The sequence below is a fragment of the Nocardia miyunensis NBRC 108239 genome, assembly GCF_001613065.1.
Lineage (GTDB): Bacteria > Actinomycetota > Actinomycetes > Mycobacteriales > Mycobacteriaceae > Nocardia > Nocardia miyunensis.
This window is the reverse complement of sequence record NZ_BDBQ01000053.1, coordinates 1-57671: the sequence shown is the minus strand read 5'-3', so window position 1 is coordinate 57671 and position 57671 is coordinate 1. Positions and strand designations below refer to the sequence as shown.

The following is a 57671-nucleotide window of genomic DNA, read 5'->3' as shown; positions in this document are numbered from 1 at the left end:
AGAAGGCGTCGGCGGGCAAGGGGTATGCCCAGAAGCGGCTCGACCGCGACGTCGAGAAGAAACGCTCGAGCACCGATAAGCGCGACGCCGTGCTGTCCCGGATCGAGGCGACCGCCGATTTCGCCGCCTTCGCCGACGCGGACTTCGTCGTCGAGGCGGTGTTCGAATCCGAGAACGTCAAGCGCGAGGTGTACGCCGAGATCGAGAAGTATCTGCCCGAGGGCGTGGTGCTCGCCTCGAACACCTCGGCGCTGCCGATCACCGGTCTCGCGGACCTGACGAGCAGGGCCGAGAACTTCATCGGCACGCACTTCTTCTCCCCGGCCGAGCGGATGCCGCTGCTGGAGATCATCCGCGGCCGCGCGACCTCCGACGAGGCGCTGGCGCACGCACTGGATCTCGCGCGGATCCTGCGCAAGACTCCGATCGTGGTCAACGACAGCTGGGGATTCTTCACCAGCCGCTTCATCGGATCGTTCCTCACCGAGAGCATGGCCATGGTGCAGCAGGGTGTGCTGCCGGGTTTGGTGGAGAACGCCGCGCGCATGCTCGGGATGCCGCAGGGCGCGCTGACCGTCGCCGACGCGATCGGGCTCGACGTGGGGCGCGCCAAGCTGATCGACAAGGTGCGCGCCGATCCGAATGCGGGGGTCGCCGACTACGAACTGGGTGCCTACCTGGTCGGCAAGTACGACCGCCTCGGCCGCAAGAACGGTAAGGGCTTCTACGACTACCGGGCCGATGGCTCGCGGCAGCTGTGGGCCGGTCTGTCCGAGGCGATCCCGCCGCTCGCCGATCAGCCCTCGATCGACGAGGTCAAGTCCCGCATTCTGTACGCGCAGCTCGCGGAGGGCGCGCGCGCATTCGCCGAGGGTGTGCTGTTGGGGGCCGCCGACGGTGATCTCGGCGCCACTCTCGGCGTCGGATTCCCCGCGCATCTCGGCGGGCCGTTCGTTGCCATGGACCAGATCGGAATCGCCGAAGTGGTCGCCGAACTGGATCGTCTGCGCGAGGAACACGGCGTCAAGTTCGCCGCACCGGATCTGTTGCGCGACATGGCGAAAAACGGTGAGACCTTCTACGGCCCGAACGCCGTCGTCTCGCCCGGTGCGCCGAAATCCGCTGGCGAGGAACCGGATTCCGGCGACGTGGCGGTGCGGGGGGAGCGGTCGGCATGACGGAACGTGAACCGATCTACGACGATCCGAGCCACCACGACAGGGGAGCGTACGCCTGGGGCAGGCATCATCCCGACCGGACAGCGCTGATCAGCGACGTCACCGGCGAGACGGTTACCTTCGGGCAGCTTCGCCGGCGTGCCAACAGCATTGCCAACCGGATGCGCTCGCTCGGGATCACCGCGGGCGACGTCGTCGCGAGTTGGCAGAACAACAGCGTCGAGCAGTGGGAGTTCTTCACGGGCGCTTTGCAACTCGGTGTGCTCGTGGTTCCGATCAGCACTCATCTGACCGGTGCGGAGGCGGAGTATATCCTGCGGGATTCCGGCGCGAAGCTGTTGGTCGCCTCCGGGGACCTGTCCGGAAATATCGAATCGACCGGTGCGATACCGGCGGATATGCGTTTCGTCGAGGGCGCGGCCGTCGACGGCTGGCGCTCGTTCTCGGAACTGCGTGATTCCGGGGACGTCGAGGATCCAGAGGATCGGTTGTCCGGCTCGTTCATGTACTACACGTCGGGAACGACCGGGCGGCCCAAGGGAGTTCGGCGCTCCCTGCCGCGCATAAGCCCGGAGGTGGCGGCCGCGGGTGCGGGGTTCTTCCTCGCCAAGTTCGGGGTCCGGGATCCGGGCGTCGCGATGCTGTTCTCGCCGGGGTACCACGCCGCGCCGGGCGCTTATACCTGGAACGCGCTCAATCAGGGGTTCACGCTCGTCATCCTCGAGCGGTTCGACGCCGAGCACGTGCTGCGCTCGATCCCGAAATACGGTGTGACGCTGATCAACGCGGTGCCGACGCATATTCACCGCATGCTGGCGGTGCCGCAGGAGATTCGCGCCGGGCTCGACCTGTCGAGTCTGAGCCACGTTCTGGTCGCGGGTTCGAAGTTCGCGCCGCAGCTCAAGGCGCACGCCATCGAGTACTTCGGTCCCGTGGTGTGGGAATCCTTCGCTGCCACAGAGGGATTCGTGTGCTGTGCGAGTCCGCAGGAGGCGCTCGAACGTCCGGGGACGGTCGGGCGGCCGGATCCGGAATCGATTCGCATCGTCGACGAGGACGGTGCCATCGCCCCGGTCGGCGTGAGCGGGACCATCCATTTCAAATCCCTGGGCGGCGCTTTCGACTACCACAACGACTCGGAGAAGACCGCGAAAAGTGTTGGCGCGGACGGCTTCATCACCTGTGGCGACCTCGGATACCTCGATGACGGCGGTTACCTGTACATCCAGGACCGGCGCGTCGACCTGATCATCACCGGTGGCGTCAACGTGTATCCGGCCGAGGTCGAACAGGCGCTCGCGGAACATCCGGCGGTCGATGACGTCGCGGTGGTCGGGGTGCCCGACGCGGAGTGGGGTCAGAACGTGGTGGCGGCGATTCAGTTGAATTCCGGTTATACCGCCGCTGATTCGCTGGCCGAGGAGCTGCGCGACTTCTGCAAGGAAAGGCTCGCCGGTCCCAAGGTGCCGCGCAGGATAGTTTTCGAATCGGTTCTGCCGCGCATGGCGACCGGGAAGATGCGCCGCAACGAGGTACGCGACGAACTCGTCAAACGCTCGGCCGTGTCAGCGGATTCGGCGTCCTGAGACGTTCAGCGCGAACAACGGCGATGTCCCCGGTCCTGCGTGCAGAACCGGGGACATCGCCGTTGAGGGGCGTGAAACAGGTTGTGCGGAAGGATGGTTCGCCGCACTCCCGCGCGGCGACCGGCATTGTTCGGTCAGGGCATGACGATGACCGGTTTCACCGCCTTGCCCGCGGTCGCGTCCGCCTCGGCCTGTGCGATGTCGGCCAGGTCGTAGGTGGTGATCATGCGGTCGAAGGGGAAGACGCCCTGCTGCCACAGATCGATCAGGCGAGGGATGAAGTTCTGTGGAACCGCGCCGCCCTCGTAGCTGAAAGTCAGTGTCTTGCTGGTCAATTCGGATGGGTGCAGGGTCAGCATCTCCATACTCGAGCCGACCAGGACGCAGGTGCCGGGGCGGCGCAGTACCCGCACCGCGTCGGCCATGACCGCGGCGACTCCGGTGGTGTCGAAACTGAAGTCGAGTCCGCCCGAGTCCGCGCGAACCGCCGTCACGACGTCGCCCGCCGCGCCGTCCACCGCGCGCGTCGCACCGAGTTCGAGGGCGAGCGCGCGGCGGTCCGGGTTGAGATCGACCGCGACGATCTCGCCCGCGCCGGAGAGCTTGGCCGCCATGATCGCAGAGAGCCCCACCGCGCCCGCCCCGAAGACGGCGAGGGACTGGCCCGGACTCACCCGCAATACATTGAGTACCGAACCGGCGCCGGTCTGCACGCCGCAGCCGAGTGGCCCGAGTTTCTCGAGCGGGACGTCGCGGCGGACCTTCACCAGATTGCGTTCGGTCGCCAGCGCGTACTGGCCGAACGAGGACTGTCCGAACCAGCGGTTCGTCAGCGGCTCGCCCGCCGCGTCACGTGCGGTGCGCCCGCCGTCCGGCGTGAGCCCGACGAGATTGCGCGCTTCGAATGTCTCGCAATCGGTCGGACGTCCGGCGCGGCACGACGTGCAGGTCCCGCACGAATCGAAGCTGAGCACCACATGATCGCCCGGTTCGACCGAGGTGACGCCGGATCCGACCTTTTCCACGACGCCCGCCCCTTCGTGGCCGAGAACCGCGGGCAGGAAATGCTCGCCGAGCAATCCGCTGCGTCCGATGAGGTCGGTATGGCAGAAGCCCGTGGCCACGACACGGACCAGCGCCTCGAGCGGACCGGGGTCGTCGAGGTGGATCGTTTCGACCGAGAACGGCGCCGCGGGATCGCGGATGACGGCGGAGAGCGACGTGGTCACTGGTGTTCCTCTGGGGTGTGCGATGTAACCGTGGACGAGACGCGGATCAACTGATTCGCGCGGGCAGGGATTCGATGCCGTTGATGAAGTTGCTGATCAACTGGACGGGTTCGCCGAACTCGATCTTCGGCACCCGCCGGATCAGCTCGCCGATGATCGAGCGCAGTTGAACCTTGGCGACGTTGTGGCCCAGGCAGTAATGCACACCGCCGCCGCCGAATCCGACGTGCCGGGTGCGCGGCCGGGTCACGTCGAACGCGCCGGGATCGGTGAAGACGCTCTCGTCGCGATTGCCCGAGCAGTAGAACATGACGACCTTGTCGCCCGCCGCGATCCGCTGCCCACCGAGTTCGACATCGACTGCGGCCGTGCGGGAGAACTGTAGGACCGGGGTCGCGTGCCGGACGAACTCGTCGACCGCAGGCATCATCGCCACGTCCATATTCGCGATCAGCCAGTCGCGCTGATCGGGATGTTCTTGCAGCGACAGCATGGTCCGGGTGGTGGTCTGCTTGGTGGTGTCGTTCCCCGCGACGCTCATGAGCAGCATGAAAGCGCCGATATGGTCGTCGCTGAGCCCTTGCCCGTCGATGCGCGCCTCGACCAGATTCGTCATCAGATCATCGCCGGGGTTCTTGCGACGGAAGATCGCCAGTTCCTTGGCGATGGTGAACAGGAATCCCGCCTCCTCCATGAGTTTGAGGAGTTTCGCCTCACCTTCCAGCCCGGCGACGTCGAGTCCGCCGACGAGGTTCTCCGCCGCTCGTGCCACGCGCTTGCGATCGGCCTGCGGCACACCCACCATGTCGGAGACGGTTTCCATCGGCAGCCGCGCGGAGCAGTGCTCCACGAAGTCGATGTCACCCGCACCGACGAGGTCGTCGACGATGGCCTCGGCGTTCGCGACGATGCTCGCCTCGATCCGCTTGATCTGCTTCGGGGTGAACGCCGCGTTCACCAGGCCGCGGTAGTGGGTGTGCTCGGGCGGGTCCATGCCGAGGAAGAAGCTGGCGGCCGCGCCGCCGGGGTCGGCCGGATCGAGCGTGGTGCCGTACTTCGATTGGAAGACTTCACTATTGGTGCTCACGGTGGTGATGTCGGCCGCTCGCGTCACGGCCCAGAAACCCTGCTGGTTGTGCGGGGTGTGGTAATCGGTCGGCGGGTGCCAGCTGACCGGCGCTTCGGCGCGGAGCCGGGCGAAGGACTTCTCGCGTTCCTCGAACGGCTGCGCCCAGAACGCCGACGACGAGATGTCGATATCGGTCGTGAACGGATGGCTGGTGTTGAACAGCTCCATGAGCGTCTCCCTGTCGGGCTGTGGTGGATCGTGGACAGCGCTGGTCACGCGGCCATGACGTCTGCGCTAAGCGGGTCAACGGCGAAAGTGGTTGTGTCGATTGCGTTTTCGCCGTGACTGAAGATTTCGCGAGAGGGCAATGGAGAGTTCTCCTTGATTACACGACCGCGCGTCGGGGCGGAAGTGTCGCCCGGGCTGCTGGTCCGCATCGCAGTGATGCCGCTCACAAACACTAACAAGACTTGGGTTCTCATTTCAATACGTTGCTAATAGTTAGCCGAACATTCGGGGCTACCATGTGTGAAGATCGAATTCCCGGTAGTCACCCGTGGCGATTGTCGAGTGTGGGTCCAGAGTTGTGAGATGGAGGGCGCGATCGATGGCGGCGGTGGGTGCGGAGCGGCCGGGACCGACCCGGGTTCCCGTTTCCGGCGCCGAGTTCGCGCATCGGCGCGGACGTCATCGGCAGATCGTCGATGCCGCGTTCGAGTGCTTGGCCGAGGGCGAGTTCGACCGGATCAAGATCGACGACGTGGCCCGCGTGGCGGGTCTGGCCAAGGCGACGCTGTATCGCTATTTCCCGTCCAAGGAATCGCTGTACGCGGTCGTCCTCCACGAATGGACGGACGCGCAGCACCTGCGGACGGTCTCCGCCGCCGGTCCCGAACGGGCCAGGATCCGTGCGCACGCGATGATCGCGGCCTTCGCCGACAGCCCGCAGTTCTTCAGGCTCGCCGTGGCCCTGTTCTCGAGTGCCGATCCCGTGGTCAAGGCCGAACTGTCGGGTGTCGGTGCACACGCCTACCAGTACTTCCACGACGATCTCGCCGACCTGACCCTGATAACGCCACACGAAGCCGCGATCATCATCCAGGCGATCGTGCACTCCGCGGTCAGCGCGTCGGTCTACCACGGCACCGACTTCGCCGACGCCTATCACCTCGTCGATCAGGTGGTACGGCTCTTCGTCGGTGCTCCGGTCTCGCCGACTCCGGGCGACCACGTCGTCAATACCGGTGAGCGCGTGTCGATCAGCGCCGAATTGCCGACGTTCAAACAGCGTCGCCGTCGGCGAATCGTGGCAAGCGCGCGGGAGGCGTTGCGGGAGAACTCCTACGAGAAGATCCACATGTCCAGCGTCGCGCGCGGCGCCGATGTCGCGCTGGGCACCCTGTACCGGTACTTCCCGTCGAAGGAAGCGCTGTACGCCGAAGTCATCCGGGACTGGTTCGCCGACAGCGGTTTCACCTCCTCGATGGATCATCTGCCACTCGAGTCGCGCGTCACCGCGCGCGTCCGGGCGGCCTTCGACGCCTTCGAGGCCGATCCGGAGTTCTTCCGGGTGAACGTGCTGCTGTACTCGATCGGTGACGAACGCGTCCAAGCCGTGCTGGCGGACGTGATCGCCTCCGCGCGAACGATTCTCGCCCGCGACCTGTCCGCGGCGGGTGTGCCGAGCCCGGGTGATGCCGCGACGATGCTGTGGGCGCTGCTCGGCGCGGTGACCACGGGCGCGGTCTCCTACGGCCGAACCTTCGGTGAGGCGAGAAGGACCGCCGAGGTATTCACCGGATTGATCGTGTCGGGTGCCGATGCGCGGGAGGAAAAACTAGAACCGGATTCTTGACAGCGCTCGGTGCGGTGCCTAGTTTCGGTTGGGACGATGACGCGATCCGCGCCGCCTGCTCGAGTATCTCGCGAGATGTCTTGGCGCAGAACAATCTACATCCCAGGAGGGTCGGCGATGGGTGATGCGTACTACGAGCCGCTGGGCGAGGACGAGCGCGGTGAGCGCCTGTCCTCGACCGATCTCACCCGCGGTACCTGGGGGGATATGCAGCACGGCGGGCCGCCGAGCGCTCTGCTCGCGCGTGCGCTCGAGACATGCGAGCCGCGCGCGGGGGCACGGTTGAGCCGGATCGTCGTCGATCTGCTCGGCCCCGTCCCGGTGACTCCGGTGTGGGTTTCGGCGCGGGTCGAACGTCCCGGCGGCAAGATCGAACTGCTGTCCGCCGTGATGAGCGCCGCGAGCAGCAGCGGGGAGCCGTATCCCGTGGCGCGGGCATCGGCATGGCGCATGCGGCAGTCCGACACCACCGAGATCCAGCGCTCGTTCGCCGAGCCGTTGCGTCCCGTGGCCGAGGGAAAGACGTTGCCGGGCACCAAGAGCTACACCACCGGCTATGTGAGCACCATCGACTGGCGGTGGCTGACCGAGCCGGTCGCGCCGCAGGGCGCGGGCGAATCGTGGCTTCGGTCGACAGCTGATCTCGTGCAGGGGGAGAAGATGTCGCCGACGCAGCATCTGATCGCGGTGGCCGACAATGCCAACGGCGTCGGCTCGAAGGCGAATATCCGCAAATGGACCTTCCTGAACACCGATCTCACCATCCATCTCCATCGAGTACCGGACGGGGAGTGGGTCGGGATTCGCGCCGAGGCCGCCTACGGGCCGGACGGTGTGGGCGCGACGATCGGCATGCTGTTCGACACGCAGGGGCCCGTGGCGAGCATCGCCCAGTCGGTGCTGTTGCAGCGGCGTTCGTGATCGAGGCGTGAACCTCGGCATTCTCCGGCTGCTCGATGCCGGTGGTTGTCCGACGCCGGCCGACGCGGCAGTCGGCTGTGTGATGTGCCGCCGGCGCGGTCGTTTCGAGGAGGAATTGTTTTGGGTAAATCGGTTGCAGGCGAACATGATACGGCTGAGGGGCCGTCGGTGGGCGAGGCGCAGGCCCGGCGGGTGGCCCTGGTCTCCGGTGCGGCGGGCGGGCAGGGCTGGGCGATCGTGCGGCGGCTGCGGGCCGACGGAATCGCGGTGGCGGCCTGCGATATCCGAGCCGACGAACTCGCGGCGTCCGTCGCGGAATCCGGCGATCCGGATATCGTGCCGCTCGCGCTGGATGTGACCTCGCAGGAGCAGTGGGCGGCGGCGATCGATGCCGCGGTCGGTCGTTTCGGCGGTCTCGGCGTACTGGTGAACAACGCCGGAGTCCTGCACCGCCGCCCGTTGGAGTCCGAGACCGCCGAGGAGTTCGAACGACTGTGGCGGATCAACTGTCTCGGCGCTTTCCACGGCATGCGCGCGGCGTTGCCGCACCTGCGTGTCGCCACCGACCCGGTCATCGTCAACACCTGTAGTACCGGCGCGATCCGGCCCTTTCCGAATCACGCCGCGTACGGCTCCTCCAAATGGGCGTTGCGCGGGCTGACCCAGGTCGCCGCCGCGGAACTCGCACCGCACCGGATCCGGGTCAACGCGGTATTCCCCGGTCCGGTGGCGACGCCGATGCTCACCGAGGAGATTCAGCAGCGGCTCGCGTCGTCCTCCCCCTGGGGGCGGTTGGCCGATCCCGCCGAAATCGCCGACGCCGTCGCATTTCTGATCTCCGAGCGGGCGTCGTTCGTGACCGGCGTCGAGTTCACCGTCGACGGCGGTCAGTCTCTGCAGATCGGCTGACGCGGAATCACACATCCGGCTGAATGATCGACAGCGAAGCTTCACCGCAGCAGGCGGCCGCCCCCGAGGTGGCGGGGGCTCACACGCGTCGAGGCCGGGTGATCCGGGCGGGGAGGTGGCGGGTCACTCGATGTGGAAGGGGAACGCCGGTCAAACCAGCCCGGCCAGGTGTAGAAGCTCCGGATACTCACCGCCGGAACGGATTTCGCGCCCCATCTCGACGATCAGATCGGCCGAGGACCCCGCGACGGCGTCGAGGGTGAGGATTCGCCGGTGCAGGCGGTTCACCGAGTACTCCCAGGTGAAGCTGATCGCGCCGGTCGCCTGCGTGATCGCCTGCACGACCGCATGGCCGACGCGTCCGGCCATCGCCTTGACCGCTCGTGCCAGGGCCGGATCGAGATCTCCGGCAACGGCTTTCGCGACGGCGTGATCGAACAGGCAGGCCAGCTGATAGCGTTCGGCGGCGGCCCACGCCAGAATGTGCTGTACCGCTTGGTAATTCCCGATGGCCCGGCCGAATTGACGACGGGTGCGGACGTAGGCGGTCGCGTCGTCCAGCAGCCGGTCGCATGCGCCCAGAATCTCGGCGGCGATGCCGAGACGGGCTCGTGCGACGAGGTCGTCGCGGAAATCCCGCGCGAGGGTTTCGGTCGCCAGGGCCGTACCGGACACGGCGGTGAGGTCGACGAGCGTCAAGTAGTTGTCGGCCTGGTCCGCCGGACGCCCCGCCGCGAACGGGTCGGGCACGACCATTACCCCGGCGCCGGGAACATCGACCACGACATCGGTCGATTCCGACAGGCCCGGGACCACGTATCGTGTTGTGTCCAAAGCGAATCCGGCGACGATGCGGCCTTGCTCGGGTACCGCGCCCCAGGTGGGCCGGGGGCCGGTCAGTGCGAATCGGCCGAGCGTATCGGTCCGGCCCGCGTGGTATCCCTGGGCTTCGAGGAAGGCCAGCACCGGCCGCGGGTCCTCCGGGCCGGAGTGCGGTTCGAGCAGTTCGTCCAGTCCGAATGCCCGGACGGCGGCATCCCCGTCGAGGCGGCCGAAGATCGGCAGCGCCGCCTCGCGGAACGCGATGTACTCCGATGGGCGCAGTGTCTCAAGCATTTTCGAGTCCGAGGATGTGGCGGGCGATGGTCATCAACTGCATCTGTTGAGATCCTCCGTAGATCGTGACGATCCGCGAGAACAGGTACTCCTGCTGGAGCACCGCGGCGGCGTCGGAGCCGTCGGGAATCGCCACACGTGTGCCATCGATATCGCGCAGCGTGTTGTAGACGGTCTGCTCGGTGCGTGTGGTCAGAAGTTTGTTGAAGGCCGAATCCGGCCCGAGTTCCCGGTCCGCGGCTTCGCGTGCGAGCAGGTTGATCGCGGCGGACCGGACGCCGAGCAGCCCGAGCGCGGCCTCGCCGACCTGGCGATCACTGTTCTCGCTCATCGATTTCGACGCGGACGTCAAATTTTCGCGGTACCCACAGTGCCGGACCCAGGACAGTGTGCCGCGTTCGTGCGCCAGCAGATACATCGCCGCGCGCCAACCGCCCCCGACATCGCCGATGATCCGGCTCGGCGGCACCCGCACGTCGTCGAACCTCACCTGACCGAGTTCGTCGGTGCCGTTGGCCTGACGGATCGGGCCCGCCGTGACCCCCGGCGACCGCAGATCCACGGCGATCATCGTCAGCCCGCGATGTCGTTCTTCGGCGGTCCCGGTACGCACGAGCGCGAGGCACCACCGCGCGTACCCGACCCAGCTGGTCCAGATCTTGGCGCCGTTGACCACCCAGTCGGAGCCGTCTAACTCGGCGCGAGTGCGCAGCGAGGCGAGGTCGGAACCGGCCTCGGGCTCGGAGAATCCTTGTGCCCAAGGCTGACTCCCGTCCAGGAACCGTGGCAGGACGGTCCGCGTGAACTCCGGGTCGGCGTATCGCACCAGGGTCGGGGCCACGATCTCGAGATGCTCGAAGACGACCGGGCCGCCCCAGCCCGCCCGGAAGAGTTCGTCGTACATGGCCGCTCGGTGCAGGATCGTGCCCCCGTGCCCGCCGAATTCCTCCGGCCAGCCGATCCGGCCCCAGCCGGCGTCGTAGAGCAGACCCCGCAGCCGCTTCGCCGTCGCCACCCGCGCGTCGTAGTCCGCGCGGGCGGGCAGCAGGGGAGCGAGTTCGGCGCGGTTGTCCGCGATCCAGTCGCGGAACCGGTCGACGAAGTCGCCGAGACTCGACCCGAGCAGGTTCTGGCTTTCGGCACCCACGAATCCTCCAACCGTCACACTGCCACTTACTTTGATTTCGACGTCAGTGTAGAATTTGGGCAACGCTCGCACAAGACGATCGAGCCCTTGGCATTCCGGCTGACGCTCGGGGTGGTGCGGAGGCTGGATCGGTGGGAAAGGGTGCTCATGGAGAGCTGGAAACCGGTGGCCGAGGAACTGTTCACCTGGCCGGACGACAATCCCTCGCTGATCGCGGGGCGCTGTGGCGACTGTGCCGCCGTGGCCTTCCCGCTCCGGCCCGGCTGTCCGCGGTGCGGCGGTACCGCGATGCGGCGAGAACTGCTGGAGCGCGACGGTGTGCTCTGGTCGTGGACGTCCCAGGGCTTCCGGCCCAAGGCGCCGTTCTCGGGCAGTCTGCTCGGCGCGGGCGCGGAGCCCTGGTACGTCGGCCTGGTCGAGATCGGCGGGAAGATCAGGGTCGAGAGCCTGCTGACGGGAGTCGGCGAGAACGATCTCGAGATCGGTATGCCGTTGCGCCTGAAGGTGATTCCGTTCCACACCGACGAATCCGGTGACACCATAGCGGCTTTCGCGTTCGAGCCCGCGACCGCAGCGCAGACCACGGAGGCCGCCAATGCCTGACGTAGCGATCATCGGCGTGGGCCTGCACCCCTTCGGCCGTTTTCCGGGAAAGCCCGCGTTGGAGATGGGCGCGTATGCCGCCCGGATGGCCCTGGCCGATGCGGGCGTCTCGTGGCCGGACATCCAGTTCGCGGTGGGCGGCAGTTTCGAGGTCGACCAGCCCGACGCCGTGGTGGCCCAACTCGGCGTGACCGGTATTCCGTTCACCAATGTGTACAACGGCTGCGCTACAGCGGGCAGTGCGCTCTCGGTCGCCAGGCAGACGATCGGACTCGGCGAGCATCAGCTGGGTCTGGTTGTCGGACTGGACAAACACGAGGGCGGGGCGTTCACCTCCGATCCCACCGATTATGGCTGCCCGGCCTGGTACGGCGAGCTGGGACTGTTCCTGACCACGAAGTTCTTCGGGATGAAGATCAATCGGTATATGCACGATCACGCGATCACACCCGAGACCCTCGCGGCGGTGGCGGCCAAGAACTACGCGAACGGCGTGCTCAATCCGAACGCATATCGGCGCAAGCCGCTGAGCGTCGAGGAGATCCTCGGATCGCGGATGCTGAATCATCCACTCACCCAATACATGTTCTGCAGTCCGGACGAGGGCGCCGCGGCTCTGGTCGTATGCGACGCCTCGATCGCGCACCGCTACACCGACACCCCGATCTACCTGCGCAGCGTGGTGACCCGCACCCGTCGCTACGGAGCCTACGAGGTGCACACCCCGGCGACGTCCACCGACGACATTCCGGCTCCGACCGTCGATGCGGCGCGGGCGGCATTCGAGATCGCGGGGATCGGCCCCGAGGACGTGCGGATCGCGCAGTTGCAGGACACCGACGCAGGCGCCGAGGTCATCCATATGGCCGAGGTCGGACTCTGCGCCGACGGGGAGCAGAACGACCTCGTCGCGCGCGGGGTGACCGCGCTGCGCGGCGCGTTGCCGGTGAACACCGATGGCGGACTGATCGCCAACGGCGAGCCGGTCGGCGCGTCGGGCCTGCGGCAGGTGTACGAGCTGGTGACCCAGATGCGTGGGCGGGCCGGTGACCGACAGGTCGACGGCACGCCCACGGTCGCCCTGGCCCAGCTCTACGGTGCGCCCGGTGTCGCCGCCGTTTCGATCCTGAGCCGATAGCTCACCAACGTGTCTGAGAGAAGGAACCACGCGAACCCATGAGTGAGAGCGCGCAAGCCCTCGATCGCGAAGAACTCCAGCTGCTGGAGAGTACTGCGAGGAAAGTCTTCGAATCGGATGCCGGGCTGGGGGAATTCGGTGAGCTCGGTCTGATCGGCCTGCTGACGCCCGAGGCCGGCGGTGGCGATGGGTGGCGCGTCGTGGAGGCGTCGGTGGTCGCCCGGGAAGGCGGGCGAGCGCTGAGCCGGACACCGTGGGTCGCGGCGGCGGTGGCGGCGGCAACGGTCGCCGCGTCGCCGGACGAGACGGCGCTTCGCCGTCTACTCGCGGGCGAGACCGCCGTCGCGCTCGCGCGGTCGAACGAATCGGCGGACGGCGCCGGGACGACCTCCGGCACGGTGATGGCGATCGGGAGCAGAACGCCTGGGGCGCTGCTTGTTTCGGGGGTTTCCGGGCTGGTGGTCGTGCCCGATGTCGCCGCGCTCGCGGTCCAGGAGATGGACGACGGCCTCGACACCACCCGGGACCTCGCGCTCGTCACGCTCGACGATGCCGCGTCCGTCGCCGCCGGGGATTCCGAGCTGCGGGCCGCGCTCATCCTGCTGATGTGCGCCGACAGCGTCGGGGCGCTCGCCGGTAGCGCCGAATTGCTCACCGAGTATCTGGTCGGGCGAGATGCCTACGGCCAACCGCTGGCGTCGTTCCAGGTGATCGCGCACCGGCTGGCCGATCTGGCGGTGTTGGTCGAGGCCGCCGACGCATTGATCCACAGTGCGGCAACGGCTTTGGCGGCGCGGGAGCCGCGTGCCGGGAAACTGGTCGAACTCGTCCACGGGTATCTCGCGCAGCGGTGTGTCGCGGCACTCGACGACTGTATTCAGCTCGCGGGCGGAATCGGGTTCACGTGGGAGTGGCGGCTGCACCACGCGATGCGCCGCGTCGCGGTGAACGCGTCGCTGCATCCGGTCGACACGGACGCCGCCGCTCTGCTGGGTGCTTCGACCGCGCGCGCCGATGGCGACGATTCGGCGGATTTCCGTCGGCGAGTCCGTGACGTCATCGTCCGGCACCGCCCGTACGAGGCGCGGGAGGGCCACCGCGCTCCCGAATCGGCGGAACAGGAACGCCTGCTGCGGAATTGGTATCGCACCCTGTACGACGAGGGCTTGCTCGGCGCCTCGTGGCCGCCCGAGTGGGGTGGGCGCGCGGACTGGGCGCCGGGGCAGGACCTGATCCTGACCGAGGAGCTGATCCGGGCACGCGCCCCGCGGCCCATCGACCAGGTCGGCCTGGCCGCCCATGTGCTGCTGCGGTTCGGTACCGAGGAGCAGAAGAAGCGTCACCTGCCGCCCATTCGCGAGGCGCGCGACATCTGGTGCCAGCTGTTCAGCGAGCCCGGCGCGGGAAGCGATCTGGCGGGCATCACCGCCCGCGCCACACGGCGTGCGGACGGGAGTTGGGTTCTGGCGGGCCAGAAGACGTGGACGACCGATGGTCACTGGGCGCAATTCGGCCTCGCGCTGCTGCGAACCTCGACCGAGACCAAACGGCACGACGGGATCACCGCGTTCATCGTGCCGATGGACTCGCCCGGCCTCGAGGTGCGGCCCAAGCCGACGATCGGCGGCGCGCACGAATTCAACGACGTATTCCTGGACGGTGTCGTGCTCGCGCCGGAACAGGTCGTCGGAGAGGTGGGCCGGGGCTGGTCGGTCGCGATGTCGGGCCTGGATCTGGAACGGTTCACCGTCGGCGCGAATGTCGTTCTGCTGGAACTGCTTCTGACCGATGTCCGCACGGTCGCCGAGCAGGTCGAGGTGGACGGCGTCGCGCTGATCCACCGCGCCGACATCGCCGCGCGGATCGCCGATCTGATCGCGCAATTCGCCGCCGCCGAAAGCTTTCTCGACGCCCATGTCGCCCGCGTGCTGGCGGGCCGCGAGGGCGAAGCGGAGGCTCCGATCGCGAAGATCCTGTACAGCGAGACCTACAACCGTATCGCCCGATTCGGGGTCGAACTCGCCACGGCTCATCAGCCATTGCCCGCGTCGACAGCCGCGGCCGCGAAGCGGTTGCAGGACGCCTGGCTCTGGTCCCGGGCGCTGACCATCTCGGGCGGCAGTTCGGAAGTGATGCGGAACATCATCGCCAAACGACGACTGCGGCTTCCGAGTGGCCGCTGACCACGCGGTATCGCGGACCCCGCATCCGGCCCCGCTCGCTACCAGATGACTCACAACCGACATTGCCGCCCCACGGCCGCGAGGCCGACCGGCTACGACTCATTTCCGAGGTGAACCTTCGTGTCTCGACTCCGATTGGCGGTCATGCTGCCTCCGAACGCCGACGTCGACCGGGCCGCGCGGCTCGCTCGCACTTATGAGGACGCCGGGGTGGATGTCCTCGGGGTGCCCGAGGCATACGGCGTCGATGCCGTCAGCTGGCTCGGATATCTCGCGGCGGTGACCGATCGGGTGGAACTGATGGCCCAGGTGCTGCCCATCTACTCGCGCACTCCCGCGCTGACCGCCATGACCGCGGCGGGGATCGACCGGGTGTCCAAAGGACGATTCGCGCTCGGCTTGGGGGTGAGCGGTCCGCAGGTCGTCGAGGGGTGGCACGGGGTGGCCTACGACGCCCCGCTCGGCCGGACCCGCGATGTGATCGAGATCTGCCGGAAGGTGTGGCGGCGGGAACGGCTGGAACACGACGGGGACCGCTACCGCATTCCGCTGCCGGGAGGCACGGGTCTCGGGAAGCCGCTCAAGCTCGTCGATGTGCCGCTGCGCGAGCGGATCCCGCTCTACGTCGCGGCGCTGGGCCCGGCCAATACCGAGTTGACCGCCGAACTGGCGGACGGCTGGGTGCCGTTCCTGTACATCCCCGAGCGCGCGGACACGGTGTGGGGCGAGGCGTTGACGCGGGGTACGGCCAAACGCTCGCCCGACCTCGGACCGCTCGAGATCGTGGCGGGCGGGCCGATGGCGGTCGGCGACGATGTCACGCACAAGCGCGAACTCGATCGGGATCATCTGGCGCTGTACGTCGGCGGTATGGGCGCGCGGGACAAGAACTTCTACAACATCGTCGTCCGCAAGTACGGGTTCGAATCCGAAGCCCGAGAGGTTCAGGATCTGTATTTGGCGGGCAACCGTACGGAGGCGGCCGCGAGGATTCCGGACGCACTGCTCGAGGGCACCTCGCTGATCGGCGACCGGAGTTATCTGAAGGACCGGTTGGCCGCCTATCGAGAACGCGGGGTGACCGTGGTTCAGGTGCAACCGGTCGGCGACGATCCGGTCCGGGATCTGCGGGTCTTCCGCGAGATCCTCGACGACTAGTACTGGAGGAGATATGCCCGAACTCTGTGCGACAGAGGGACTTACGGATATTCAGCGCGACATCCTGGCGGCGGTACGGGTCTTCGTCGACGAGCAGATCCTGCCGGTCGCGACCGAACTCGAGCACGCGGACGAGTATCCGGCCGAGATCGTCGAGCAGATGAAGAAACTGGGCATCTTCGGACTCACCATTCCGGAGGAGTTCGGTGGTCTGGGGGAGTCGCTGCTGACCTACGCGCTGGTCGTCGAGGAGATATCGCGCGGGTGGATGAGCGTGAGCGGCATCATCAATACCCATTTCATCGTCGCGTATCTGCTCCTTCAGCACGGTACCGAAGAACAGAAGCGACGCTATCTGCCGCGAATGGCCACCGGAGACTTGCGTGGCGCGTTCTCGATGTCCGAACCGGAACTCGGCTCGGACGTGAGCGCGATCAAGACCAGTGCTACGCCGCGAGACGGCGGATACCGAATCAGCGGACAGAAGATGTGGGTGACCAACGGCGGCTCGGCCAATCTGGTCGCGGTACTCGTGCGGACCCCCGAAGGCAGCGATAAACCCCATCGCAATCTGACGACATTCCTCGTCGAGAAGGAACCGGGTTTCGGCGAGGTCGCCCAGGGGATCACGATTCCCGGCAAGATCGAGAAAATGGGTTACAAGGGCGTCGACACCACCGAGCTGTTGTTCGACGGTCACGAGATAAGCGCCGACCGGATCCTCGGCGGCGTACCGGGACGAGGCTTCTACCAGATGATGGACGGAGTGGAAGTCGGGCGCGTGAATGTCGCCGCCCGAGCGGTCGGCGTCGCCACCCGCGCTTTCGAGCTCGGGATTTCCTACGCGCAGCAGCGCCGGACCTTCGGCAAGAAGATCGCCGACCATCAGGCGATTCTATTCCGCCTCGCCGAGATGGGCACGAAAGTCGAAGCGGCACATCAGATGGTGGTGCGCGCGGCCCGTATCAAGGACGCGGGCAATCGCAACGACCTCGAGGCCGGAATGGCGAAGTATCTCGCCTCGGAGTATTGCCGCGACGTGGTCGAGGAATCGTTCCGCATCCACGGCGGGTACGGGTTCGCCAAGGAGTTCGAAATCGAACGTCTGTATCGCGAAGCGCCGATGCTGTTGATCGGCGAAGGCACCGCGGACATCCAACGCATGATCATCGGCCGTCGGCTGCTCGAGGATTACGCGCTGCCCGGCTGATGTCCGGCCGTGACGATCGTGCCCCGCACAGAGAAAGTGACAGCATTTCATGTCGGAAGTGAGCTCCGAAGACTTCGAACCGATCCTGGCACAGGTTCGGCAGTTCGTCCGCACCAGGGTCGTTCCGCGCGAGCAGGAAATCCTCGACACCGATTCCGTTCCCGCCGATATTCGTAAGCAGGTAGCGGAGATGGGGTTGTTCGGTTACGCGATCCCGCAGGAGTGGGGTGGCCTCGGACTCGATCTCACCCAGGACGTCGAACTCGCGATGGAATTCGGTTACACCGCACTGGCATTGCGGTCGCTGTTCGGCACCAACAACGGAATCGCTGGCCAGGTTCTGGTCAATTACGGTACCGAGGAACAGAAACGGCTCTGGCTCGAGCGAATCGCCTCGGGTGATGTGGTCGCCTCGTTCGCGCTGACCGAACCCGGCGCGGGATCGAATCCGGCGGGACTGCGGACCAGGGCGGTGCGCGAGGGCGACGGCTGGGTGATCGACGGCCAGAAGCGGTTCATCACCAACGCGCCGGCGGCCGATCTGTTCGTCGTATTCGCCCGCACCCGGCCCGCGGATGATTCCGGTCCCGGCATCGCGGTCTTCCTGGTTCCCGCGGACAGCGCGGGTCTTCAGGTCGGGCCGAAGGACAGGAAGATGGGGCAGGAGGGTGCCTGGACCGCCGATGTCACCTTCAACGGCGTCCGGGTGCCCGACTCGGCGCTGATCGGCGGCAGTGAGGACGTCGGGTATCGGGCGGCGATGACCTCCCTCGCGCGCGGTCGGGTGCATATCGCCGCGCTGGCCGTCGGATCGGCACAGCGTGCTCTCGACGAATCGGTGGCGTATGCGGCCGTGGCCGAGCAGGGCGGTACGCCGATCGGCGACTTCCAGCTGGTCCAGGCGATGATCGCGGACCAGCAGACCGGCGTCATGGCCGGTCGCGCCCTCGTGCGCGATGCCGCCGCCCAGTACGTCAGCGGTCGCGACCGCCGCATCGCCCCGTCCGTCGCGAAGCTGTTCTGCACCGAAATGGTCGGCAATGTGGCCGATCTCGCGGTGCAGATCCACGGTGGCACCGGCTATATGCGCGGCGTGCCGGTCGAGCGAATCTACCGCGAGGTCCGCCTGCTGCGGCTCTACGAAGGCACCAGCGAGATCCAACGGCTGATCATCGGCGGCGGACTCGTTCGTGCACAACGCAAATCCGAGTAATTGTTCAATTTCCGAATGAATGGAGTCCGCTGTGACCCGACCACTTCTGGCAGACCGCACCGCGGTGATCACCGGTGCGGCCCAGGGTATCGGCTATGCGATAGCCGAACTGTTCGTCGGTGAGGGCGCGCGCGTCGTCCTCGGCGACCTGGACGGCGATCTGGCCGCCGTCGCCGCCGAGAAACTAGGCGGCGCGGGGACGGCGGTCGGCGTCGCGTGCGACGTCACCCGATCCGCGGACGTCGACGCACTGCTCAGCACGGCCGTCGACACGTTCGGCTCGGTCGACGTCGTGGTCAACAACGCGGGCATCACCCGCGACGCGACGATGCGCACCATGACCGAGGAGCAGTTCGACCAGGTGATCGCCGTTCATCTGAAGGGCACCTGGAACGGGACGCGCAAGGCCGCGGCGATCATGCGGGAGGCCAAATCCGGTGTGATCGTGAATGTTTCGTCGATCTCGGGAAAGGTGGGTATGGCCGGGCAGACGAACTACTCCGCCGCCAAGGCGGGCATCGTCGGGATGACCAAGGCGGCGGCCAAGGAAGTGGCCCATCACGGCGTGCGGGTCAACGCGATTCAACCCGGACTGATCCGCACCGCGATGACCGAGGCGATGCCGGAGCGGATCTGGAACGAGAAGCTGGCGGGAATCCCGATGCAACGCGCGGGCGAACCCGCCGAAATCGCCTCGGTGGCATTGTTTCTGGCGTCCGATCTGTCCTCGTACATGACCGGAACCGTGCTCGAGGTGACTGGCGGACGCTTCATGTGAGCCGACGTCGTTACGCTGCCGTTCGGCGGCGCCCGGACGGGCGCGTGCCAGAGAGGAGACTGTCGCGATGGATGCCGGGCCGCGTTCGGCGAAGGGCCGCCGCACCCGTGCTCGCCTGTTGGAGGCGGGTAAAGCGGTGTTCGAGCGAGATGGGTTCCTGCAAGCCAGGATCACCGACATCGCGAACGAGGCGGAGGTATCGCACGGGGCGTTCTACCACTACTTCGACTCCAAGGAATCGCTGTTCCGGGAGATAGCCGGAGAGGTCGAGGTGCGCCTGGTATCGATGGACGACATCGCGCAGCACAGCGGCGGCGGAGGCGGCGGCGCGGTCGACCGCATTCGCGCGGCGAACCGTTCCTATCTGCTGGCATACCGTCGTGAGGCCAAGATCATGCGGGTGATCGAGGAGGTCAGCCGCTACGACGACGACGTCCGCGCGGTCCGGGTCAAACGCGACGACCTGCTCGGGCTGCGTCTCGAGTCGGCGATCGCCCGGTTGCAGGCCGACGGGGCCGCGGACCCGAGGATCGACAAGCGTTATGCGGCAATGGCACTCGGGGGAATGGTCGCGCGGTTCGCCGAGACGATGTTCATCGGCGGCTGGTCCTACGACCTCGAGCTGGCCGTCGAGCAGTTGACGCTGCTCTGGGCCAATGCTCTCGGCCTGGACATGGGCGATCCGCGGCCGCCTCGGCCGCGCGCCGACTAGTTTTCATTATTGACGTCGACCAATATTTTCTGACAATCTGACAGCGGTGCGAGGAGGTACCCATGCCCGCAGGTGATGTCCTGCTTATCGAACAGGACGACGACGGTGTCGCGCTCGTCACGTTGAACCGGCCGGATGCGTTGAACGCGGCGAACGAGGAATTGCACGGGCGGATATCCACGGTGTGGGCTGAGCTGGCCACCCGTCCGGGTCTTCGCGCGGTGGTTCTCACCGGTGCGGGCAAGGCGTTCTCGGCGGGCGGTGATCTGCCTCTGCTCGACCGGATGACCCGCGATCTGGATCTGCGTGCTCGGATCATGTCCGAGGCGGCGACGCTCGTGCGTGACCTGACAAATCTTCCGGTGCCGGTGGTTTCGGCAGTCAATGGTCCGGCGGTCGGGCTCGGGTGCAGCCTCGCCTCGCTGTCGGATCTGGTCGTCATGGAGCAGGACGCGTACTTCGCGGACCCGCACGTGATGCTCGGACTCGTGGCCGGTGACGGCGGTGCGTTGACCTGGCCGCTGAACATGGGCCTGCAGCGCGCCAAGGAATGGCTGCTGCTCGGCGGACGGATGTCGGCGGAACAGGCGTTGTCGTTCGGGCTCGCCAACCGCGTCGTCGGGCCCGGCGAGGCCGTGGCCGAGGCGCGCAAGCTGGCGGGCAAGCTGATCGCCCTGCCGCCGCAGTCGTTGCGCGAGACGCGCAGGGTGCTGAACCAGCCGCTGCTGGCCAGGATCGACGATGCCCTGGACGACGTGCTGGCGGCCGAGACGAAGTCCTTCGACGAGCCCGCTTTCCGCAGCAACCTCGCCGGGATGATGCGTCGTGGCTGAGGCGGGGCTCACGCTCGGCGATCGCCGGGCCATCGATGATCTGCTGTCGGAATACGCGCTGCGCCTGGACGTCGACGATGTCGAGGGCGCGGCGGCGCTGTTTACCGAGGACGGCGAATTCGAAACGTACGGAAGGGTTTTCGCGGGCCGCGACCGGATCCTGCGGATGTTCGTCGCCGCGCCCAAGGGCGTGCACCTGGCCGGGCGATCCACGGTCGCACCGAGTTCGGGCGGGGCCGACGTGCGGATGCAACTGGTGTTCTTCCCCGCCGACTCGGCTCCCCGGAGACTCGCCGTGTACGACGTCGGTGTCCTGCGAGCCGGTGACGGCGGCTGGGTGATACGGCGGATGCGATGCCGGTTCATGAACGCCGAAGGGATCCTGGGGCCCAAGCCCTGATCTGCGGGCCGTCGGGTGCTGGTCGGACTCGGCCGCTGAATATGCTGCGGCACAACACAATCAGCCAGCATTCGATGATCCGCGTGCTCGAAGGTCTTGCTGTTGGAAAGCTCCGCTATCTGGAGAGAGGCGAACGAAATGCGCGACGCGGTGATCTGCGAGCCACTCCGGAGCCCGGTGGGCCGCTACGGTGGCATGTTCAAGGATGTGCCCGCGGCGGATCTCGCCAGCTCCGTGCTGCGAGAACTGGTGCGGCGCACCGGAATCGACGGGGCCGATGTCGACGACGTCCTGTTCGGCCAGTGCTATCCGAACGGTGAGGCGCCCGGTATCGGACGGGTGGCCGCGCTCGACGCGGGCCTTCCGGTGACGGTTCCCGGACTGCAACTCGACCGCCGGTGCGGTTCGGGCCTGCAAGCGGTCATCGATGCCGCCATGCGAATCCAGACCGGCGTCTGCGATCTGGTCATCGCGGGCGGGGCCGAGAGCATGAGCCAGGCCGAGCACTACGCGCTGGGCCTGCGCTTCGGGTTGCGCGGCGAATCCACCGAACTCGCGGATCGCATCGGCCGCGGCCGGATCACCGCGGGCGGCAAATTCCACCCGGTGCCGGGCGGAATGCTCGAGACCGCGGAGAATCTGCGCCGGGAGTACTCGGTGACCCGGGAGACACAGGACGAACTCGCGCTGCACTCGCATCAGCGGGCGGTGGCCGCGCAGGCGGACGGCCGGTTCGCCGACGAGATCGTGCCGATCACGGTGTCGACCCGCAAGGGCGAGGTGGTACTCGACCGAGACGAGCATCCCCGTCCCGACGTATCCCTGGACACGCTGTCGGCGCTGAAACCCGTTCGCCTGAAGGTGGATTCGGAGTCCACCGTCACCGCGGGCAACTCCAGCGGTCAGAACGACGGCGCGGCGGCCTGCATCGTCACCACCCGCGAGAAGGCCGAGGAGCTGGGCCTGCGGCCGCTCGCCCGCCTGGTGACCTGGGCGGCCGCGGGTGTCGAGCCGTCGCGCATGGGCATCGGACCGGTGCCCGCCACCGCGGCGGCCCTGTCCCGGGCGAATCTGACACTCGAGGATATGGACCTGATCGAACTCAACGAGGCCTTCGCGGCACAGGTCCTCGCGTGCACCGCGGCGTGGAAGTTCGGCGACGGTGATTTCGACCGGCTCAACGTGAACGGTTCGGGGATCTCGCTGGGACATCCGGTCGGCGCGACCGGGGTACGGATACTGGCCACCGGCCTTCGTGAGTTGGATCGCCGTCAGCAGCGGTACGCGCTGGAGACGATGTGTATCGGCGGCGGGCAGGGCTTGGCGGCGGTTTTCGAGCGAATCGCCTGAGGGACAACATATTTCGCCATCCATGGGCGGCTCGGTGAGATGGGGAAGTCGTGTGCGGTTCGCTGCCGCGACCGGTACCAGCGCCGGGTGAAGCGGGTCAGCAGCGGCCCGCACACGATCAGCGTGGGCACGGCGACGATCAGGCCGAATGCCGGGGTGAGGCCGAAGTCCGCGTGGTAGGCGCTCACGGCCGCGGTTGGCGCGTGCTGCGCCGGGTCCGGGCCGTGCGCGGCGGCCAGGATCGTGAGCGGGGCCGCGCACCGGAGATCCGTTGCGTGGCAGTGTGATCGACGCGGTGTTGCCGATTCGGCCGCGTTCGATGTAGCGATCCTGAATCGGCGCGATGTCCCGGTTCGGACACAAGGCCTCGGTCTGCACGCTGATTCGGATCCGCTGGTCCGAATGCCGGACCGTCCGAGGCGCCCCGCCGAGCGGTGCGGACGGCGTCCCCGCGGCTAAGCCTCCATCATTCATCGCGATCGGGAACTTGCCGTCTCAGCACCAATGCGAATGAAGCGCCGCTCTCACCGTGATCAGAACCCAGTTGAATAGCAATGTAGACCATTACTTCCCTAAAACGAGAGTGCTGTTCTACTATGAGCACAAGTTGCACTCTCGTGTGGTGTCTGGGAGGAATCAATGGAGGACGGCGCATTCGCCGGTATTCGTGTGGTCGAGCTCGCTCAGTGGGTGTTCGTCCCGGTCGCCGGAGCATTGCTGGCGGATTGGGGCGCGGACGTCGTTCGAGTGGACCACCCGGATGGCGACCCGTACCGCGGGTTGGCCACGCAGGGCATCGGGAGCGACAGCGGCGGCGTCAATTTATCTGTGGCGCTGGCGAATCGGGGCAAGCGCTCGATCGCGTTGGACCTGCGCAGCGACGAGGGGCGCGCGGTACTCGACCGGATCCTGGAGACCGCGGACGTGTTCCTGACCAGCTTCCGGCCCGGCGCGTTGCAGCGCCTCGGGCTCGACGCAGAGAAGCTGACCCAGCGTTTTCCCGGGCTCGTCTACGCCCGCGGGCACGGATTCGGCGTCCGCGGGCCCGGCGCCGACCGACCGGGCTACGACTCGTCGGCATACTGGGCCCAGGGCGGGATCGCACACGTTCTCACGCCTCCGGACCAGGACTATCCGCCGTCTCCGCGCGGCGCGTTCGGGGACCGGAACGCGGCCATGGCCTTGGCATTCGGTCTGTCCACCGCCCTGCTGCGGCGCGAGCGCACGGGCCGCGGCTCGGTGGTGGACGTCTCGTTGCTGGCCAGTGCCATGTGGACCGTGTCCTCGGACATCCTGTCCGCGCTGGGTGGCGCGCGGCCGCGCGGTGTCTCGGGGCGCGGTGGCACGGTCAACCCGCTGGTGGGCACCTACCGGACCGGAGACGGGCGGCACATCCAGCTCGTCTTCCTGCAATCGGATCGCTACTGGCCGGACTTCTGCCGCCTGATCGGCCGGGAGGAGCTGATCGCCGATCCGCGATTCGTGGATCTGCGGGCCCGCGCCGAGAACCATGCCGCCTGCGTCGCCGAACTCGAAAAAGAGTTCGCCGCGAGGTCTTTCGAGGAGTGGAAGGGCCTGCTGGCCACGATCGACGCCCCGTGGGCGCCGGTGCAGGCCATCGAGGAACTGCTGACCGACCCGCAGGTGCTCGCCAACGACTACATCGGCGAGGTGCCCGGCGACGGGGGACCGTCCTACAAACTGCCCACGGTCCCAGTGCAATTCGACGAACGACCCCCGACGCTGCGGCGCGCGCCTGAGCACGGCGAGCACACCGAGCAACTGCTGCTCGAACTCGGCTACACCTGGGATGAACTCGACGGGTTCAAGAGCGCGGGAGTGATCCCGTGACCCTCACTCGCCCCGTGCCGGTGCCCGACGAGCAGTCCGCGCCCTACTGGGAGGCCACGGCCCGGCACGAGCTCCGCATCGCCCGATGTTCGCAGTGCGGCTCGTTCGCCGTCCCTCCGGACCAGGTCTGCCCGCGATGCGGAACGACAGTCCCGGCCTTCAGCTTCGAACCGGTCAGCGGCCGGGGCAGGGTGCGGTCGTGGACCGTGATGCGGCAGTCGTTCCTGCCCGGCTTCGAGGAGGACGTGCCCTTCGTACTGGTCGACGTGGAATTGGTCGAGCAGGCCGAACTCCGCATCATCGGCAAGCTCCTGGACGGCCCGGAAGCCGTTGTGCGAGTAGGAGATCCGGTCACCGTCGCATTCGAGGACCTGGTACCCGGGGTATCGATCCCCGCGTTCGAGATCGCGGCCGGGTCGTGAGCGCCCGGTCCGGGAAACAGGCGGCCATCGTCGGCTACAGCCACAGCACGGTGGTCCGGCACGCCACGCAACCGCTGGGCGCGCTCGCGCTCGAGGTCGCGCGCGACGCCATCGCCGACGCCGGGTTGTCACCGGCGGTGATCGACGGATTCGTCACCGCGGCAATGTTTCCCAGCTCGGGCACGCATGCGGTCGAGGACGGCGTGAGCATGGTGTCGGCCGACTGGCTGGCCGCGCGCATCGGCTCGGTCCCGCGCTATGTCGCGGGTTTCCAGGGCATCGGCCAGATCACCGGCTCGGTCGGCCTGGCCGTCAACGCGATCGCCAGTGGCGCAGCCGATTACGTGGTTGTGCATCGCGCCCTGCACAATCCGGTGGGCCGCTACCACGGCAACACCATGACTCGGGCCGAGGGAACCAACCAGTGGACCGCGCCGCAGGGGTTCTTCGGCCCGCTGGCGATGATCGCACTGCCCTACAACGAGTATCTCCAGCGTTACGGCGCCGATCGAGCGGCCATGGCGGCGGTGGTGGTCGAGGCGCGCAAGAACGGTGCGCGGATTCCCTGGTCCTACTGGCGTGATCAGCCGTTGACCACCAAGGAGTACCTGGCCGCCCCGATGATCACCGATCCGGTCTGCCGCTACGACTGCGACATCCCGGTCGACGGTGTCGCGGCCTTCGTCCTGACCTCCGCCGAACGCGCGAAAGACCTGCCGCACAAGCCCGTTCACGTGGCGGGCTATGCCAGCAGCCCGCCCGCGCCGCGGCGTCTGCCGCTGCACTGGCCGCTGGAGGACATCATGGCCGGCGGCCAGGAGACCGCCCGGCGGCTGTGGCGGAACACCGGCCTGTCACCCGCGCAGATCGATCTGCCGCAGGTCTACGACGGCTTCTCGCCGTTCGTCTGGTTCTGGCTCGAGGTCCTCGGATTCTGCCCGGTCGGTGAGGCCCATCGCTTCGTGTGCGACGGCGGCATCGACAGCGACGTCCCGGGCGCACTGCCCGCCCTGTCCGGCGGCGGCGCGATCGGCAACGGCCGCATGCACGGCGTCCCCCAGTTGCTCGAGTGCTACCTGCAAGTGGCGGGCCGCGCGGGGATACGTCAACGCGCACAGGTGGATACGGCTCTGGCCTGTCACTCCTCGCCGCACTTCGGCGGCGCTATCGCCTTCACCTCGACGCCGACCGCCAAGACCCCGAAATGACCTGGAATTGTGCCGCTCCGCGGCAGGAAAGAGGCTCGCTATGGTAGCGATCATCGCTGAGCGCCGCTCATATGTGGCCGGGAAATGGATCGAGGGCGACAGCACGTTCGCCGTCGAGAACCCGGCCGACGAGTCGAATGTGCTCGACCTGCCCGCCACGCCGGTGACGGAGATCGAACGAGCGATCACCGAGGCTCGACGCAGCTTCGACAGCGGTGTGTGGGCCGATGCCGCGCCGGCGGCACGCGCGAAGACGTTGTCCGCATTCATCGATCACCTCGAGGAATCGGCCGCGCCGCTGGTCGCCACGATGATCGCGGAGGCGGGCCAGCCCACGATGTTCGCCGAATACGCGCAGCTGCGCGCGGGGCTGGCGCTGGCTCGTTCGACCATCGATCTGTATCTGTCACTGCCGCAGGAGGAATCGAATCCGGTTCCGGTCGACGAACTGACCCGCGCGCGGTTGATGCTGAGCATCCGGCGGTACGAGCCGGTCGGTGTGGTGTCGGCGATCACGCCGTACAACGCGGCGTTCCTGATGGGGTTGCAGAAGATCGTCCCGGCATTGCTGGCGGGCAATTCGGTCGTTCTGCGGCCCAGCCCGCTGACGCCGATCTCCTCGCTGATCTTCGGCGTCGCGGCCGAGGCGGCCGGACTGCCGCCCGGGGTGTTCAGCGTTGTCGTGGAGGACGGATCGGCCGGCGCCGAGCTGCTCACCGCGCATCCGGCCGTCGATATGGTCTCGTTCACCGGCTCGACCGTGGTCGGGCGGCGGATCCTGGCGCAGGCCGCGCCGACGGTGAAGCGGGTGGCCCTGGAACTCGGTGGCAAGTCGGCGCAGATCTATCTGCCCGACGCGATATCGAAGGCGGCGGCCGGTGCCGTGGCAGTGATCGCGGCCACCGCGGGCCAGGCCTGTGTCGCCGCGACCCGGATGCTGGTCCCCGCGGAGCAGAAGGACGAGGTCATCGCGGCTGTGTCGCAGGCGTATTCGGCGATCGACGTCGGCGCTCCGACCGATCCGAAGACCGCGATGGGCCCGGTGATCAGCGCCGCTCAGCGCGAGCGCTGCGAACGCTTCGTCGCCCTGGCGCAGGAGCACGGCGGCAAGGTCGCCTGCGGCGGTGGCCGTCCCGCGGGGCTCGAGCGCGGGTACTACTTCGAGCCGACCGTACTGGACCTGCCCGACAACTCCAATCCCGCTGCGCAGGAAGAGATTTTCGGCCCCGTGATCGCGGTGCTCGGATACACCGACATAGACGACGCCGTGCGCATCGCCAACGACAGTCCGTTCGGCCTGTCGGGGCAGGTGTACAGCGCCGACACCGGGGCGGCGACCGCGGTCGCGCGACGTCTGCGCACGGGCGCGGTGAACGTCAACGCCGGGATGTTCAGCGCGTACGCGCCCAGCGGTGGATACAAGCAGAGCGGTCTGGGCCGCGAGCGCGGAGCCGAGGGCATCCGGGCGTTCCAGGAAGTCAAACACCTGGCCATCGGTGAGTTGAAGTGATTCGCGGACGAGAGGTTCGCAGGTAAGAAGGAGGAAGGTAATGGCATCGACAGACCAAGCACTGAACTGGTTGATCTCCGTCGACGATCACGTGCTCGAGCCGCCGAACGTGTGGCAGGACCGGATCGCGGAGAAGGACCGCGATCGCGCGCCCAAACTCGTGCGGAAGGATGATCTCGAGGTCTGGGTCTACGAGAACAGGGCCGTGCCGACCAACGGCCTGAGCGCGGTCGCCGGTAAGAAGAACGAGGAATTCAGCCCCAAACCGGTGACCTATGCCGACATGCGGCCGGGCTGCTACGACGCGCTGGCCCGCGTGCAGGATATGAACGAGGCGGGAATCCTTGCCTCGCTGGCCTTTCCGTCGTTCCCCCGGTTCTGCGGTCAGATCTTCTACGAGGCGCAGGACAAGGATCTGGCACTGCGCTGCGTGCGCGCCTACAACGACTGGATGATCGACGAATGGTGTGCCTCGGCCCCGGGCCGCTACATTCCGCTGGCGATCATGCCGCTGTGGGATCCGAAGCTGGCCGTCGCCGAGATCGAGCGCGCCGCGGCCAAGGGCGCGCGGGGCATCGCCTTCTCGGAAAACCCTGAGCCGCTGGGACTTCCGACCATCAACGACCCCAGCCGGTACTGGGATCCGGTGATGCAGGCCGCCGCGGACAACGAGCTGGTCGTGTGCATGCATGTCGGCTCGTCCTCGACCCTGCCGAACATCGCCTCGGACGCGCCGTTCATGGCGAATCTGGCGTGGGGGGCCACGCGTACCGCGGGCACGATGTTGCAGTGGCTGTTCAGCGACCTGTTCGCGAAGTACCCCAACCTGAAAATCGCTCTGTCCGAAGGGAATATCGGCTGGATGCCGTACTTCCTCGAGCGCGCCGAGCAGGTCTACGACAAGCAGCGGTTCTGGGCCGGACGCGGTGTGGAGTTCGAAGGCCATGCGGCCAGCGAGATTCCGCTGGACATCGATCTGCGCCAGCGATTCCGGGACCACATCTACGGCTGCTTCATCGAGGACCACTCGGGCGTCGCGGCCATCGATGTGCTCGGCGAGGACAACATCATGCTCGAAACCGACTATCCGCATTCGGATTCCACCTGGCCGAACTCGATCCAGGTCGCGAAGAAGCAGATCGGACATCTGCCGGAGTCGGTGCAGTACAAGATCCTGCGCGGCAACGCCGAGCGGCTGTTCCGGTTCACCCCCGCCGAACCGCCCGTGCCGGCGGGAGCCTGAGATGAGCGATCGGTCGGTCACCGTCGACCGTGAACTGTGCATCGGCAGCGGTATGTGCCTGGTCTACGCCGAGAACACCTTCGCACACGACGACCAGGCCAAGGCCGTCGTCCTCGAGGGATCGTCCGATCCGATCGATGCGATCCGAGTTGCCGTCGATGCCTGCCCGGTCTCGGCGCTGCGACTCGTGACCGACGAACAAGGAGCATGAGCGATGCTGCTCGAAGATAAGAACGCCCTCGTCATGGGGGCGGGGTCGGGTGTCGGGGCCGCCACGGCGCTGCGTTTCGCGCAGGAGGGCGCGAAGGTCGTCTGCGCCGACATCCGGCTCGATGGGGCCGAGGAGACGGTGCGCCGGATCCAGGCCGCCGGCGGCACCGCCGTCGCCGTGCGATGCGATGTCTCCCGCGAGCAGGACACGATCGACGCGGTGAGAACCGTCGTCGACGAGTTCGGCAGGCTCGACATCGTTTTCAACAACGTCGGGGTGCCCACACCGCGCCTGGGCGACAAGCTCGAAGACCACACGGTCGAGGATTTCCAGCGACTGGTGGCCGTCAATTTCGGCGGCGTCTTCCTGGGCTGCAAACAGGCCGTCATCCAGTTCAAGCGGCAGGGCGGCGGGGGAGTCATCCTCAACACAGGCTCGGTCGCCGGTCTGGTCGCCTGGGGCGGATCCGTTTACGGCGCGACCAAAGGCGCGGTGCACCAGCTCACCAAGGCGGTCGCGATCGAGGGTGCGCCGTTCGGCATCCGGGCCAACGCCATCTGCCCGGCCGGAATGCCCTACACGAATTTCATGGCGGCCGGCGGGCTCGCGGGTCCGCCGGATGCCATGGCGAAGGTGGCCGAGCAGACCGCGCAGACCCATCCGCTGGGCCGGGCGATCACGGCCGAGGACTGCGCCGAGGCCGCGGTCTATCTGGTGTCCGACCGTGCCGCCAATGTCACCGGAGCCTTGCTGCCGGTCGACGGCGGATATGTGGCGAGGTGATCGATGAGCACGACAGCACTCCTGGACCGTGACAGAGTTCGCGAACTGTTCGATCTGCGGGGCTCGTACGGCGCGATGTTCGGCGGCGGCTACCAGGATGACCCGTACCCGATCTGGCATCGGCTCAGGGAGCAGGGGCCGGTCCATCCCGGTGTGGTCCATGAGCTGACCGGATTCGAGGGCCCGGCCTTCTTCGCCGGTCTGCCCGAGCCCGATCGACCGCATTTCTCCGCGTTCAGCTACGCCTCGTGCGGCGACGCCTACCGCAATCCGGAGGTGTTCGCGTCCTCGACCGAGCCGGTCGATGTGAACAACGGACCGATCACCGCGCTCAACAGCATGCTCTCGATGGGCGGCGCCCAGCATCGCCGATCGAGAGCGCTTGTCCAGCCGTCGTTCGTTCCGGCCAAGGCGCAGTGGTGGATTCGCAACTGGATCGAAGAGGTCGTGGATCTGCTGATCGATGGCTTCGCCGACCAGGGGCGCGCCGAGCTGAACGTGGACTTCTGCGCCGCGATTCCGGTTCTCACGATCACCGGCAGCTTCGGGGTCCCGGTCGAGCAGGCGCTCGATATCCGCGCCGCGATGCAGCGGCCGGACGAGATCGTGGAGATGCTGCGCCCGATCGTGGCCGCCCGGCGGGAGGCCCCGACGGACGACCTCATCAGCGTGCTGGTCCAGGCCGAACTCGCCGACGAGGACGGCGTGACGCATCGACTCACCGACGCCGAGATCTACTCCTTCTCGGTGCTGCTGCTGACCGCGGGATCGGGTACGACCTGGAAGCAGATGGGAATCACGCTCACCGCGCTGCTCCAGCGACCCGATGTGCTCGCCGCGGTACGCGAGAATCGCGATCTGCTGCGTCCGGCGATCGAGGAGTCGTTGCGGTGGACGCCGACCGATCCGATGTTCGCCCGGTACGTCACCCGCGACATCGATTACCACGGGGTGCATCTGCCCGCCGGTTCGGTACTGCATCTGTGCCTGGGTGCGGCCAATCGCGATCCGGAACGCTGGGAGAACCCGGACGAGTACGACATCACTCGAAAGATGCAGTCGTCCTTCGCTTTCGGCAGCGGTGCGCACACCTGCCTGGGCATGCACGTGGCCAGGGCCGAGATGCGCGTCGGGATCGGCGCGCTGCTGGACCGGCTGCCGAATCTGCGCCTGGATCCGGACGTCGAGGCCCCGCGATTCATCGGCATGTACGAGCGGGGCGCCACCGAGATACCCGTGGTCTTCGGGTAGTGATTCGACCGGAACTCCCTGGGCGGCACAGCATCACGTGCTTACCGGAGGCAGGTCGACCTACCGGACACGAATCGAGAGGACAGATTGATGACCGAAAGCGGTTACAAACCACCTGAATTGGCCCTGCTCGGCGCGGAACACGTTGCGCGATACCGGGAAACCGAAGGGGAGGTGGGTTATGAATGGAACGGCGTCCCGACTCTGCTGCTGACCACCAGCGGACGTAAGACCGGCCAATCACGAACGTCCGCACTGATTTTCGCGCGCGACGGGGACGATTACCTGGTCGTGGCCTCGATGGGCGGAGCGCCCAAGCACCCGGCGTGGTACCTGAACCTCCAGGTGAACCCGCGGGTCGAGATCCAGGTGAAAGACCAACACATCCGGGCGGTAGCGAGTACCGCGCCGGAGGCGGACCGCGAGCGCCTGTGGCGGATCGTCACCGCGCAGTGGCCGAACTACGACGTGTACCAGACGCGTACCGAGCGGGTCATCCCGATCGTCGTACTCACCCCGGCATGAGGAGGGAGATTTCCATGCGGACCATTCCCGAGGAGTTGGTGAAGCGTTATACCGCGGAGGGTTGGTGGACCGACGACTCCCTCGGGGATCTCGTGCTCGCCGGGCTCGCGGCCGCACCGGACGCGACATTCCGGGTGCACTCGGAGGTGCGGCCGTGGTCGGGCACCTTCGGTGAGGTCGAACGGATAGCGCGCAGGCTCGCCGAAGGACTGCGGCGGCGCGGCGTCGAACCCGGTGACGTCCTGGCGTTCCAGCTGCCCAATTGGATGGAGGCCGCCGCGGTGTTCTGGGCGGCGACCATGCTGGGCGCGGTCGTCGTGCCGGTGGTGCACATCTACGGCCGCAAGGAGCTGGCCTTCATCATCGACACGGTGAAGCCGAAGGTGTACATCACCGCAATCGGTTTCGGCCGCATGGAATTCCACGCCGATCTGTGTGCCGGGGTGCCGATCACCGGTGTCGTCGGGGACGACTTCGAGGATCTGCTCGCGCGGGAGCCGCTCCCGGCCGCCGTCGCGGTCGATGCCTCGGCCCCGGCGCTGATCGCGTTCACCTCCGGCACGACCCGGAACCCCAAAGGTGTCGTGCACAGTCATCGCACCCTCGGGTTCGAGGCACGTCAGCTGTCCGACACCGCACCGCCCGACCTCGGCCCGACGATCACCGCCGCACCGGTGCGACATTTCATCGGCATGCTCAACGCCTTCCTCATGCCGCTGTTGAAGAACAAGCCGGTGACCCTCGTGGACACGTGGGATCCGAAGCTGGTCCTGTCGCTCATCGCGGAAGAGGGGCTCAGCGTCGGTGGCGGCGTGCCGTACTACTTCACCAGCCTCCTCGATCATCCCGACTTCACCGAGACGCATCTGCGCGGCATGCGGTACGCGGCCATGGGCGGCGCGGCGGTTCCCGCCGCGGTCACCGATCGGCTGACCGGGCTCGGCATCAACGCCTATCGTGCCTACGGCAGCTCCGAACATCCGTCCATCACCGGATGCACCTACGAAATGCCCACGGCCAAAAGGCTTTACACCGACGGGACCGCCATGCAGGGGGTGGAGTTCCGGCTGGGCCCGGACGGTGAGATCCTGAGCCGGGGCCCGGACCTGTGCCTGGGCTACACCGACCCCGACCTGACGGCCGCGGCCTTCGACGACCAGGGCTGGTATCACACCGGTGACATCGGCGTGCTCGATGCGGACGGCTTCCTCACCATCAGTGATCGCAAGTCCGACTTCATCATTCGCGGCGGCGAGAATATCGGCGCGCTCGAGGTCGAGGAGGTGCTGCTCACGATGCCCGGCGTCGCCGAGGCGGCCGTGGTCGCCGCGCCCGACACGCGCCTGGGTGAACATGTGGCGGCGGTGGTGCGCCTGAAATCCGGACACGAGCTGCCGACCATGGCGCAACTGCGCGACCACTGCGCGGAAAGTGGCCTGACCAAACAGAAATGGCCGGAGGAACTGCACGCCGTCGACGAATTCCCGCGCACGCCCAGCGGCAAGGTGCAGAAGTTCCGACTACGCCAGACCCTGCGGCAGGCAGCCGAGACCGGCAACCGATAGCCGAGGGTCCGGTGCTGCGGCGGCCGTCTCGGGTAGCGTTGCCGTACGCCCGATCTGAGAGGATCCCAGCCAGTGACCACGCCGGACTCGTCGTTACGCCCGGACGACACGCCGTCTGCCCCGTGGGCGGATCGTGCGGCGGACAGGTCCCGCGCGGTGCAGCGGTCGCGGGCCCGCAGCATGGCGCAGGCCGAGACGATCGTCGCCGCGGCGCAGCGGCTCATCCTGACCGTGGGATCGTCCTTCACCACGCAGGACCTGGCGAAGGAGGCGGGCATCGCCCTGCAGACCTTCTACCGCCACTTCGCCGGCAAGGACCAGTTGCTGCTCGCGGTGTTCGAGAACATCGTCGGCGAGTGGACGATCGAGATCGAGCGGGCCGCGCGCGGGCTGCCGGATCCGATCGCGCGCTTGCGTTTCTACATCGTCAGCGCGCTGGATACGCTGCGCGGTGACGTCGGGGACGGGCCGCGATTCGTGACCGCTGAGCATTGGCGGCTGTATCAACTGTTTCCGGACGAGATCGCCCACGCGAACCAGTCCGTTGCCGACCTGATCGAACGCGAATTACGCGCGGCCGAGGCGGCGGGACTGATCCGGCCCCGGGACGCGGCCACGGACAGTTGGCTGGCGATGAAGCTGGTGATGGCGGTATTCCATCACTGCGCGTTCGCCTCGAAACCCGACACGATCGACGACGTCGCCGAATACCTGTGGTCGTTCTGTCTGGCCGCGTTCGGCGGCAGCGCGCCGGACTGAATGCCGCGGTGATCCGAGCGGTGGCGGCAGGGCGCTCGGATCACATCCTGCCGGTCGCGGTGTCGTAGACGTCGTGATCGGCCGCGGCCGTGCCCATTCGAACCAGGAGTTCGGTGGTCAGCGACGGGTCGACCTGGATCGTGATGCTCCAGAGATACAGCCCGAGCAGGATGCCGCGGCTGATCGCGTGCCATGCCTCGTCCCAGGACGGCGCGGGCGCGCCGTATTCGGCGAGTGTGTCCAGGTAGTGCCGCAACAGATCTCGTTCCGAGCGGCGGCGGTCCTCGACCGTGAGGGTGGAGGCGATGTGATAGCCGACATCGAGGTACCACCGGCCGCGTTGCACGAGTTGCCAATCGACCAGGGACGGCCGCCCATCACTGTCGAGGTACAGATTGCCGACGTGCGCGTCGCCGTGAATGACGCACTGCGGAGCCGGCGAGGCCGTCTCGATGGCGACCAGCTGCCGAAATTGGTCGAAAAGTGTTTGTGCGCTGCGTATTTCATCGGGCACGCCCGCGCCGATGGGGCCCTCGTAGTTGTAGGTGATCTCCGCCAGCCCGCGCACGGCGAACAGGTGTGCCAGCCGCGGCGCAAGCCAGGACGGCTCCGAGCGCTGGGTGCGGCCCCAGGTCCGCGCATGCAGTCTGGCGAACTGCGCGAGACTCCGGGCGGCCTGCTCCGGGGTGTACGTACTGGTGGCATCGAGAAATGTGCCGCCACCGGCGAGAACGTCCTCGGTGATGATGACGCCGTGCCGGGTGTCCGCGCTGATGTCGGCGTAAACGCTGCGCAGCGTGCGGACTCCGGTGTCAGCGGCCATGTCGCGGTAGAAGTACGCCTTGGGCTCGCCGATCTGCCGCGAGACGCGGCCGATGTCGTTGAAATAGCCCTTCACGCACAGATGTGGTGAAAGCCCCTCGGGCACACCGCTTTCGCATTCGATGGTGAAGCACGCGTTGGTCGACACCCGGTCCACCACCGGCCCGGGACGGACCGCGGTGACCTCGACGCCGGGAAACCTCGGGCGCAATGCGGCCGTGAGCCACTCCGGAGACAGCGCCTGATCCAGGGTCTCCGGTACGGCCGCGGTCATGATGTCGTCCCGGATCGATTGTCGCGCATATCAATTCACATCCGTCCGGGTCTGCTGGGCCGCGGTGGCCGTTCGTTCCATGGCGTCCATGCATTGCTGCAGCGCATAGGCGGGATTGAGCTCCAGGGCGGTCGTCGGTTCGTCGTAGTAGAGGATGTGCCCGGCCGGGAAGAAGTACGCCTCGCCCGCTGTCGCGGTCTCCTCGGGCATATCCGTGTTCGGGTAGCTGGCTCGCAGGCTGCCGGTGAAGATGTAGCCGTAGTGCGGGCATGTGCACACCCCGCCCGGCATTCCGCCCACCCGGTACAGCTCCGTGCAGTCGAGTGGGCTGTCGACTGTGGTGAAGCCGACCTCCATATCGCCCCATTGCACGGACCTGAACGCGGAGCCGGCATTCGGCCAGCGCCCGCCGCCTCCGGCGGGCAGATCTCGCGGGTTTGCATGTGGCAACGGATTGCCTCCGATTTCGATATGCGCGCTCGATGGTCGCGCGGGACGGTCAGGGGGTTCGCGGGCATCGCCGGTACCGGTCCTGGCGAGCTGGCGGTTGCCGATGTGCCGCCGCTCGGCGGCGGCTGATGTCGTGGCGTGTACCACCGATGCGAAACGGAATTCTACATAAAAGGTATTGTCGTTCTGCTAACTGGTAGAACCATACTCTAGTTGATGTGGTGGCCGTAGGTTGCCGTTTTCGACCGGCCAGATGGCGATGTTCGCCTAGAGGTAGAATCGGATATAGCAATTCCGATAATCTGATTCTGATGAGTGCGATGGGACGACCAGAGCGGCATCGTGGAGGTTCTGGGTGGCCATCCCGATGGACCGAGGGCGACGGGAGATGATCGAGAAATGACCACCGCGGATTCCGACCACATGGTGTGGTCGGTGGACGGACTGCTTGGGCTGTTCGATGTGGCGCCGACCGGCGAGGATCGGTTCACGGGTGACACCGGACTGGTCGGCGAGGACGACCGTCAGGTCGTCGAGGGAACCCAGGTGCTCGCGCAGGCGATCGTCGTCGCCGCGAAACGGTTCGCGGGCAAGGCGATTCGCTCGGCGTACGCGGTGTTCGCGCGCGCGGTCCTGGTCGGCGAGCCGGTCGAGTTCACCATCGACGTCGTCCACGAGGGACGGTCGACGGCCACCGCGGTCGTCACCGCGCGGCAGCACGGCAAATCCTGCGTCACCGTGACGATCCTCGCCGATGTCCCGTCCGACGACGTCATCCGCCATCACGCGGCGCGCCCGGATGTCGGCTCGCCCGCCGAGGCGGTCTTCACATCGATGCCGATGACCGGGCGCGAAGTGCGGCTCGTCGGTGTGCGGGACGTCAACAGCCCCGACGAGGTCGGGCCGCCGGAACTGCATGCCTGGCTGCACTACGATCCCATCCCCGCCCGGGACGATCTGGCCAAGGCGCTGCTGGCCCACTTCACCGGACACCTGGCGATCTCGACGACGATGCGTGCGCATCCCGGAATCGGTACCGCCCAAGCGCATCTCACCGTGTCCACCGCGCCGATGACCGTCGCCGTCAGCTTCCACGAGCCGGTTTCCTGGGATGGCTGGCTGCTCTACACGCACGAGAGCACCCAGGTCGGTGCGGGCATGTCCTACGTCCGCGGCACGGTGCACACCGAGCAGGGCGAACTGATCGCCTCGTTCACCCAGGAGGGCCTGATCCGCCCGCTGCGCCGGACCGACACCTCCATCGAGGAGCGGTCACGCCTGTAGCCCCTTCGGGTGTGCCGAGCCGGAATCGGTTGGCGCACCGATGAAATGCACATCCGCGAACATCTCTCGGATCTTGCGGCGTTGCAGCTTTCCGGATTCGGTACGGGGGAAGTCGCGCAGGAATCCGTACCGATGCGGTCGCTTGCCGGCGGCGAGCACGTCCTCGCAGTAACCGCGCAGTTCCCGGACCACGGTCCAATTCGGTGCGGAGGCCGCGGTCTGGATCACCGCGAGGACGCTGCGGCCGTGTTCGCCGTCCGGGACGTCCACCACCGCGGCGTCGGACACGGCCGGATGCAGCATCAGGTACTGCTCGATCTCGGCGGGGTAGATGGGCACGCCGCCGGAGATGATCACATCGGCGCGCCGATCGAGCAGGAATATGTAGCCGTCATCGGTCAGATAACCGTAATCGCCCGCTGTGACGAGGTTTCCGCGGCGGATCGCCGCCGTCCGATCCGCCGCGTTCTGATAGTCGAAATACGGTGGGCGCCGGTCGGTTCCGAAGTAGATCGTTCCGGGCTCGCCCGCGGGCAACTCGTTGCCGTCGTCGTCGACGACCGTAACGGTGGTGCCGGGCAACGGTTTTCCGACGGTTCCGGGTCTGTCGATCCATTCCTGCGGGCTCACTCGCGAGACCCATCCCTCGAGCGATCCGAAGTACTCCCAGACGATCGGCCCGAGCCAGTTCAGCATCATCTGCTTGATGAGCGGCGGGCACGGCGCACCGCCGTGGATCACGAATTCCAGACTGGACAGGTCGTACCGCGCGCACGTCTCGTCGGACAGCCGCAGCAGGCGGTGGAACTGGGTCGGGACCAGGTGTGTGTTCGTCACCTCGTAGCGTTCGACAGCACGCAGGAACCGCTCCGCGTCGAAGCTCTCCTCGATGACGATGGTGTGGCCGAAATGCAGGAAGCAGATCGCGAAACCGCCGGTCGCGGGATGATGCAGCGGCATGCAGGCCAGGTGTACGCCGTGCCCCACCTTGGTGCCGTAGTCGCGGAACAGCGGCATCACATGGCGCGTGACGACCTCCTCCGGGCACCGCGGCGGGGTATGCCATTTCACGCCTTTCGGCTTGCCGGTCGTGCCGGAGGTGTAGCTGATGAAGCTGCCCGAGACGCGGTCGGGGGGAGCCTCGATCGGCTTTCCCGCGAGGAGCGATTCGTAGGGCGACCACCCTTCAGCCGCAACGCCTTTCACGTATCGATGGGCGGGAAGCGGGCCCTCGGCCAAGTCCGCCGCGCGGTCGGGCTCCACGACGAGTATGGCCGCCCCGCTGTCCCGCACGATCTCCGCGATCTCGGCGGACGTCGAATGCCGGTCGATCGGAACGAAATACATCCCCACCTGCGCGGTCGCCAGCGTGAGTTCGAAGTACTCGGGGTTGTTGCCGACCGCGGCGGCGACCACGTCTCCGACCACCAGTCCCAGATCGCGCAGGCCGTGCGAGAGGGCGTTCACCCGGTCGGCCAGCTCACCGAAGGACACGGTCGGCCCGCCCGAGACGATCAGCGCGGCCCGGTCCCTGTGGTGACGGGCGAACTGATAGAACCCGCTTCGATCATGGATGGGAACTGCGCCGCCGCTCGTGACCATCGAACCTTCTTTCATGCGCGCTGGAGCCCGGAGCAGGTCGATGCCGTGGCCGCACCAGCGAGACCATCACTCTCGTCGATAGTAGAACTACACTCTCGTCTCGGCGGTATTTTCGCCCAACCGAGATATGCCTGGCGGCGGTTCTACGAGCTCGTCATCTCACGCGGGCGACCGGCTGGCACCGACTCCATCGATGAGGTGTTCGACCAGTGTGACCAGGACGGCCTTGCTCGAGGTCCGGTCGCGGGCATCGCACAGCAGAACCGGTATGTGCGGGTCGAGGTCCAACGCCTCGTGAACTTCGCCGGGCGTGTAACGGGGCGCGTTGTCGAAACAGTTGACCGCCACGACGAACGCCAGAGCGCGTCGTTCGAAGAAGTCGATCGCCGCGAACGCCGACTCCAATCGTCTGGTGTCGGCCAGGACGATCGCGCCCAGGGCGCCACGGGCCAGTTCGTCCCACAGAAACCAGAACCGGTCCTGGCCGGGAGTGCCGAACAGGTAGAGCACCAGGGCGTCGTCGATGGTTATCCGGCCGAAGTCCAGCGCCACCGTGGTCGTGGTTTTCGCTTCTATTCCGCTCAGATCGTCCACGCCCGTGGACATTTCGGTGATGAGTTCTTCGGTGCGCAGCGGAACGATCTCGCTGATCGCGGCCACCATGGTGGTCTTGCCGACGCCGAATCCACCCGCGACCAGGATCTTCACGGATGCCGCGATCGGCTGGTTCATCTCGGAGTCTGCTGACGCGCCGTGGTAGCCAGCATGTTGCCTACCCGCTGGACGGTCATATTCATCTCGTAGGCGACCATCCCGAGTTTCGCGTCGTCACCGGCTTGCAGCGCCAGGCAGGCGTGGCTGCCGGCGGCGGTCACGAACAACACGGCCCGGTCCAGTTCGATGACGGCCTGCCGCACGCCGCCACCGTCGAACCGCGCTCCGGCGCTGCGGGCAAGGCCGTACAGGGTGGCGGACATTGCTCCGAAATGTTCGGCGTCCTCTCTGCTCATCGATGAGGATCGGCCGAGCACGAGTCCATCGGTGGAATGCACCACCGCGTACAGAGCGCCCGGCAGCCGGTCGATGAGATCGTCCAGCAACCAGTTCAGGTCGGTGGGATTCGGTGTGCGCAAGGTTGTTTCTCCCGTTCAGAATTGTGTTGGCCGGTAATCGAAGCCGCCGGAATCGTCTCGCCGCCCCTGTCTGGTCCCGTCCTCGATCGCGGACATCAGATCGCGTGCCTGCTCCGCGGTTCTGGACGACGGATCGGGGGTGTCGAATGTGTCTCGCTCCCTTGCCAATTCGGGTGCCAGACTGGCCTGCCGACGGCGGCGGGGCAGTGCCGGTCGATTGTCGGCGGAGGCGGGATGACGGGCTTGCGCCGGTTGCTCACGCGCCGGATCGACGGTTCGCCCGGGTGCCGCACGGTGAGGAATCCTCGAGGGCGGCTGCGGCTGCGAGGACTCGGACCGGCCGCCGGGCATGTTCGACGGTTCGGATAGTGCGGGCGAGGAAACCTGTGCGTGTTCGGGCTCGGCCTGCCACCCACCGGTGCTCGTGACAGGTGCGGCAACGGTGAGCTTTGATGGTATGACGACGATGGCGCGGACACCGCCGTACTCGGATTCGGCCAGTCGCACCGAGATCTCGTTACGGCGCGCCAGCTGCGACACCACGAATATGCCAAGCCGCGAATCCTCCGACAGGCTGGCGAGGCCGAAGTCCGGCGGCTCGAGCAACATGGCGTTGATCCTGGCCAGTTCGGCCGCGGGCATGCCCACTCCTTGGTCGACGACCTCCAGTGCCACGCCTTTGCCGACGATATTCCCGCGCACCTCCACTCGCGACTGCGGTGGCGAGAAGCTGGCGGCGTTGTCGATGAGCTCGGCCAGCAGATGCACCAGGTCGGCTACGGAGGTACCGGCTACCGTGATCTCGGGAAGCCGTGCGATACCGACGCGACTGAAATCGACCGTCTCGCTGATGCCGCTGCGGACGATATCGACGAGCTGAACCGGATTGCGCCATCCCCGGCCGGGTTCCCCACCCGCGAGAATGATCAGATTCTCGGCATTGCGCCGCTCCCGGGTGGCCAGGTGGTCCAGGCGGAAGAAGATGTCGAGCAACGCCGGATCCTCCTGACCGGACTCGGCCTTGTCGAGAATCTCGAGCTGGCGATGCATCACCACCTGACTGCGGTGCGCGATGTTCAGGAAGACGGTCCGGACCCCTTCTCTGGTGCGCGCCTCGGTGACGGCGGCCGAAATCGCCGCCGTCTGAGCCTGATCGAACGCGTCGGCGACCTGACCGATCTCGTCGCTGCCCAAGTCCAGGGGCTCGGACTCCAGGCTCGCCTCGATGGCCTGTCCGGCTCTCAGTCCCTGCATGATGTGCGGCAGCCGCTCGGTCGCCATCGACAATGTCCGGTCACGCAGTCGCCTCAGACGAGCGATGATTCGGTTCGCCAGCAACAGGGATATGCCGAACGCCGCCAACGACGCGAGCACGAGGGCGGCTCCGACGGTCAGCGCGTTACGCGCGTTGCGGTCCCCGGCCTGCGCGGCGAGATCGTCCGCATGCCGCATCTGGCCGTCCCAGAGTCCCTGAAGCGCGTTGTTCACCTGATTCGCGGTGTTCTGCCAATCCGCCACGGTGAAGGACATGGGCGCCGGATCGGTCCCGGTCTTGTTGCGCTGCACCGTTATCGGATCGAGCGCTCGGGTCATGAAGGTGTTCTCCATCGAGGCGAGTCGCAGCCAGGCGGGGCTCTTGGTGACCGCCGCGACCGCGTCGGATCCGGACGCCAGCGACTCGACAGCGGTTCGATAGCCGCCGACCAGCCGGGAGTACTCGACGGCCAGTTCGGGGGGCAGCGTCGCGTCGTTCGCCGGCACCAGTGCCAGTGCGGTACTGCGCGAGAGCATCTCCGAAGCCGATGCGAGCTGCAACGCGGTGCGCACCGCCAATGCCACCGCGGGTGTCGGCGCGTCCGCCTCGACGATCCCGATCCCGACCGAGAGCGCGTCGAGAAAGTGACCGTAGAAGGCGTAGGCGTCCGGTACGGACATCGTGCCGCCGTCGATTTCGGCACGGACCTTGGGCAACTGGGCGTAGAGGGTCCGGAATCCGCCCACATTGCCGGTGACCTCGGTGTGGCCCGCCTTGTCCATCTCCACGTTGGCCGTGCCGAGAGCGTTCAACGACGCGTCGAGGCGCGTTCGTGCCGTGCGAATCGGTTGCGAGTCGCCGCCACTGGCCACGAGCCGGCCGACGGAATACTGCCGCTCCAGTTGTGCGCTGGTCACGAACTCGCTCGTCTGAGAAGTCGATGCCGCGAGTATTCGTGCCCAGTCTCGCGCATGCCTGCCCTGTGTCATGACATAACCGGCCCCGCCCACGCCGATGATCAGCAGTACCACACTGGGAACGAGCGCGACGGCAAGAATGCGAGTCCGGACACCGAATCTCGGTCGAAACATTGGCACAGCATAACGTCGGCCGGGAATCAGTCCAGAGAATACGGAATTTTTCTGGGGAAATTCACAGCGGTTTATGGTGTTAATTAAATGGTGTGGCCGTGCCGCTGCCCGATGAATTCCAACAGAAATAGACGGCGCTCGAATATGACGCGCCGCCTGCTGTTCGATCGGTGACCGTGGGTGAATCTTCTGTTGTGTTACGTGTGTTCGGGCGCACCGGTTCGGGCGCGCCCGAGCAAATCCGGCGTCTCCTTACTCCGAGGATGATTTCGGGATGTCAGCGGATCCGTCGGTGGTGACGCTGCTCGCCGGTTCGCCGGCGAGCACGGCTCCGCCGGTGGTGGGTGTGCGACCGTGTCGAAGCAGCAGCGCGAAAGCCAGTCCGATCACCGCGGCCGCCGTGGCGAACCAGAAGCAGGTGGTGTAGCCGCTGTCGGCGAAGACCTGCGGAATGGTCTGGGCGACCGCGCGACTCATGACGTCGATATGTGCCCGCACGGGACTGTTGTCGAGCAGCGCCGCGGCTACCGAGAGGGTGATTCCGGAGCCCAGAGCTGTTGCGATGCCGAACATTCCGGCGGTGATGCCCTGCTGATCCTCGGGTACGGCATCGACGAGCAGGATGGGCGCGGACGCGTAGAAGAATCCGAACCCGATGCCCATCACGGCGCTGAGCGCCGCGTAGGTACCCCAGTCGTAGGGCGCCAGAGCGAAGGCCACGCCGACGCCGATCATGACCGCCAGGGACGCGATCGCGGGGATCCGGGCGCCGATGCGGCGTGCCAGGATCGCGGCCAGGGGACCGCAGATCATGGCCACCACGGTGTTGAACAGGCTGATGTGCGCCGCGAATTGCAGGAGGCTGAAGCCGTTACCGTAGGTATAGCCGGGGTCGAAGAATATCTTCACCGCCGACATCGGCAGGTTGATTCCGGCGCTCTGGTGTGCTTGCGCGACCACTTCCTGTGCGACCGTCTCCTGCAAATCGTGTGCGCCGGGGGTTTGTGTCATATAGCCCATCGCATAGGACTGGTAGGTCAGCATGACTATTCCGAACAGCGCCATCAACATGACGATCCCGACTCGGGGATTCAGCAGAATTTTCAAGTCGATCAGCGGGGTGCGCAGGCGTGATTCGACAACGAAGAACAATGCGGCCAGCACTATCCCCGCGATCAGCCAGGCGAGCGTGGTCGCGCGGCCCCATCCCCAATCCTGGCCCTTGTCCACGTAGATCAATATCAGGGCGACACCGCCCGACAGGAGAATTACGCCGAGAGGGTCGATGCGTTCCTGCACTCGCACCTTGGTCTCCGGGACCAGGAAGATGACGATCGGTGTCATGACGAGTGCGAAGATGGCCAGGAACCAGAACATGGCATGCCAGTCGAAATTGTCCACCAGCACCCCGCCGATGACGGGGGCCAGGATGCCCGAGAAACCCACTCCGGCGGCGGTGATGCCCAAGCCCAGCGGAACATATTTGCGCGGCAACAGATCTCGGACCAGGCCGTAGGCGAGGATCTGTGTGGGCAGGGCCAGTGCGGACAGACCGCGTCCGATCAGGAACAGGGTCCAGTCGTCGGTCATCGCGCAGATCAGGCACCCGATGACGAAGAAGATGCCGGCGCCCACGAAGATGCGTTTCTTACCCCAGACATCGCCCATCTTGCCCAGCAGCGGCATCGCGGCCCCGCCCGCCAGGCTGACGATGATGACGGTCCAGTTGAGGTTGGCGCCCACGGTGGGAAACGACTTCGAAATCTTCTGCAGGGCGGCGGATACCATGACGAACTGGAGCGGGGTGACCTCGGTGTACAGCACGATGATCGCGAGTACGGCGAAAATTCGCACACGCGAAGTTCCGTCCATCCTTCCGGTATCCGACTCCTGTCCATCCGGCGGGAGAGTTTCGGGAATTGTGGACATGGCACTCCTGACAAGCAGCGCTGATCGACAGAATCGGTGCGGATGATGAATGAGGTAAGTCCCACTGCAGCAAAGGGATTCAGAATTCGCGGGGTTTGCCGGGGTGCTACAGTAAGCCCTTACGTCAGATGCACGATACACCGCCGGGCCCTGTAACGTAAGCACTTACGGTAATGCTGTCGAACATCTGACGTGCGTGGCTGGGAACGTCCCGACAGGGGCAGGAGCACCGGCGGGCGGTGCGGTGGCGGCGCAGCGGCCTCCGGGCTGCGAGGTCCGCCTCGTCGCGATGGCTAACATGTGCAGTAGTGGCGGCGGATGGGAAGGGTGATCGTGGGGCGACCGGCGAGCGAGATTCGTACACCGAGGCGTCGTCGTCGCCCACGCGGCTCGATCTCCGCGGAAGAAATCGTGAACGGAGCGTATGCTCTCGCGGCCGAGATATCGGTCGACAAGCTCAGCATGCCATTGCTCGCCAGGAAACTGGATGTCGGCGTGATGAGCATGTACAACTACTTCGGCAGTAAAGACGAAATCCTCGAAGCGATGCGAAAACGCGCGCTGGAGCAGTACGAGATCGCTATGCCGTTCACCGGCGAGGGCGAATGGCACGAATCCTTGCGCGAGCATTTCATAGTCATGCGCGACCTGTTCCGGGAGAATCCGGTGCTGTGCGATCTGCTCGCCGTGGGCACCAGCATCGCGCCGAACTTCTATCACGTCGTGGGCGAACGGATCGAAGCGATCGTCGCCACGCTGGTCGACGCGGGCTTCACCGCGGACGACGCGCTGAAGACGTATCAGTCACTCGCACTGCACAGTCGCGGTTTCGCGGTACTCGAGCGGATAGCGCATCTGGACGCGGAATCGCCATTGCCGGAACGGTCCACAGTCGCGATAGACGCCGACGCGATGCCGATTCTGGCCGGCTTGGTCGAAGGGGGCCGCTCCCTCGATCTCGTGCAGGACGGTCTGTTCGAGTTGGGTCTGGACGCGTTGATCGACCGTGCGCGGCGGAGATTGGCCGCCACGGCCGACCACTAGGACCGGGCCGAGCCGACGTTCGCCGACTCACCGGCCGGTGACTTCCTTGACCCGGACGGGCAGGTGGCTGTATCCCCACTGGAAACTGGACGGATTGCGGACCGCCGCATCGGCGTCGATCTCGTAATCCGTTACGCGGGAAAGGAACTCCTGCACAATGATTCGCGCCTCCAGACGTGCGAGGTGGATGCCGACACAGAAGTGCTGGCCGCGGCCGAACGCGAGCGTCCGGGGGATGTCGCGATTCCAGATGAACCGGTCGGCGTCCCGGAACTCACGGGGGTCGCGGTTGGCGGACTGCGTCAGATAGATCACTCGCTGTCCGGGCCGGATCACTTGACCCGCGATGGAGGTCTCGACGCGGGCGGTTCGTCCGAACCATTGCGCCGGGCCGCAGAAGCGCAGCATTTCCTCCACCGCCGGTCCGGCATTGGTGTCGAGGTCGGCGCGCACCTGCGCGAGCTGCTCGGGCCGGCGTGCCAGCTCCCACAAACCGTGGCCGACGACCTTGGGCAGCGTCTCCGTCCCGCCGACGAGTACGCACGTGAGGTTCCCGGCGATTTCGAGGTCGGACAGTTCCCGGCCGTCGACTCGCAGGTCGAGCATGCCGTCGACGAGATGCCAGCTCCCGTCGGGCCCCTCCTGTCGGCGGGCGGCGACCAGGGGGCGAATGAATTCCAGCATCTTCATCTGCAATTCGCGGTCCCGGGCGAAACCGTGGCCGTCCTCGTCGGTCGCGGTGACGGCATTGATGGTGTCCAGGACCTCGCGCGCCTGACCCAGGGGAATGTGGAACAGATGACAGATGGTCGATACCGAGATCATGCCGCCGAACTCGTGGACCAGGTCGAACTCTCCCTCGGCCAGCAGCCGGTCCAGCCTGCGGCGCACCAGTTCCCGGACGAAGGGTTCGAGTTTGCGCACGGCACCGGGCCGCAACTGCTTGGTATGCGCCTGCCGGATCTGTTCGTACACCGGTGCGCCGAACTGGAGATGCGTCGCGAGAAAGGGAGCGGTCGGCGGATCGGTCGTGGCGCCGTTGTTGCGGTTCAGCAGATCCGCGCGGTTGATGACGCTGCCCTCGTTCGTGACGAAGACGTTGTCTCCCACCGTGAGAAAGTCCCACGCGTCCTGGAATCGCGACAGCACGAACATGTCGTAGGCCTCGATATAGTAGACCGGGTAGCGCTCGCGGAGGATTTCATAGAATGGCAGGGGATTTCGCATCTCCTCCTTGCCGAACGGATCGTAGACGAATTCGTCGACCGCTGAGCTCACCGTGGTTGTTCCTCTCCTCGGACTACGCCGACCCCACAAGCTTGTGGCCCACCGGCACGATTAGTCCAACAACCACCGCGACAACCGATGGTTATGACCGCAGGAACATCGGTCGTGCCATTCGCTGGGCGTACGCTCTGGACAGTGCGACGACCGGACGGTGCGACGCATGCCGTGTCTTCCCGAGGTGAACAGGTGTCCGCAATTCAGCAATCTCCGATCACGACCGCCGAAGACCTCGACCGTGCGATGGACGCGCTCGACGACCTCATCGAGGCCGGGGTCGAGCTACCGGCGCTGATCGACAGGTGCGCAACGATTTTCGGGTGTCGCGTCGGGGTGGATACCCCGCACGGCACGTCGATCGCCGCATCCCCGGAGAAAGAGCCCATCGCGCAATCGGCGCCGCGGATGAGCCACCACCGGACCCTGCTGGACGGAACATCGGTCTGGATGGCCCCGGCTCGGGACGAGAGGTATCCGGCCGCACTCGACGGCGATGCCGCCGGTCCGCGGCGCGACAGGCTGCTGCGACGGCTCGGCATCGCGGTTCGCGCCACGACCCCGCAGCACGATACGACGCACTCGCGCACCAACGACCTGCGATCCGTCGTCGACCCCTCGCTGTCGGATCAGGACCGGCTCGCCGCCCAGCGTCGGCTCCGGCTCGCCGGAAAGACCGTGACCATGGTCGCTTTGACCGGACCCGACGACGGCACGAGGACGGTGCTCGATCAACTGCGCGCCCGCTCGACCTCGCTGCACCAGCTTCTCGACGACCGCGTGCACATGGTGCTCGCGCGGGACCTCGCGACGTTGAAGGACCTGGATCTCCCGGAGGGCATCAGATGCGCCTACACCCCCGCCTGCCCAATCGAGCAGGCGCCGGAGGCGTGGCGAAAAGCCCGCAGCGCACTGCGTTTCGCCGTGCCGAGCACGCACGCGACCGGGCCGTATCCGCTGGAGGAGGCGGTCGTTCTGAACTCCGCGAGGGTCGGTCCGTACACCATCCTCGCCGAACAACTCACTCCCGATCAGATCGCCCGGGTAGCCGACGTGCAGCGGCTCGACAAGCTGTATCAGGAGACCGGCCCGGAGATGCTGCACACCCTGCTCGCGGTGGCGGCGACGGAGTCGCTGCGGCAGGCGGCGAGAGTCGTTCACATGCACCACAATTCGGTGACCTACCGGGTTCAGCGCGCGGAGCGGATGCTCGGCTTCAGTTGCACCAAACCGTACGGCCGATCGCGCCTGATGTTCGTGCTCACGCTGCACCGCATCCTGCATTCGTGGCGGCACTTCTGACACCGGTCCGCTGGACCGGCGCAGGTCAGCTCGGGGTGGTCGTCGGGAGGAACGAATTCCACGCGTGCACGATCGCGTGGATGAGATCCTGGATCTCCGCCCGCGACTCGTCCTGCTCACGCCAGACCACGCAGTACTCGGCGGGCTCGAAACCCTCGAACGGGACGAGGGTGATCCCGGGGTGGGTGTACCAGCGGGCCACCGAGGCGGTGAACGCGCAGATTCCCAATCCGCTGGCGATGGCGACCAGTGTCTCGTCGATCGTCGTGACGACGCGGGCGCGACCGCGCGGGTGGTACTTGCCGTGGGCGTGGAACGTCGCGCTGGGGGCCGGCACCATGAACATGGTCTCGTCGTCCAAGTCCTGCGGGTACAGCACCTCGCATGTCGCCAGGCGATGTCCCGAGGCCACCGCCACCACCATGGGTTCGGTCCCGAGCCGGTGGAACTTCAAGCCCCGCAGGCTTTTTCCCGGTCCCAGCCAGATCAGGCCGACATCGGATTCACCGCACTCGACGCCCGCGCCGATCTTGGACCAATCGCCGCGCCGCAACTCCAGGGTGGTCTCGGGATGTCCGGCCGAGAACGACTCGATGATCTTTCCGAGCATGTCCTGCCCGGGGGCCAGCCAGAATCCCAGCGTCACCGTGCGGTCGGAGCTGGTCGCGCGCCGGACCGCGTGACGAGCCTCCTGGTCCAGGTCGATGATCTGGCGGGCGTACTCCACCAGCGCCTCGCCCGCGGGCGTCAGCGCGACACCGTCGCGTCGGCGGATGAACAGCCGCGCGTCCAGCTCGCGTTCCAGGCTCGCGATCTGCTTGCTCAACGCGGGCTGGGTGATGAACAAACTCTCCGCGGCGCGGGTGAAATGCAGTTCTTTGGCGGCAACGACGAAATAGCGCAAATCCCTGGAGTTCACCGCGGGACCTCCTGGATCCGATGGGTCGAGCAGATGTTCACAGTATCGCACCGGCCGCGGCGGTCTCCGCGCACGGATCAGGCGCTGCGACCGCCGTCGATACTGATGATCCGCCCGGTGATTCGGCGGCGCTGGGACCGCTCATCATGGCGCCGTCATCAGTTGAGCCGGTTCAGTTGAAGGTCGGTTCCCGGGGCAGGCCCAGTATCCGTTCGGCGATCTGATTGCGTACCACTTCGGAGGTGCCGCCCGCGATGGTCAGGGCCCGCACGAACAATACGCTGGAATACAGCTCCGGGTCACCGTCGAGACCGGCGTCGGCTCCGCCGAGACGCATCAGCAGGTCCGACACTCGTTGCTGATTCTCGCCGAACAGGAGTTTGGCGATGTTGCCTTCGGGACCGGGATCGCCGCCCGCGACCGCGCGCGCGGCGTTGCGAAATGCCAACAGCCGTATGGCTTGTCGTTCGGCGACCAGATGACCGATCTCGCGGCGCAGGCCGGGATCGGCGGGCGGCGCGGCGATGGCGCGGTCGAGCGGTGCGTATTCGTGAGAGCTGCCGCCGATGCCGACTCGTTCGTTGCCCAGGGTCGCGCGGGCGACCGTCCAGCCGTCGTTCACCGCGCCCACCACGTCCTGGTCGGGTACGAAGACATCGTCGAGGAACACCTCGTTGAATGTGGTGCCGCCGGTCATCTCGCGCAGTGGTCGCACGGTCACGCCGGGCGCGTGCATGTCGATCACCAGGACGGTGATGCCCAGGTGTTTGGGCGCGTCCGGATCGGTGCGTACGGTGGCCAGCCCGCGGTCGCACAGGTGCGCGACGCTGGTCCACACCTTCTGGCCGGTGATCCGCCAGCCGCCGTCGGTTCGCGTGGCCCGGGTGGTGATCGAGGCCGCGTCCGAACCGGCGCCCGGCTCGCTGAACAGCTGGCACCAGGCGTGCCGGCCCTCGAGGCTCGGCCACAGCCAGCGCTCGATCTGCTCGCTGTTGCCGTGCCGAACCAGGGTCAGCAGGATCCAATCGCCGATGCCGAGCCGCACCTTGGGCACATCGCGTAGTTCCTGTTCGATGACCAGTTGTTCCACCGGGCCCGCCGCGCGGCCGAAGGGCTCGGGCCAGTGCGGGAAGCCGTAACCGGAGTGGACCAGCAGCGACCGGCGCTCGGCCTTGGGCGTCTCGCGGTACCGCGCGAGGAACTCGCGTGCCTGGTCGCGGTAGGTCTGCGCCTCGGGCGGCAGGTCCAGCGCGGGGGAGCGTTCCACGCCCGCTATCGCCAGCTCGGCCACATCGTGCGCGGCATTGCCGAACGTGGCGCGCAGCGCGTGTGCGCGGCGCAGGTACAGGTGCGCGTTGTGCTCCCAGGTGAATCCGATGCCGCCGTGCACCTGGATATTGCGTTCGGCCACATGCACATACGCGTCCAACGCGATGTCGGCGGCCACCGCCGCCGCGAACCCGGCCTGGGGCCCTCCCTCGGCGGCGGCGCGCGCCGCGTCCCATGCCGCCGCCGTGGCCAGTTCGGTATCGGCCAGCATCTGCGCGCACAGGTGTTTCACCGCTTGAAAGCTGCCGATCGTGCGGCCGAACTGGACGCGCTGCCGGGCGTAGGTCACCGCGTGTTCGGTGCAGGCGCGAGCGCCGCCGACCGCCTCCGCGGCGGCCAGCACCCGGCCCAGCGCCAGTGCCGCGTTTCGTGCGCCCGGCAGCGTCGCCACGGGACGGGCTGCCGTGCAACCGACCCGCACCGACCTGCGTGCGAGGTCCAGTCCTTCGGTTCGGCGGCACTGCACGTCAGGGCCCGGACGCACCACCACCATGTCCTCGCCGACGGCCAGTAGCAGCAGCCCGGCCCCCGCGCCGCCGAGCACCGGGCCGCCGTCGCCGTGGAGGTTCCCCTCGTCGTCGCGATGTAACTCGCCGTGCAGTCCCACCGCCGCGGACACGGTCCCGTCGCACAGGCTCGGTAGCAGCGCCGCTCGATCCGAGGCGGCGGAGTCGATCACCGCGATCGCCAGCGCGGTCGGCAGGAACGCACCCGGCGCGACCACCCGGCCCAACTCCTCGAGCACCACCGCGAGCTCCGGCAACCCGAAACCCTGACCACCGAATTCCTCGCCCACGGCCATCCCCAGCCATCCCAGCTCGACGACGTCCTTCCAGAACGGTGGCTGCGCGACCGTGTCGTCGTCGAGTCCGGCGCGTGCCGCGCCTGCGGCGTCCCGGGCGGTCAGTACGTCCCGTACGGATGCGGCCAATTCCCGGTGCTCGGCGGTGATGGACAGGCTCATGAATTCTCCCGACTCCCAACGGCTCGCACCGGTGAGCGACAACCGGATCGCTTCAACCCAACTACTTGGTTGACTATCGAATGTACACGTCGGCCGCGCTCTACCGGGTGCCGATCGAGGTCGTGCCCTGGGGTAGCAGAATCTCGCAATGCGTTGTGGGTGGTGCGAACTCACCCCCACGTGGGTCGCCGCTCGTCGCGGTGCAGCGCGGACGCATCCGCGAGGTCCTCGTTCGGCTTTCGGTGGACCGGCCGGGACGAAATCCGCCGAACTGAACGGACTGTGACGACCGCGCTGGATTACCAGGCGATCGATGTCGACAACCACTACTGCGAGCCGTTGGACGCGTTCACTCGGCATCTGGACCGCAAGTTCCGCCGCCGCGGGGTGCAGATCGTGCGGGACGGCAAGCGCCACACCGCGATCATCGGCGATCGGGTGAACCGGTTCATTCCGAATCCGACCTTCGATCCGATCATCGTGCCGGGCTCTCTGGACCTGATGTTTCGCGGGCAAGTGCCCGAGGGGGTGGATCCGGCGACCGATTTGGTCCAACCGGGGGGTGGTGGGGTAATCTCGTCGAGCACCGCGAAAGCGGAAGCCACGGGCTGTGGCGCAGCTTGGTAGCGCACCTGACTGGGGGTCAGGTGGTCGCAGGTTCAAATCCTGTCAGCCCGACCAGGTCAGAGGGGGTTTCCGCTCCTTGGAAACCCTACTCGGCACGATCACTGTGCCAAGAGTGTGCCAACGCCCGGGGAGCGGGTTTCTACAGGTCACTCGAACAACGCGGCTCCGGCCGCCTTCAGGTCCTCGGGCTGCGCGTCGGAATAGATGCCCAGCGAGACCGCTGGATCGTGCCCGTGCCAGGCTGCGACGATGTGCACGGGGATGTGCAGTGCCAACATGAGCGAGACCGACGTGTTCCGCAGTCCCTTCAGCTGGATACGACGGAGCCCGGCTTGCTTGCGGATCCGATGGAACTCGTCGCTGTACCATTCGGGGCGGACCGGCGTTCCGTCCTCGTGCACCGCGATCAGACGATCGTCGGACCATGGTATGTCCAATGCCAAACATTCGGACTTCTGCCTAGTCTTCAATGCATGCAGCGCGTCTGCCAGATCAGCCGGCGGCGGCAAGTCGCGACGGCTGCGCTTGGATTTCGGCGAGTTCTCCTCGGTCTCCGTGCCGACCGAGACGCGGCCGCGCCGCACCTTCAGAGCCTCATCGGAGAATCTGGTCCATCGCATCCCGAGCACTTCCGACCGCCGCGCGCCATAGGTGGACAGCAGCCAGCACGCATGCAGGCGGTGCGCCGCTGCCGCTTCGCGGAACCGCTGGACCTCTGCGACGGACCACGACTTTGCCGCCTCGGCCGCGTCGTCATCCTCGGGAATCTCGTCGGTGGGCCGTTCCACGAGCGCGATCACGTTGCGGGGCAACGTCCCCTGATCCACATAGCTTTGAACGACCGAGCTGAATGCGGTCAGGGTGGAGCGGACAGTAACGGGCTTGACGCCGCGCGATACGGATTCGGGTCGTGGAGCCTGGGACAGCACGTAGACCGCGCGCCGGGGTCGGGTGACACGACCGGCCCGAATCAGTCCGGACAGGCTGGTATGAACGTCGCTATCGGGGAATTCGGCCTTGATCGCTGACGCTGCCACGCCTTGGGGATGGCGGCCGACGAAGTCCGCGATCCGGGACGAGAGCGAGTCGGCGCGGTAGTGACGGTGATCGCCCCGCCCGGAATCCAGCATCCATTCCACGAGTTCGTCACCATCAGCTTTGGTCAGCTCGCGCAGCTTCTTGCCGCCCAAGAGCCGACAGACCGGCTTGAGGTCGTTTTGGTAGCCGAGCAGGGTGATTCGGCGAATGCCGCGCCGCCCCTTCAGCCATTCGGTGATGGCTTCATCGACGGTGAGGTCCACACGGCGCACGTACCGGTCTTCGGCGACCTCGGTCGTGATCCGGCGGTACTCGCGCCGCGCTTCGGACAGCGTCCGGTAGGTGAATCGCTGCCGGTCGCGAGTGCCGTCTGATTTGGTTCCGATGTCGACCTGAAACGTGTAGGTCACTGTACCGTTTCTTGCGGTGCGTTTGTCGATCGGTTCGGCGCGGCGGCTCTTCTTGACTGACGTTTCTTTGTCAGGCATGTCGGCGTAACTCCTTGTCTAGATTGCTGATTCGTGGCCTCCCGCAGCGGTGGCAGAGTCACCGATAGGCAGGTGCGGTGTGGTGCCTCGACATCACGGGGGGCGGGGAGTTGCGTAGTGGATTTGGACTCGCCTCAGGGGCGCCCCAAGTGTGGTTTCGAGCGACGCGCGGCCCGCGGCGAACAGAGTCGAAAGAGAATTTGTGCGCGCTTGTTCACAGCACTACGTGCACAGATCGGTAGACATCCGGAAGTATCGAGGCTTGTGAATCCTCCGGCTCCCATACTGTTTTCTGCATGCGGAGTGATCGTTTTCTCGTTGTCGGATATTCAATGCAACAGCGCCGTGAATGTGAACGAAGCACCGCATGTCGCCTTGAATTCGACTGGTGGGTTCGTGTGCAGAAATGGTGAGCACCGAATATGTGGGAGGTGTTGGATGCCACGGCCCTAGAGGTTGTGAGCGCCGGTGGAAGGAGCTGTTTGACGGGGCAGCCGCGGTTGTCGTCAGGCGGTGTCGCACTGCGGATCGGTCTGCAGTTGAAGTCTGTGCCGCAGCCACGGGGCGGGGATGCGGAACCGGCTGCGGATCCGAATAGCTGGCATCTCACCCGAATTGACTGCCGCGTAGGCGGTGGAACGACCGATCCCGAGGAGGCGAGCTGCCGTGGAGACGGAGACAGTCGGCTCGTCCATGAGACGCTTCAGCATGTCTTCAACGTCTTCACTCATGTATTAATGGTGATGTACGTTCACAGACTTATCCATCGTCGTTAGTGTTGGAAAAATGGTGCGAAACAGATCCATCCTGAGAAGCCCTCTAGAGGTTGTTCACCCACTCGCGACGCGCGGTGAGATCTCATTCGTCGACTGGTTGCCACCAGCGGTCACCAGGGAAGTATCAAAGAAAACGGACCGGGTAACGCATGATGCGGGGCTGCCCGGACATCGGTCGGTCGTTCAGCTCGAAGGCTGGCCATTCCAGTTCGAGGTGCGGGTGGTTGAAACGTGTGGTCGCCCGCCTCAGATCGTGGATCTGCGTATCTACGCGCCAGGCGGGTTCGGCGATGTGGTGATCACCAACTCTGATCTGAAGGCCGTTCCACTGGCACGCATCGCTGCCGCGGCTGGCTCTGGGGTGTTGACTTCCCTGCACGATGTGCGGGCAGTGCCCGATCGATTGGCTGCTCCCGAGGAACACACGGCTGCAAGCGAATCGGGTCACAAGCAGTCGCGTGGTCGCGGGCGGCCACGGAAGCTTACCGACGAGTTCTTGCGTCGGGTTGCCGAGTATGCCCGGGAAGGTCGTCTGCATGGTTATCCGATCAACCGATATGTCGCGGCGTGTATCGAGCCTGAACCGAAGAAGCGCGCCCGTCCCGAAACTGTGCGATCGTGGCTTGCGAAGGCACGAGAGAGGCAGTTTCTGATCCCGGGTGAACTCCTCGGAAAGCCGAGATCTGAACTCGCATAACAGGGTCAGGTCCTGCTCGAGATCATCTGTTGTGTAGCTGGCTCGCACGGCATGTCGAAACCGATCGTCCGCGAGCGGCGAATCACCGAACGTTGACCCGAGCGCATGTCAGACAACTCAGCGGCCGTGCTCGGCGTCACCGCTGCTGCGCAGAAACGGGGCAAGCCGACCGCTCAACTCTTGTGCGTTGCACATCACCACGCTGCGAAGGATCCCACTCTGCACACCGGATGCCAGGAAGAACTCCAGCCAACCGTGTTGTTCTCCGGTCCGCCATAGCCCGCGGTCGCCATAGGCCACCACGATGACGGTATCGAGGGTCATTCACGTTGCGTTGGACCGGTATTGACCCCTTTGCAAGCTTCGGCGGGTTACTTGGCCATCACCGGTGGCACAGTTCCTGGACCGCCCCGGGTTTGCTGGAGACCTGACTTCCTGTCTCACGCCGCTTGCGGGTACTCCCGAGCCGGGCCTTGCCAGAAGACTTGCTCGAACTCTATCGGTGGACGGTAATCACACCAGGAATGAAGCCGTTCATGATTGTACCAGTAAATCCAATCAGCCGTCGCGCGAACGACTTCCGCGGTACTGTTCCATGCGTCCTGCTGGTTGACGACCTCTTTCTTGTAGAGTGCGTTCACCGATTCCGAGAGGGCGTTATCATAGGAATCCCCTGTCCGGCCTACGGATTGGGCGATCCCGGCGTCGGTGAGCCGTTGCGCGTAGCGAATCGACATATATTGCACGCCGCGATCACCATGATGGACAAGCGTTTTGCTCAGTTTCTGTTTCCGCGACCACAACGCCATCTCCAGTGCATCGAGGGCGAGTTCGGCCCGCAACGTGTCCGACACCTGCCAGCCCACGATCGCGCGGGAAAACACGTCGGTGACGAACGCGGCATAACAGAACCCGTCACCAGCCAACGGGACATATGTTATGTCGGCCACCCACAGCTGGTTCGGTGCTGGAGCACGAAACTCTCTGTCCACCAAGTCTTTCGGCCGACTCTGCGCATCACCGGGGACAGTGGTGCGAGGCCGGCGGCGGGTGGCCACGAGCCCGGTCATGCCGTGTTTGCGCATCAGCCGCTCGACGGTGCACCGCGCTACCTTCACACCATCACGCAACAGTTCTTTCCACACTTTCTTGGCTCCGTACATGCCGCAGCCCTTCTTGGCGCGTACCCGGCGGATCTCGCCCATGATCTGTTCGTCACGCACACTGCGCGCCGACGGCGCCTTTTCCCGTTTCTTCGCTGCGTAATACGTCGACGCCGGGAAACCGGCCTCCGCGCACAGCGGTTCGACGTCGAACCGGTCACGATGGGCGTCGATGAAGGTCACCATTTCGGTGGTGGAGAGTCGAGTTTCTTCGCGAAAAAAGAGGCCGCCACCTTCAATATCGCGTTGGCCCGCTCGACTTCCCGCAGCCGCGCCTCCAATTCCTTGATACGCGCATCCTTATCCACCGGCACCGCGCCGGCGGGCTCACCGCCGGCACCGCCACCGGGCCGATGCACCTGCTGGTCCTGACGCACCCAGTTACGCAAGGCTTCCTTGTGAATCCCCAGATCGCGTGCCACCCGTGCGATCGCTCCACGCCCCTGACCCATCTCACGCTCGAGCTCACGAACCATCTCGACCGTGCGTTCCCGCAGCTCAGCCAGGTACTTCCTCTGACCACCCATACCGTTGATCCTCTCCAGATCCAACGGTCTCCAACAAACCCGGGGTGATCCAATCAGCCCGAAAATCATCCCGTGGACCGAAGACCGCATGAACGCGATCTGGACAGCACTGCCCGACCGCAACAAGATCGTCGTCCCGCTGGCTGCGGGCTGCGGCATGCGGATGGGGGAGATTCTGGCATTCTCACCGGATGATATCCGCCGCAAAGAAGGCGTCTTCGTCGTGCAGCGGCAGATCCGACGGTTGAAGGGTGGGTGCGTGTTTTCCCCGCCCAAAGGGGGCAAGACACGCATCGTTCCGATGGCCGAGGACATCCTCGACGAGATCGACACCTACCTGGAAACGTTCGAACCGGTCACCATCACACTGCCCTGGCGCGTCCTGGACGGCCGCCCGGTGACCGCGCGCGTGTTGATCTCACGCCCAGATAATCCGCAGCCGATGTACGGCTACCTGTTCCTGCAAACAGTGTGGGCCGCCGCGTTCCGCCGCGCCGAACTGACCAAACGCGACCGCGTCGACGGCATGCACGCGCTACGGCACTACTACGCATCATCCTGCCTGGCCGAGGGAGTTTCGATCCTGGAGCTGGCCAACTACCTGGGCCACAGCGACCCGGCAGTCACCTTGAGGCACTACGCACACCTCATGCCGACCAGCCACGCACGCGCGCGACGCGCAGTAAATGCCTCATGGTCGGCCGCCCGCATGCTCCCGGATGCCCACGAGGACGATCCCGAAAGCGTCCCGTGACCGCTTGTGGACCACGGTGACGCCACGAGCATACGAAGGAGCGACAACGAGCCAACGGAACCAGCCGCGTAGGAGTCTGCGCCGCGGATCGCGTGCAGAGCTGTTGCGCGCGAAGGGATCTCCGACATCCCGCCAGTAGGCGCCGCTGGACCCTTGGTGCGCGCGAACCGTTCTCGGGGCGACGGGATCGGACAGCGCTCAGCAGCGGAGGTTGTTCCACCGCGGCGTGGTGGTGGAACTGTTGCTGTCCGATCGTTCTAGCTGACCTTGTTGTAGGCCTCGACGAATTCTTTGTGGATCCGGCCACCGCTCGAGACCTGTTAGCCGTTCACATAAGCCGGAACCTCAAGTTCGCGCTCATGGAATGGGTCGACTGGTACAACAACGCTCGTCTGCACTCCCGGCTGGACTACCTCACCCCAGCCGAATACGAGGCCGCGTACTACTCTCAACAACCACCACGCCGACCGGCGCTGGTCTGAAACCGAAGCCGGTCCCATACCCATGACGGTTCACGGTGCCTCGGTCGATACTTGTGATCATCTGGCACCTGATCAACGACCCGAGCGATCGGGTTACCCACTTGCTCAACAGGATTCGCTTTCTGATGGTCGGCCTTCGCGCGCGCCCGAACATCTAGCCTGAATCGCCGATAGCTCACAGAGACCGAGAAGCAAACCGACCGGTTGTCAGCCACCTGACCTGTTCCGCTGGGGACTGAAGCCCGGGCGGATGGTGTGAAGGCGATCTGCTGAGTCGGTCATCGTGGTGATCGTGACCGGTGCGGTCCACCCGCAGGGCAGCCCGCAGAATCCGATCGGCTCAGCAGTAGTCGAACTGTCGGCGAAAGTGGTGATCTGCAGGGTTGCTTGTGCGGTGTAGCCGCAATTCGGGCAGTTGCCGAAGTAGTTGAGGATCTCAATGGTTCGATGCTGAAGGGTGACTCCGGGAGCGTTTTCAGATGTCATGTTGGCGGATCGAGACGGTGTGAAGGATGTTGGGGTCG

54 protein-coding genes, 1 tRNA gene and 1 pseudogene (1 of these 56 running past the window's edge) are annotated in these 57671 nt (G+C 66.2%); 35 read left to right on the top strand and 21 right to left on the bottom strand.

The window, feature by feature from the left end:
• Both NM2_RS23385 and NM2_RS23380 read left to right on the top strand, forming a co-directional pair.
• Positions 1-1178 carry the 3' portion of a 3-hydroxyacyl-CoA dehydrogenase NAD-binding domain-containing protein gene (locus NM2_RS23385; RefSeq protein ID WP_067672757.1) on the top strand. Its footprint begins 1063 nt before the window's first position, so 1178 of the gene's 2241 nt are visible here — the last part of the coding sequence; its start codon lies off the left edge, out of view; its stop codon occupies positions 1176-1178.
• Positions 1175-2764: an AMP-binding protein gene (locus NM2_RS23380; RefSeq protein ID WP_084531464.1), complete on the top strand. Its 1590-nt coding sequence runs from the start codon at positions 1175-1177 to the stop codon at positions 2762-2764. Before NM2_RS23385 ends, NM2_RS23380 begins: the two co-directional genes overlap by 4 nt.
• Positions 2765-2898: 134 nt before the next feature.
• Here NM2_RS23380 and NM2_RS23375 read toward each other — a convergent pair whose 3' ends face one another.
• Positions 2899-3993, bottom strand: a complete 1095-nt coding sequence (locus NM2_RS23375) for an NAD(P)-dependent alcohol dehydrogenase (RefSeq protein WP_067672754.1) — start codon at positions 3991-3993, stop codon at positions 2899-2901.
• A gap of 46 nt (positions 3994-4039) precedes the next feature.
• Entirely contained in the window at positions 4040-5290 is a 1251-nt protein-coding gene (locus tag NM2_RS23370) for a cytochrome P450 (RefSeq protein WP_067672751.1), read from the bottom strand.
• Positions 5291-5669: 379 nt separating this feature from the next.
• Here NM2_RS23370 and NM2_RS47720 point away from each other — a divergent pair, with 379 nt between their 5' ends.
• The 3 genes from NM2_RS47720 to NM2_RS23350 all read left to right on the top strand — a co-directional run bounded on the left by NM2_RS47720 (position 5670) and on the right by NM2_RS23350 (position 8747).
• Positions 5670-6917 (top strand): TetR/AcrR family transcriptional regulator, encoded by a 1248-nt coding sequence (locus tag NM2_RS47720; protein ID WP_084531463.1) that lies wholly within the window; start codon positions 5670-5672, stop codon positions 6915-6917.
• Between the two features lie 117 nt (positions 6918-7034).
• Positions 7035-7838: a thioesterase family protein gene (locus NM2_RS23355; protein WP_067672745.1), complete on the top strand. Its 804-nt coding sequence runs from the start codon at positions 7035-7037 to the stop codon at positions 7836-7838.
• Positions 7839-8006: 168 nt separating this feature from the next.
• A complete protein-coding gene (locus NM2_RS23350; RefSeq protein ID WP_067672742.1) occupies positions 8007-8747 on the top strand; it encodes an SDR family NAD(P)-dependent oxidoreductase in 741 nt (246 codons plus the stop codon).
• Positions 8748-8897: 150 nt separating this feature from the next.
• Here NM2_RS23350 and NM2_RS23345 read toward each other — a convergent pair whose 3' ends face one another.
• On the bottom strand, positions 8898-9863 hold the full coding sequence (locus NM2_RS23345; protein WP_067672739.1) for an acyl-CoA dehydrogenase family protein: 966 nt from the start codon (positions 9861-9863) through the stop codon (positions 8898-8900).
• Positions 9856-11010 carry an acyl-CoA dehydrogenase family protein gene (locus NM2_RS23340; protein WP_067672735.1) on the bottom strand — a complete coding sequence of 385 codons (1155 nt, stop codon included), beginning with the start codon at positions 11008-11010 and terminating at the stop codon, positions 9856-9858. Before NM2_RS23340 ends, NM2_RS23345 begins: the two co-directional genes overlap by 8 nt.
• An 87-nt stretch (positions 11011-11097) precedes the next feature.
• On the opposite strand from NM2_RS23340, the gene NM2_RS50285 reads away from it, so the two are divergent.
• The 11 genes from NM2_RS50285 (at position 11098) to NM2_RS23285 (ending at position 22588) form a co-directional block, all read left to right on the top strand.
• Positions 11098-11613: a Zn-ribbon domain-containing OB-fold protein gene (locus NM2_RS50285; RefSeq protein WP_245718176.1), complete on the top strand. Its 516-nt coding sequence runs from the start codon at positions 11098-11100 to the stop codon at positions 11611-11613.
• The gene (locus tag NM2_RS23330) at positions 11606-12751 is read left to right on the top strand and encodes a thiolase family protein (RefSeq protein WP_067672729.1); all 1146 of its coding nucleotides are present in this window, start codon (positions 11606-11608) and stop codon (positions 12749-12751) included. The genes NM2_RS50285 and NM2_RS23330 overlap by 8 nt, the downstream gene beginning before the upstream one ends.
• A 38-nt stretch (positions 12752-12789) precedes the next feature.
• On the top strand, positions 12790-14934 hold the full coding sequence (locus NM2_RS49275) for an acyl-CoA dehydrogenase family protein (RefSeq protein ID WP_157121259.1): 2145 nt from the start codon (positions 12790-12792) through the stop codon (positions 14932-14934).
• Positions 14935-15078: 144 nt separating this feature from the next.
• Complete coding sequence (locus tag NM2_RS23320) at positions 15079-16092, top strand: LLM class F420-dependent oxidoreductase (RefSeq protein ID WP_084531462.1); 1014 nt, start codon at positions 15079-15081, stop codon at positions 16090-16092.
• Between the two features lie 13 nt (positions 16093-16105).
• Positions 16106-17302 (top strand): acyl-CoA dehydrogenase family protein, encoded by a 1197-nt coding sequence (locus tag NM2_RS23315; RefSeq protein WP_067672722.1) that lies wholly within the window; start codon positions 16106-16108, stop codon positions 17300-17302.
• A gap of 49 nt (positions 17303-17351) precedes the next feature.
• Positions 17352-18515 (top strand): acyl-CoA dehydrogenase family protein, encoded by a 1164-nt coding sequence (locus NM2_RS23310; RefSeq protein WP_067672719.1) that lies wholly within the window; start codon positions 17352-17354, stop codon positions 18513-18515.
• A 31-nt stretch (positions 18516-18546) separates the two neighbouring features.
• On the top strand, positions 18547-19293 hold the full coding sequence (gene fabG / locus NM2_RS23305) for a 3-oxoacyl-ACP reductase FabG (RefSeq protein WP_439956906.1): 747 nt from the start codon (positions 18547-18549) through the stop codon (positions 19291-19293).
• 67 nt (positions 19294-19360) lie between these two features.
• On the top strand, positions 19361-20005 hold the full coding sequence (locus tag NM2_RS23300) for a TetR/AcrR family transcriptional regulator (RefSeq protein ID WP_084531461.1): 645 nt from the start codon (positions 19361-19363) through the stop codon (positions 20003-20005).
• Between the two features lie 62 nt (positions 20006-20067).
• The gene (locus tag NM2_RS23295) at positions 20068-20838 is read left to right on the top strand and encodes an enoyl-CoA hydratase/isomerase family protein (protein WP_067672710.1); all 771 of its coding nucleotides are present in this window, start codon (positions 20068-20070) and stop codon (positions 20836-20838) included.
• Positions 20831-21238 (top strand): nuclear transport factor 2 family protein, encoded by a 408-nt coding sequence (locus NM2_RS23290; protein WP_067672707.1) that lies wholly within the window; start codon positions 20831-20833, stop codon positions 21236-21238. Before NM2_RS23295 ends, NM2_RS23290 begins: the two co-directional genes overlap by 8 nt.
• Positions 21239-21376: 138 nt before the next feature.
• The gene (locus NM2_RS23285) at positions 21377-22588 is read left to right on the top strand and encodes an acetyl-CoA C-acetyltransferase (RefSeq protein WP_067672703.1); all 1212 of its coding nucleotides are present in this window, start codon (positions 21377-21379) and stop codon (positions 22586-22588) included.
• On the opposite strand, the gene NM2_RS52620 is transcribed toward NM2_RS23285, so the two are convergent.
• The gene (locus NM2_RS52620) at positions 22510-22827 is read right to left on the bottom strand and encodes a GntT/GntP/DsdX family permease (RefSeq protein WP_439956910.1); all 318 of its coding nucleotides are present in this window, start codon (positions 22825-22827) and stop codon (positions 22510-22512) included. The two genes, NM2_RS23285 and NM2_RS52620, sit on opposite strands and share 79 nt — an antisense overlap.
• A gap of 400 nt (positions 22828-23227) precedes the next feature.
• Here NM2_RS52620 and NM2_RS23280 point away from each other — a divergent pair, with 400 nt between their 5' ends.
• The 11 genes from NM2_RS23280 (at position 23228) to NM2_RS23230 (ending at position 33916) form a co-directional block, all read left to right on the top strand.
• Positions 23228-24439, top strand: a complete 1212-nt coding sequence (locus NM2_RS23280) for a CaiB/BaiF CoA transferase family protein (protein WP_067672700.1) — start codon at positions 23228-23230, stop codon at positions 24437-24439.
• A complete protein-coding gene (locus NM2_RS23275) occupies positions 24436-24861 on the top strand; it encodes a Zn-ribbon domain-containing OB-fold protein (protein ID WP_067672697.1) in 426 nt (141 codons plus the stop codon). The genes NM2_RS23280 and NM2_RS23275 overlap by 4 nt, the downstream gene beginning before the upstream one ends.
• Positions 24858-26069, top strand: coding sequence for a thiolase C-terminal domain-containing protein (locus NM2_RS23270; RefSeq protein ID WP_067672694.1), 1212 nt, complete (start codon positions 24858-24860; stop codon positions 26067-26069). The genes NM2_RS23275 and NM2_RS23270 overlap by 4 nt, the downstream gene beginning before the upstream one ends.
• Before the next feature lie 40 nt (positions 26070-26109).
• Positions 26110-27579, top strand: a complete 1470-nt coding sequence (locus NM2_RS23265) for an aldehyde dehydrogenase family protein (RefSeq protein ID WP_067672691.1) — start codon at positions 26110-26112, stop codon at positions 27577-27579.
• A gap of 40 nt (positions 27580-27619) precedes the next feature.
• Positions 27620-28822, top strand: a complete 1203-nt coding sequence (locus NM2_RS23260) for an amidohydrolase family protein (protein ID WP_067672688.1) — start codon at positions 27620-27622, stop codon at positions 28820-28822.
• A gap of 1 nt (position 28823) precedes the next feature.
• A complete protein-coding gene (locus NM2_RS23255) occupies positions 28824-29033 on the top strand; it encodes a ferredoxin (protein WP_067672685.1) in 210 nt (69 codons plus the stop codon).
• 3 nt (positions 29034-29036) lie between these two features.
• Positions 29037-29816: an SDR family NAD(P)-dependent oxidoreductase gene (locus NM2_RS23250; RefSeq protein ID WP_067672682.1), complete on the top strand. Its 780-nt coding sequence runs from the start codon at positions 29037-29039 to the stop codon at positions 29814-29816.
• 3 nt (positions 29817-29819) lie between these two features.
• The gene (locus NM2_RS23245; RefSeq protein WP_067672679.1) at positions 29820-31067 is read left to right on the top strand and encodes a cytochrome P450; all 1248 of its coding nucleotides are present in this window, start codon (positions 29820-29822) and stop codon (positions 31065-31067) included.
• Between the two features lie 90 nt (positions 31068-31157).
• Complete coding sequence (locus NM2_RS23240; RefSeq protein WP_067672676.1) at positions 31158-31592, top strand: nitroreductase family deazaflavin-dependent oxidoreductase; 435 nt, start codon at positions 31158-31160, stop codon at positions 31590-31592.
• 14 nt (positions 31593-31606) lie between these two features.
• Entirely contained in the window at positions 31607-33157 is a 1551-nt protein-coding gene (locus NM2_RS23235; RefSeq protein ID WP_067672673.1) for an AMP-binding protein, read from the top strand.
• A gap of 72 nt (positions 33158-33229) precedes the next feature.
• Complete coding sequence (locus tag NM2_RS23230) at positions 33230-33916, top strand: TetR/AcrR family transcriptional regulator (protein ID WP_245718175.1); 687 nt, start codon at positions 33230-33232, stop codon at positions 33914-33916.
• A gap of 40 nt (positions 33917-33956) precedes the next feature.
• On the opposite strand, the gene NM2_RS23225 is transcribed toward NM2_RS23230, so the two are convergent.
• Both NM2_RS23225 and NM2_RS23220 read right to left on the bottom strand, forming a co-directional pair.
• On the bottom strand, positions 33957-35012 hold the full coding sequence (locus NM2_RS23225) for a phosphotransferase (RefSeq protein WP_067672670.1): 1056 nt from the start codon (positions 35010-35012) through the stop codon (positions 33957-33959).
• Positions 35013-35042: 30 nt separating this feature from the next.
• Positions 35043-35369, bottom strand: coding sequence for a cupin domain-containing protein (locus NM2_RS23220; RefSeq protein ID WP_067672914.1), 327 nt, complete (start codon positions 35367-35369; stop codon positions 35043-35045).
• 492 nt (positions 35370-35861) lie between these two features.
• Between NM2_RS23220 and NM2_RS23215 the strand changes: the two genes are divergently transcribed.
• Positions 35862-36746, top strand: coding sequence for an acyl-CoA thioesterase (locus NM2_RS23215; RefSeq protein WP_067672667.1), 885 nt, complete (start codon positions 35862-35864; stop codon positions 36744-36746).
• On the opposite strand, the gene NM2_RS23210 is transcribed toward NM2_RS23215, so the two are convergent.
• From NM2_RS23210 to NM2_RS23190, 5 genes are all read right to left on the bottom strand, one after another.
• Entirely contained in the window at positions 36735-38348 is a 1614-nt protein-coding gene (locus NM2_RS23210; protein ID WP_067672912.1) for an AMP-binding protein, read from the bottom strand. The genes NM2_RS23215 and NM2_RS23210 overlap by 12 nt on opposite strands.
• 159 nt (positions 38349-38507) lie before the next feature.
• Complete coding sequence (locus NM2_RS23205) at positions 38508-39080, bottom strand: GTP-binding protein (RefSeq protein WP_067672664.1); 573 nt, start codon at positions 39078-39080, stop codon at positions 38508-38510.
• A complete protein-coding gene (locus tag NM2_RS23200; RefSeq protein ID WP_067672662.1) occupies positions 39077-39481 on the bottom strand; it encodes a roadblock/LC7 domain-containing protein in 405 nt (134 codons plus the stop codon). The genes NM2_RS23205 and NM2_RS23200 overlap by 4 nt, the downstream gene beginning before the upstream one ends.
• Positions 39482-39496: 15 nt before the next feature.
• Entirely contained in the window at positions 39497-41827 is a 2331-nt protein-coding gene (locus tag NM2_RS23195; protein ID WP_067672658.1) for a sensor histidine kinase, read from the bottom strand.
• Positions 41828-42079: 252 nt separating this feature from the next.
• The gene (locus NM2_RS23190; RefSeq protein ID WP_369690332.1) at positions 42080-43681 is read right to left on the bottom strand and encodes an MFS transporter; all 1602 of its coding nucleotides are present in this window, start codon (positions 43679-43681) and stop codon (positions 42080-42082) included.
• A gap of 486 nt (positions 43682-44167) precedes the next feature.
• Between NM2_RS23190 and NM2_RS23185 the strand changes: the two genes are divergently transcribed.
• The gene (locus NM2_RS23185) at positions 44168-44800 is read left to right on the top strand and encodes a TetR/AcrR family transcriptional regulator (protein ID WP_245718174.1); all 633 of its coding nucleotides are present in this window, start codon (positions 44168-44170) and stop codon (positions 44798-44800) included.
• A 27-nt stretch (positions 44801-44827) separates the two neighbouring features.
• Here the strand turns inward: NM2_RS23185 and NM2_RS23180 are convergent, their stop codons facing one another.
• Positions 44828-46078, bottom strand: coding sequence for a cytochrome P450 (locus tag NM2_RS23180; protein WP_084531458.1), 1251 nt, complete (start codon positions 46076-46078; stop codon positions 44828-44830).
• Positions 46079-46273: 195 nt separating this feature from the next.
• On the opposite strand from NM2_RS23180, the gene NM2_RS23175 reads away from it, so the two are divergent.
• Entirely contained in the window at positions 46274-47383 is a 1110-nt protein-coding gene (locus tag NM2_RS23175; RefSeq protein ID WP_157121257.1) for a helix-turn-helix domain-containing protein, read from the top strand.
• Positions 47384-47408: 25 nt separating this feature from the next.
• Here the strand turns inward: NM2_RS23175 and NM2_RS23170 are convergent, their stop codons facing one another.
• Together NM2_RS23170 and NM2_RS23165 are read right to left on the bottom strand one after the other, a co-directional pair.
• Entirely contained in the window at positions 47409-48302 is an 894-nt protein-coding gene (locus NM2_RS23170) for a LysR family transcriptional regulator (RefSeq protein ID WP_067672646.1), read from the bottom strand.
• Between the two features lie 172 nt (positions 48303-48474).
• On the bottom strand, positions 48475-50595 hold the full coding sequence (locus NM2_RS23165; RefSeq protein WP_067672908.1) for an acyl-CoA dehydrogenase family protein: 2121 nt from the start codon (positions 50593-50595) through the stop codon (positions 48475-48477).
• A gap of 282 nt (positions 50596-50877) precedes the next feature.
• Between NM2_RS23165 and NM2_RS49265 the strand changes: the two are divergent.
• Positions 50878-51138, top strand: a pseudogene (locus tag NM2_RS49265) (amidohydrolase family protein); the annotation flags it as partial.
• A 61-nt stretch (positions 51139-51199) separates the two neighbouring features.
• Positions 51200-51276: transfer RNA gene (locus NM2_RS23160), tRNA-Pro, on the top strand.
• Positions 51277-51368: 92 nt separating this feature from the next.
• Here the strand turns inward: NM2_RS23160 and NM2_RS23155 are convergent.
• Both NM2_RS23155 and NM2_RS23150 read right to left on the bottom strand, forming a co-directional pair.
• Complete coding sequence (locus tag NM2_RS23155) at positions 51369-52523, bottom strand: tyrosine-type recombinase/integrase (RefSeq protein ID WP_245718173.1); 1155 nt, start codon at positions 52521-52523, stop codon at positions 51369-51371.
• A gap of 731 nt (positions 52524-53254) precedes the next feature.
• Positions 53255-53479: an excisionase family DNA-binding protein gene (locus tag NM2_RS23150; RefSeq protein WP_067672640.1), complete on the bottom strand. Its 225-nt coding sequence runs from the start codon at positions 53477-53479 to the stop codon at positions 53255-53257.
• A 55-nt stretch (positions 53480-53534) separates the two neighbouring features.
• On the opposite strand from NM2_RS23150, the gene NM2_RS49260 reads away from it, so the two are divergent.
• Complete coding sequence (locus tag NM2_RS49260; RefSeq protein ID WP_157121255.1) at positions 53535-54221, top strand: hypothetical protein; 687 nt, start codon at positions 53535-53537, stop codon at positions 54219-54221.
• Between the two features lie 117 nt (positions 54222-54338).
• Here the strand turns inward: NM2_RS49260 and NM2_RS23140 are convergent, their stop codons facing one another.
• The 3 genes from NM2_RS23140 to NM2_RS47710 form a co-directional block, all read right to left on the bottom strand.
• Positions 54339-54545 carry a hypothetical protein gene (locus tag NM2_RS23140; RefSeq protein ID WP_067672634.1) on the bottom strand — a complete coding sequence of 69 codons (207 nt, stop codon included), beginning with the start codon at positions 54543-54545 and terminating at the stop codon, positions 54339-54341.
• Between the two features lie 116 nt (positions 54546-54661).
• The gene (locus NM2_RS23135) at positions 54662-55570 is read right to left on the bottom strand and encodes an IS3 family transposase (protein ID WP_067672631.1); all 909 of its coding nucleotides are present in this window, start codon (positions 55568-55570) and stop codon (positions 54662-54664) included.
• The gene (locus tag NM2_RS47710; RefSeq protein WP_067672906.1) at positions 55564-55911 is read right to left on the bottom strand and encodes a transposase; all 348 of its coding nucleotides are present in this window, start codon (positions 55909-55911) and stop codon (positions 55564-55566) included. The genes NM2_RS23135 and NM2_RS47710 overlap by 7 nt, the downstream gene beginning before the upstream one ends.
• Before the next feature lie 4 nt (positions 55912-55915).
• On the opposite strand from NM2_RS47710, the gene NM2_RS23125 reads away from it, so the two are divergent.
• Both NM2_RS23125 and NM2_RS53035 read left to right on the top strand, forming a co-directional pair.
• Complete coding sequence (locus NM2_RS23125; RefSeq protein WP_169816227.1) at positions 55916-56665, top strand: tyrosine-type recombinase/integrase; 750 nt, start codon at positions 55916-55918, stop codon at positions 56663-56665.
• A 92-nt stretch (positions 56666-56757) separates the two neighbouring features.
• Positions 56758-57147, top strand: coding sequence for an IS3 family transposase (locus NM2_RS53035; protein ID WP_369690331.1), 390 nt, complete (start codon positions 56758-56760; stop codon positions 57145-57147).
• A 207-nt stretch (positions 57148-57354) separates the two neighbouring features.
• Here the strand turns inward: NM2_RS53035 and NM2_RS50950 are convergent.
• Positions 57355-57671 (bottom strand): hypothetical protein (locus NM2_RS50950; protein ID WP_218025968.1); only part of this gene is annotated, 317 nt, incomplete at its 5' end.

Bases quoted from the DNA above. Each gene is read 5' to 3' on its own strand.
- NM2_RS23380 (WP_084531464.1), top strand. From the start codon at position 1,175: ATGACGGAACGTGAACCGATCTACGACGATCCGAGCCACCACGACAGG.
- NM2_RS23370 (WP_067672751.1), bottom strand. From the start codon at position 5,290: ATGGAGCTGTTCAACACCAGCCATCCGTTCACGACCGATATCGACATC.
- NM2_RS47720 (WP_084531463.1), top strand. From the start codon at position 5,670: ATGGCGGCGGTGGGTGCGGAGCGGCCGGGACCGACCCGGGTTCCCGTT.
- NM2_RS23355 (WP_067672745.1), top strand. From the start codon at position 7,035: ATGGGTGATGCGTACTACGAGCCGCTGGGCGAGGACGAGCGCGGTGAG.
- NM2_RS23345 (WP_067672739.1), bottom strand. From the start codon at position 9,863: ATGCTTGAGACACTGCGCCCATCGGAGTACATCGCGTTCCGCGAGGCG.
- NM2_RS23330 (WP_067672729.1), top strand. From the start codon at position 11,606: ATGCCTGACGTAGCGATCATCGGCGTGGGCCTGCACCCCTTCGGCCGT.
- NM2_RS49275 (WP_157121259.1), top strand. From the start codon at position 12,790: ATGAGTGAGAGCGCGCAAGCCCTCGATCGCGAAGAACTCCAGCTGCTG.
- NM2_RS23320 (WP_084531462.1), top strand. From the start codon at position 15,079: ATGCTGCCTCCGAACGCCGACGTCGACCGGGCCGCGCGGCTCGCTCGC.
- NM2_RS23315 (WP_067672722.1), top strand. From the start codon at position 16,106: ATGCCCGAACTCTGTGCGACAGAGGGACTTACGGATATTCAGCGCGAC.
- NM2_RS23310 (WP_067672719.1), top strand. From the start codon at position 17,352: ATGTCGGAAGTGAGCTCCGAAGACTTCGAACCGATCCTGGCACAGGTT.
- NM2_RS23300 (WP_084531461.1), top strand. From the start codon at position 19,361: ATGGATGCCGGGCCGCGTTCGGCGAAGGGCCGCCGCACCCGTGCTCGC.
- NM2_RS23295 (WP_067672710.1), top strand. From the start codon at position 20,068: ATGCCCGCAGGTGATGTCCTGCTTATCGAACAGGACGACGACGGTGTC.
- NM2_RS23285 (WP_067672703.1), top strand. From the start codon at position 21,377: ATGCGCGACGCGGTGATCTGCGAGCCACTCCGGAGCCCGGTGGGCCGC.
- NM2_RS23280 (WP_067672700.1), top strand. From the start codon at position 23,228: ATGGAGGACGGCGCATTCGCCGGTATTCGTGTGGTCGAGCTCGCTCAG.
- NM2_RS23265 (WP_067672691.1), top strand. From the start codon at position 26,110: ATGGTAGCGATCATCGCTGAGCGCCGCTCATATGTGGCCGGGAAATGG.
- NM2_RS23260 (WP_067672688.1), top strand. From the start codon at position 27,620: ATGGCATCGACAGACCAAGCACTGAACTGGTTGATCTCCGTCGACGAT.
- NM2_RS23255 (WP_067672685.1), top strand. From the start codon at position 28,824: ATGAGCGATCGGTCGGTCACCGTCGACCGTGAACTGTGCATCGGCAGC.
- NM2_RS23250 (WP_067672682.1), top strand. From the start codon at position 29,037: ATGCTGCTCGAAGATAAGAACGCCCTCGTCATGGGGGCGGGGTCGGGT.
- NM2_RS23245 (WP_067672679.1), top strand. From the start codon at position 29,820: ATGAGCACGACAGCACTCCTGGACCGTGACAGAGTTCGCGAACTGTTC.
- NM2_RS23240 (WP_067672676.1), top strand. From the start codon at position 31,158: ATGACCGAAAGCGGTTACAAACCACCTGAATTGGCCCTGCTCGGCGCG.
- NM2_RS23235 (WP_067672673.1), top strand. From the start codon at position 31,607: ATGCGGACCATTCCCGAGGAGTTGGTGAAGCGTTATACCGCGGAGGGT.
- NM2_RS23225 (WP_067672670.1), bottom strand. From the start codon at position 35,012: ATGACCGCGGCCGTACCGGAGACCCTGGATCAGGCGCTGTCTCCGGAG.
- NM2_RS23220 (WP_067672914.1), bottom strand. From the start codon at position 35,369: ATGGAGGTCGGCTTCACCACAGTCGACAGCCCACTCGACTGCACGGAG.
- NM2_RS23215 (WP_067672667.1), top strand. From the start codon at position 35,862: ATGACCACCGCGGATTCCGACCACATGGTGTGGTCGGTGGACGGACTG.
- NM2_RS23210 (WP_067672912.1), bottom strand. From the start codon at position 38,348: ATGGTCACGAGCGGCGGCGCAGTTCCCATCCATGATCGAAGCGGGTTC.
- NM2_RS23205 (WP_067672664.1), bottom strand. From the start codon at position 39,080: ATGAACCAGCCGATCGCGGCATCCGTGAAGATCCTGGTCGCGGGTGGA.
- NM2_RS23195 (WP_067672658.1), bottom strand. From the start codon at position 41,827: ATGTTTCGACCGAGATTCGGTGTCCGGACTCGCATTCTTGCCGTCGCG.
- NM2_RS23165 (WP_067672908.1), bottom strand. From the start codon at position 50,595: ATGAGCCTGTCCATCACCGCCGAGCACCGGGAATTGGCCGCATCCGTA.
- NM2_RS23150 (WP_067672640.1), bottom strand. From the start codon at position 53,479: ATGAGTGAAGACGTTGAAGACATGCTGAAGCGTCTCATGGACGAGCCG.
- NM2_RS49260 (WP_157121255.1), top strand. From the start codon at position 53,535: ATGGTGCGAAACAGATCCATCCTGAGAAGCCCTCTAGAGGTTGTTCAC.
- NM2_RS23140 (WP_067672634.1), bottom strand. From the start codon at position 54,545: ATGACCCTCGATACCGTCATCGTGGTGGCCTATGGCGACCGCGGGCTA.
- NM2_RS23135 (WP_067672631.1), bottom strand. From the start codon at position 55,570: ATGGTGACCTTCATCGACGCCCATCGTGACCGGTTCGACGTCGAACCG.
- NM2_RS47710 (WP_067672906.1), bottom strand. From the start codon at position 55,911: ATGGGTGGTCAGAGGAAGTACCTGGCTGAGCTGCGGGAACGCACGGTC.